At 40.6% G+C, this 57,671-nt stretch carries 31 protein-coding genes and 3 tRNA genes (1 of these 34 running past the window's edge); 17 read left to right on the top strand and 17 right to left on the bottom strand.

The features are described from left to right. The 3 genes from KDU71_RS15155 to KDU71_RS15145 all read right to left on the bottom strand — a co-directional run. A protein-coding gene (locus KDU71_RS15155) for an amidophosphoribosyltransferase (RefSeq protein WP_212191936.1) crosses the window boundary here: on the bottom strand, positions 1-1,607 show its 5' portion. It extends 295 nt beyond the left edge of the window; 1,607 of the gene's 1,902 nt are visible here — the first part of the coding sequence; the start codon lies at positions 1,605-1,607; its stop codon lies beyond the left edge, outside the window. A 115-nt stretch (positions 1,608-1,722) separates the two neighbouring features. Further along, entirely contained in the window at positions 1,723-2,166 is a 444-nt protein-coding gene (locus KDU71_RS15150; RefSeq protein WP_212191935.1) for an SPOR domain-containing protein, read from the bottom strand. 39 nt (positions 2,167-2,205) lie between these two features. Further along, on the bottom strand, positions 2,206-3,048 hold the full coding sequence (locus KDU71_RS15145) for a universal stress protein (protein ID WP_212191934.1): 843 nt from the start codon (positions 3,046-3,048) through the stop codon (positions 2,206-2,208). Between the two features lie 215 nt (positions 3,049-3,263). On the opposite strand from KDU71_RS15145, the gene miaB reads away from it, so the two are divergent. Together miaB and KDU71_RS15135 are read left to right on the top strand one after the other, a co-directional pair. Continuing rightward, positions 3,264-4,625: a tRNA (N6-isopentenyl adenosine(37)-C2)-methylthiotransferase MiaB gene (miaB, locus tag KDU71_RS15140; protein ID WP_212191933.1), complete on the top strand. Its 1,362-nt coding sequence runs from the start codon at positions 3,264-3,266 to the stop codon at positions 4,623-4,625. Positions 4,626-4,680: 55 nt separating this feature from the next. Then, positions 4,681-5,028: a carboxymuconolactone decarboxylase family protein gene (locus KDU71_RS15135; RefSeq protein ID WP_212191932.1), complete on the top strand. Its 348-nt coding sequence runs from the start codon at positions 4,681-4,683 to the stop codon at positions 5,026-5,028. Positions 5,029-5,048: 20 nt separating this feature from the next. Here the strand turns inward: KDU71_RS15135 and KDU71_RS15130 are convergent, their stop codons facing one another. Continuing rightward, positions 5,049-5,393 (bottom strand): STAS domain-containing protein, encoded by a 345-nt coding sequence (locus tag KDU71_RS15130; RefSeq protein WP_212191931.1) that lies wholly within the window; start codon positions 5,391-5,393, stop codon positions 5,049-5,051. 230 nt (positions 5,394-5,623) lie between these two features. Here KDU71_RS15130 and KDU71_RS15125 point away from each other — a divergent pair, with 230 nt between their 5' ends. The 9 genes from KDU71_RS15125 (at position 5,624) to KDU71_RS15085 (ending at position 17,306) form a co-directional block, all read left to right on the top strand. Then, positions 5,624-6,766 (top strand): 1-acyl-sn-glycerol-3-phosphate acyltransferase, encoded by a 1,143-nt coding sequence (locus KDU71_RS15125; protein WP_212191930.1) that lies wholly within the window; start codon positions 5,624-5,626, stop codon positions 6,764-6,766. Between the two features lie 150 nt (positions 6,767-6,916). Then, complete coding sequence (locus KDU71_RS15120; RefSeq protein WP_212191929.1) at positions 6,917-8,785, top strand: ABC-F family ATP-binding cassette domain-containing protein; 1,869 nt, start codon at positions 6,917-6,919, stop codon at positions 8,783-8,785. 51 nt (positions 8,786-8,836) lie between these two features. Continuing rightward, on the top strand, positions 8,837-10,900 hold the full coding sequence (locus tag KDU71_RS15115) for an ATP-binding protein (RefSeq protein ID WP_212191928.1): 2,064 nt from the start codon (positions 8,837-8,839) through the stop codon (positions 10,898-10,900). A 301-nt stretch (positions 10,901-11,201) separates the two neighbouring features. Beyond that, complete coding sequence (locus KDU71_RS15110; protein WP_212191927.1) at positions 11,202-12,101, top strand: prephenate dehydratase; 900 nt, start codon at positions 11,202-11,204, stop codon at positions 12,099-12,101. Between the two features lie 4 nt (positions 12,102-12,105). Next, the gene (locus tag KDU71_RS15105; protein WP_212191926.1) at positions 12,106-13,281 is read left to right on the top strand and encodes a pyridoxal phosphate-dependent aminotransferase; all 1,176 of its coding nucleotides are present in this window, start codon (positions 12,106-12,108) and stop codon (positions 13,279-13,281) included. A 6-nt stretch (positions 13,282-13,287) separates the two neighbouring features. Further along, a complete protein-coding gene (locus KDU71_RS15100; protein ID WP_212191925.1) occupies positions 13,288-14,385 on the top strand; it encodes a bifunctional 3-deoxy-7-phosphoheptulonate synthase/chorismate mutase type II in 1,098 nt (365 codons plus the stop codon). A gap of 73 nt (positions 14,386-14,458) precedes the next feature. Further along, positions 14,459-15,235: a prephenate dehydrogenase/arogenate dehydrogenase family protein gene (locus tag KDU71_RS15095; protein WP_212191924.1), complete on the top strand. Its 777-nt coding sequence runs from the start codon at positions 14,459-14,461 to the stop codon at positions 15,233-15,235. Positions 15,236-15,399: 164 nt separating this feature from the next. Then, positions 15,400-16,446 carry a tRNA 2-thiouridine(34) synthase MnmA gene (mnmA, locus tag KDU71_RS15090; protein WP_212191923.1) on the top strand — a complete coding sequence of 349 codons (1,047 nt, stop codon included), beginning with the start codon at positions 15,400-15,402 and terminating at the stop codon, positions 16,444-16,446. Between the two features lie 329 nt (positions 16,447-16,775). Further along, positions 16,776-17,306 carry a TlpA family protein disulfide reductase gene (locus tag KDU71_RS15085; RefSeq protein ID WP_212191922.1) on the top strand — a complete coding sequence of 177 codons (531 nt, stop codon included), beginning with the start codon at positions 16,776-16,778 and terminating at the stop codon, positions 17,304-17,306. Positions 17,307-17,381: 75 nt separating this feature from the next. Here the strand turns inward: KDU71_RS15085 and KDU71_RS15080 are convergent, their stop codons facing one another. The 3 genes from KDU71_RS15080 to KDU71_RS15070 are packed head-to-tail and all read right to left on the bottom strand — an operon-like array spanning position 17,382 to position 21,294. After that, complete coding sequence (locus KDU71_RS15080; RefSeq protein WP_212191921.1) at positions 17,382-17,705, bottom strand: hypothetical protein; 324 nt, start codon at positions 17,703-17,705, stop codon at positions 17,382-17,384. 5 nt (positions 17,706-17,710) lie between these two features. Continuing rightward, positions 17,711-18,319 (bottom strand): DsbA family protein, encoded by a 609-nt coding sequence (locus KDU71_RS15075; RefSeq protein ID WP_212191920.1) that lies wholly within the window; start codon positions 18,317-18,319, stop codon positions 17,711-17,713. Continuing rightward, positions 18,319-21,294, bottom strand: a complete 2,976-nt coding sequence (locus tag KDU71_RS15070) for an AsmA-like C-terminal region-containing protein (protein ID WP_212191919.1) — start codon at positions 21,292-21,294, stop codon at positions 18,319-18,321. Before KDU71_RS15070 ends, KDU71_RS15075 begins: the two co-directional genes overlap by 1 nt. Positions 21,295-21,764: 470 nt before the next feature. On the opposite strand from KDU71_RS15070, the gene KDU71_RS15065 reads away from it, so the two are divergent. Next, complete coding sequence (locus KDU71_RS15065; protein ID WP_244828516.1) at positions 21,765-23,381, top strand: hypothetical protein; 1,617 nt, start codon at positions 21,765-21,767, stop codon at positions 23,379-23,381. Between the two features lie 159 nt (positions 23,382-23,540). Here KDU71_RS15065 and aspS read toward each other — a convergent pair whose 3' ends face one another. Beyond that, the gene (aspS, locus tag KDU71_RS15060) at positions 23,541-25,295 is read right to left on the bottom strand and encodes an aspartate--tRNA ligase (protein ID WP_212191918.1); all 1,755 of its coding nucleotides are present in this window, start codon (positions 25,293-25,295) and stop codon (positions 23,541-23,543) included. Between the two features lie 195 nt (positions 25,296-25,490). Here aspS and KDU71_RS15055 point away from each other — a divergent pair, with 195 nt between their 5' ends. After that, complete coding sequence (locus tag KDU71_RS15055; protein ID WP_244828512.1) at positions 25,491-25,937, top strand: nucleoside deaminase; 447 nt, start codon at positions 25,491-25,493, stop codon at positions 25,935-25,937. 188 nt (positions 25,938-26,125) lie between these two features. Further along, entirely contained in the window at positions 26,126-26,482 is a 357-nt protein-coding gene (locus KDU71_RS15050; protein WP_212191917.1) for a response regulator, read from the top strand. A gap of 407 nt (positions 26,483-26,889) precedes the next feature. On the opposite strand, the gene KDU71_RS15045 is transcribed toward KDU71_RS15050, so the two are convergent. The 7 genes from KDU71_RS15045 to amrB all read right to left on the bottom strand — a co-directional run bounded on the left by KDU71_RS15045 (position 26,890) and on the right by amrB (position 53,997). Further along, positions 26,890-37,542 (bottom strand): hypothetical protein, encoded by a 10,653-nt coding sequence (locus tag KDU71_RS15045; protein ID WP_212191916.1) that lies wholly within the window; start codon positions 37,540-37,542, stop codon positions 26,890-26,892. Between the two features lie 482 nt (positions 37,543-38,024). Beyond that, entirely contained in the window at positions 38,025-46,430 is an 8,406-nt protein-coding gene (locus KDU71_RS15040; RefSeq protein ID WP_212191915.1) for a T9SS type A sorting domain-containing protein, read from the bottom strand. Positions 46,431-46,851: 421 nt separating this feature from the next. Beyond that, positions 46,852-49,065, bottom strand: a complete 2,214-nt coding sequence (locus KDU71_RS15035) for a T9SS type A sorting domain-containing protein (RefSeq protein WP_212191914.1) — start codon at positions 49,063-49,065, stop codon at positions 46,852-46,854. A 255-nt stretch (positions 49,066-49,320) separates the two neighbouring features. Then, the gene (locus tag KDU71_RS15030; RefSeq protein ID WP_212191913.1) at positions 49,321-50,415 is read right to left on the bottom strand and encodes an FAS1-like dehydratase domain-containing protein; all 1,095 of its coding nucleotides are present in this window, start codon (positions 50,413-50,415) and stop codon (positions 49,321-49,323) included. A gap of 279 nt (positions 50,416-50,694) precedes the next feature. Further along, complete coding sequence (gene amrS / locus KDU71_RS15025; RefSeq protein ID WP_212191912.1) at positions 50,695-51,699, bottom strand: AmmeMemoRadiSam system radical SAM enzyme; 1,005 nt, start codon at positions 51,697-51,699, stop codon at positions 50,695-50,697. Positions 51,700-51,701: 2 nt separating this feature from the next. Next, on the bottom strand, positions 51,702-52,616 hold the full coding sequence (locus tag KDU71_RS15020) for a metallophosphoesterase (protein WP_212191911.1): 915 nt from the start codon (positions 52,614-52,616) through the stop codon (positions 51,702-51,704). Continuing rightward, positions 52,609-53,997: an AmmeMemoRadiSam system protein B gene (gene amrB, locus KDU71_RS15015; protein WP_212191910.1), complete on the bottom strand. Its 1,389-nt coding sequence runs from the start codon at positions 53,995-53,997 to the stop codon at positions 52,609-52,611. Before amrB ends, KDU71_RS15020 begins: the two co-directional genes overlap by 8 nt. A 183-nt stretch (positions 53,998-54,180) precedes the next feature. On the opposite strand from amrB, the gene KDU71_RS15010 reads away from it, so the two are divergent. From KDU71_RS15010 to KDU71_RS15000, 3 genes are all read left to right on the top strand, one after another. Further along, a tRNA-Lys gene (locus KDU71_RS15010) sits at positions 54,181-54,256 on the top strand. A gap of 62 nt (positions 54,257-54,318) precedes the next feature. Beyond that, positions 54,319-54,394: transfer RNA gene (locus tag KDU71_RS15005), tRNA-Lys, on the top strand. A gap of 59 nt (positions 54,395-54,453) precedes the next feature. Further along, a tRNA-Lys gene (locus KDU71_RS15000) sits at positions 54,454-54,529 on the top strand. Between the two features lie 55 nt (positions 54,530-54,584). On the opposite strand, the gene fucP is transcribed toward KDU71_RS15000, so the two are convergent. After that, a complete protein-coding gene (fucP, locus tag KDU71_RS14995) occupies positions 54,585-55,904 on the bottom strand; it encodes an L-fucose:H+ symporter permease (RefSeq protein ID WP_212191909.1) in 1,320 nt (439 codons plus the stop codon). Between the two features lie 31 nt (positions 55,905-55,935). After that, positions 55,936-56,370: an L-fucose mutarotase gene (fucU, locus tag KDU71_RS14990; protein WP_212191908.1), complete on the bottom strand. Its 435-nt coding sequence runs from the start codon at positions 56,368-56,370 to the stop codon at positions 55,936-55,938. Between the last annotated feature and the right edge of the window lie 1,301 nt (positions 56,371-57,671).

Genomic DNA, 57,671 nt, shown 5'->3' with positions numbered 1-57,671 from the left:
TTCTTATAAACTTCGTCAATAATATGCGTACGACCTGACTCATTCAATAGCTCAACAGCTGCAGCAAAGGCACAAAAATCTTTCAGCTTAGCCATATCAATACCATAACAATCGGGATAGCGTATTTGCGGAGCCGATGAAACAACTATTATCTTTTTAGGATGTAAGCGGTCTAAAATGCGAAGTATACTCTTTTTTAGGGTTGTACCACGCACAATTGAATCATCGATAATCACCAGCGTATCCACCCCGTTTTTAACAATACCGTATGTTACATCGTAAACATGTGCCACCATATCATCACGACTATCGTCATCAGCAATGAAGGTACGCATCTTCACATCCTTAATAGCTATTTTTTCAACACGTGGCTCCAGGCTCAGTATTTTATCCAGCTTATCTGCATCTATATCAGAACCCATATCCAATATCTGCTGCTTCTTCACCTGATCCATCTCACGACGAACGCCTTCCATCATGCCATAAAAAGCCGTTTCGGCTGTATTAGGAATGTATGAGAACACGGTGTTCTCAATGTCATAGTTCACTTTCTCAAGAATGGTTTTAGCCAGCAAACGTCCCAGCTCTTTTCGCTCTTCATATATTTTTCGATCGCTGCCGCGCGAAAAATAAATACGCTCAAACGAACAAGAACGACGCGTTTGTGGAACACGTACCAGTTCTTCAGTCACTTTACCATTTTTCTTAATGATTAAAGCATGCCCTGGCTTAAGTTCCTTCACTTGTACCGAACGCACATTCATAGCTGTTTGTATCACCGGACGTTCCGAAGCAACCACCACAATCTCATCATCAGCATAATAACAAGCCGGGCGAATTCCCCATGGATCACGGGTTACAAAAGCATCACCATGACCTACTACACCGGCAATGGCATACCCTCCATCCCAACGGCGGCTTGAGCGCTCAAGTATTTCACGGATGTTTAATTCATCTTCAATACACTGAGAGATTTCACGGTTTGATTTACCCTCATTCTTATATTTCCTGAACAACAGCTGATTCTCTTCATCAAGAAAATGACCAACGTTCTCAAGAATTGTTACCGTATCCGTATAATCTTTCGGGTGCTGGCCTAACTCGGTCAACGACTGAAAAATTTCATCAACATTGGTAAGGTTAAAGTTACCAGCCAATGTTAAGTTACGCGAACGCCAGTTGTTCTCTCTTAGCACAGGGTGCACATAGTCAATGCTGTGGTTTCCGAAAGTTCCATATCGTAAGTGCCCCAAGTATAGTTCACCGGCAAATGGCAAGTGCTCCTTGGCATAGACGGGATCATTCAGCAGCTCAGGATTTTTCTCTTGCTGCTTAATAAATGGCTCATTAATCTTCTCAAACACATCCTTAATCGGATTGGCTTTGTTTGAGCGGTGTCGCGAGAAGTATTTCTGTCCGGCCGGCTGATCTATTTTCAGGTTAACAGCACCAGCTCCATCTTGTCCCCGGTTATGCTGTTTTTCCATCAAAAGATAGAGCTTATTCAGGCCATAACGCCACGTCCCATACTTCTCCTGATAATACTCAAGTGGTTTTAGCAAGCGGATAAGAACAATCCCACACTCGTGCTTAATTTGGTCACTCATGATTTTTCCCTCTAAAAAATAAAGCGCAAATTTATTTCTATTTTTCTAATCGCCAACACGACTTTTCAAAAAAGAAAAAGCCGGAAATTTTCCGGCTTTGCATATTATATCTCAACTAAAATTTATTCATTTTAACATTCCCATCCTTCACAATGTAGCAGTGAGGAAACAACTCCCGCAATTCGTTCAACAACGGTAAGGCCTCGTGCTTATGTCGATAATTCCCTACACGCACTCTCCAATTCGGTGATGTAAAAGATAAATCAACATCCTGGTCTGGAAATTTATTCAACAACTTACTTTTTACTTGTAAGGCATTTCGTTTACCAGTTGGTCCCTGTCCTGAAAACAACTGAATACGCCAGCCTTCGACGCCTTCCATACGCCTGTTAGCCTCCACTTGTATATTCACCAAGTCCTCAACACCCTCTTCATCATGAATAGTGATTACTCCCTCTCCTGCAACATGCTCCTGCAAGCTATTTACCAGAGTATTGTCTGTTTGCCCAAAGGCAAATACCGGACCTAACAGTAGAATAAGTACAATAAAGTTCTTCATTATTATCATTCTTGTTGCCCGGCAAAGATAATCATTAGATTAATCTTTTGTAGGAATTACCAGCACAGGTTTTAAAGATTTATTGATTAAATCATTGGTAAACGATTGAAACACTCGGACAAATGGATTATTAGCATGGTGCACATGGGTTGTTATCAAATCAATTGCATTCTCCTCTGCATAGTTCATCAGGTTTTCGGAAAAGTCCCTCCCTGTCAGCTGTGAGTGCTTAACCTCCACCCTGGCTCTTTCAACAACAAATTTCTCTACCTGCTTTACAAATGCTTTCATTTGCTCATTCATCCAATCCAAATCCGAAGTTTTTAATCCAACCACGTGAACCTTAGCATCAAACAACTTGGCCACACCGGCAATAGCGGGCACTTTCTTTCGGCTGGCAATACTATAATCTACAGGTAGCGCAATACTTTTAATGGCATGCTTAAGCTGCATACGTTTATTAACAACCAATACCGGACAAGGAGCATGTGCTACCAACCGATAGGCAGGGCTTCCAACCCACCTTGAAGTGATGCTCTTATCTTCGTGAGAACCTAACACAATAATAGTTGTATCGCCATACCTGGCCTGATTAGCTATTTCTTTCACAATATTCCCCTCTCTTATTTTGTAATCGAAAACGCCACAACTAACCTTATATTTATGTATGAACCGCCGGTGTAATTGTTCGGCCCAGGCTTCCACATCCTGATTTAGCCTATCATCAGCTTCATTCGTCGAGAAGAAAGGGATAATGACTGAATCCGTTTTAACATGAATAACACGCATGTTAGCATTTAAGTGATTGGCTAAGTCAATACCAAAATCAAGGGCAATGATAGATTCTTCAGAAAAATCAACGGGTACAAGTACTTCTTTCATGATGTGGTGATTTAAGTTAACAGTGTTGCTTAAAGGTAAGAAATAGTGTTTTAAATTGCTAGAAATGAAAGCATACGAATCGTTTCCAAAATATGGAATTAAAATTATCATCTTGCATCATTTAACACATTTACACTTGCCAATAAGCCGACAAGCATTAACTTTGCAGCTTCTAAAAAAATGACAATCAAGAAGTAAAAAATAATACCGGACAAATGATGGAGTTTAGTGCAGTAAAGCCTTTAATTAGCAGTAAGAGCGGAAAGAAACTCTTTATTGAAACATACGGCTGCCAAATGAATGTGGCTGACAGCGAAGTAGTAGCATCGGTAATGGAGATGGATGGATATGGAGTTAGTTATGACATTAATGATGCTGATGCCATTTTTATTAATACTTGCTCAATAAGAGATAATGCTGAACAGCGTGTGATGGGACGATTAAAGCAGCTAACCGCGATGCGTAAGCAAAAGCCCAATCTTATTATAGGTATTATTGGCTGTATGGCTGAACGTGTTAAAGAAACATTATTTGAACAAGGTGCCAATATAGTTGTAGGGCCTGATGCCTATATGGACTTGCCAAACCTTATTGGCATGGCAGAAAGGGGGGACAAAGCCATAAATGTTGAATTATCAACCAGTGAAACCTATGCTGAGGTGATTCCCTCACGATTGAGCAAGAATAAAATCTCTGGTTTTGTGTCAATTATGCGGGGGTGTAATAATTTCTGTTCATACTGCATTGTACCATATACTCGCGGACGTGAAAGAAGCCGTCAGCCAGAAAGTATTAAGAAAGAAATTCAGGATCTTTACGACAAGGGCTTTAAAGAAGTGACCCTGCTTGGGCAAAATGTCAATTCCTACCATTATGAGGCTGAAGGTTGTAACCCTATGAGCTTTTCCGGATTATTAAACTTTGTAGCCGGTAATTTTCCTCAAATGCGTATCCGTTTTACCACCTCTCATCCTAAAGATATGAGTGATGAAACACTTGAGGTAATGGCGAAGCATCACAATATTTGCAAGTTTATTCACCTGCCGTTACAATCAGGTAGCTCCCGCATCCTTAAGCTTATGAACCGCAAATACGATCGGGAATGGTACATGGACCGCATTGAAGCTATTCGCCGAATATTGCCAGGATGCGGTCTTTCAACTGATGTCTTTTGTGGTTTCCACAGCGAAACAGAAGAGGACCACCAGCAAACCCTTAGTTTGATGAAGTGGGCTGGCTATGATTCAGCGTTTATGTTTAAATATTCTGAGCGTCCTGGCACCTATGCAGCCCAGCACCTGGAAGATAACGTACCGGAAGAAGTAAAAGGTCGTCGTTTACAGGAAATCATTGATTTACAAAATCAGCTATCGTTTGAAAGTAACCAACGAGACATTGGCAAAACCTATGAAGTACTCGTGGAAGGCACTTCTAAAAAATCAAAAGAAGAGCTGTATGGTCGCACTTCACAAAATAAAGTAGTAGTGTTCCCTAAAAAAGATTACCAAACAGGTGATTTGGTTCAAGTGGTCATCAAAGAAGCCACACAAGCTACCCTTAAAGGTGAAACCCTGTAATTGAATTAATAACCCCTGCTATAAGCATTAGCTGAAGCATTTAACCAACAACAATATGAACGAAAAGGTTAAAGAATTTCGCGAGTACCGAGCTGCCATGAATGAAAAAATACTGGCGGCTGATAACAAAGTGATGAAGCGTATCTTTAATTTGGATACCAACACCTACATGGAAGGAGCATTATCAACCAAAGTGAAAGAAATGCTTGGTTTAGTCAGCTCCATGGTGCTGCGCTGCGACGATTGCATTAAGTACCACCTGGAGAAATGCCAGGAGCAGGGTGTAACCACTGACGAAATGATGGAAATATTTGCCGTAGCAAACCTGGTTGGTGGAACTATTGTTATTCCACACACACGCAGGGCTATCGAATATTGGGAAATTATAAACCAGGAGGCCTAAGCCTCCTGGAATCCTTAACTTCAAACCATTAATAGGTCATCAGAAAAGGGCTTTGGACGGTCACAAAAAAAGAAGTAATTGTCGAGGTCATACTTTTTCATTGACTTAAGCACTCCCTCCTTCACGTTAAACAAGCTCAGCTGACTTTGATTCATTTCCGACAAACGCTGACCTGCCATTAAAGTATTCAACCCCTCTGCATCAACATGCTCTACCTTTTCTAAATCCACAAACAGATTAGTAAAAGGCCTCTTTAATATATCCATCATTTGATTTTTGAAGTCTTTAGAAGTATTTAAATCTAAATTCTCCTTTCTTTCAAAGGATATTAACGTGGTGTTCTTAAAAACTTTTACTCGTATCATAATCTTGGGCGTTTACATCTCACATTTCAAGTCATGTGCCAAAAATTCTTTTACCCTGATTATGTGCACTTTAACTTTTTTAATATTGTAAAATTGTCCGCAATGAAGAATTTATTCCATTTTTTGGATTTTATCCATTATTTGAATAGTTTGTAATTGAGTTAACGCAGATTTAATTTCGTAAACAGGAATGTTTGCCGTAATTTTGCTGCAAACATTATTAAACAGAAATGGTAAACGAATTAAACTTTGACTCTATTCGTCCTTACAATGATGATGAGATTCATGAAGTGTTTGAGCGACTAGTTAATGAAGTCAATTTTTTAGGATTAATCAATTTCCTGTACCCTAATTTCTCTACTAAAGATTTTCTGAATAAGCTACTGAGTATTCAATCTATTAAAGAATTCCAGACTGAAGTTATTTATCCCTATGTGAAGGAAGTTCTAAGGACCACCACTAAAGGTATTACTCACTCAGGCTTTGAAAATCTGGATCCGAAAGGTCATTATCTTTTTATATCAAACCATCGTGACATTGTGTTAGACTCAGCCATCTTAAACATCCTGATGGTTGAAAACGGTTTTAACACTACTGAGATAGCCATTGGCGACAATCTGTTAATTTACCCGTGGATTACTGATTTGGTGAAGCTAAATAAGTCATTTATAGTACAGCGTAATTTACCAGTGCGACAGATGATGGAAAGCACTAAACGCCTGTCATCTTACATCAGGCAAACGCTAACAGAGCGTAACCAAAGCATTTGGATAGCTCAACGTGAGGGACGCTCGAAAGATGGTGATGACCGAACTCAAGTTAGCCTTTTAAAAATGCTTAACATGAGTGGCAATGGTAGCTTCTCAAATAATTTCGAGGAAATAAACATTGTACCTCTATCTATATCGTACGAATACGATCCTTGTGATTACCTTAAGGCACATGAATTCCTGATGAAGCGGGATAATCCCGATTTCAAGAAAACCCAGGATGACGACCTGAAGCATATGGGGGCCGGCTTGCGGGGCCGAAAAGGAAGAGTACATTTTGGATTTGGGTCACCAATTAAAAAAGAATTGAGTGAACTCGAAGCATTGGCTAAAAACGATCAGTTGCAGGCCTTAGCCGAGCTTATTGATAATCAAATCCACAGCAACTATAAATTCTATCCTGGTAATTTCATTGCTGATGATTTATTTACCAACCATCAGCGTCATATCAACAAATATACCGATGAGGATAAAAGCACCTTTTTGGCCTACCTGGATGAGCACCTGTCGCGAATAGATGGTGATAAAGACTTTTTATTTAACACACTGCTTGAAATGTATGCCAATCCGGTAAAAAATTTCTACACCTGCGAAGATAAATAGCATATTAATATCTTATAAATCAGAGCCTGCCTTAATAAAAGCGCAGGCTTTTTTATGCCAAACAAAAAGCAACTTGTATAGCCACTTTGCTTTTCTTCACTGGTAAATTAGCCACATTATCTTACCTTTGTACCCACGTAAAAACGGGTTATGATTAATTATCTTTCTGTCGAGAATCTGACACAACATTGGGGCGACGTTCGCCTGTTTAATAATATTTCATTTGGATTAAATGAAGGCCAGAAAGTGGCATTAATCGCCCGTAACGGTGCTGGTAAAACCACCTTGTTAAACATTCTGGCAGATATAATGCCGGCAAATGAAGGCCGAATAACACTTCGAAATGGCTTAACCATGGGCTACCTTCCGCAAGATCCATACCTGAACAAGAGTCACACGGTAATTGAAGAAGTGTTTAACGCTGAAAGTGAAACGGTGCAAACCATCAAAGCCTACGAACAAGCCATCGAAAGCAATGAACAGGATGAACTAGGTGCACTTATCGAGAAGATGGATGCTTTGCAGGCCTGGGATTACGAACAACGCATCAAGCAAATTCTTTCACAGCTAAAAATTACTCGATTCGACCAACCAGTTGCTGAACTTTCTGGTGGTCAGCAAAAACGCGTTGCGCTGGCTAGCATACTAATCAGCGAACCAGACTTATTGATACTTGACGAACCTACCAACCACCTCGATTTAGAAATGGTTGACTGGCTGGAGCAATACCTTTCCAAGTCAAAAGCCACGTTACTAATGGTAACTCACGACCGATATTTCCTTGATCGCGTTTGTAATGAAATCATTGAGCTGGACGATGAAACCATTTACAGATACCAGGGCAACTACTCCTATTTTCTGCGTAAAAGACAAGAGCGACTGGCCAATAAAAAAGCAGAAATAGAAAAAGCGCGTAACCTGCTTAAAACTGAACAGGAATGGATGAACCGCATGCCCCAGGCCAGAGCCACCAAGGCTAAATATCGAATCGATGCCTTCTATGATTTAAAGGATAAGGCACACCAAAATATTAATGAGCAAAACCTTGAAATTGGCATTGCACAAGCGCGCCTTGGCAAAAAAGTGATTAATCTGCACGGCATCTCCAAGTCATTTGACCAGTTGCAGCTAATTAAAGATTTCTCGTATAAATTTGCTCCTTTCGAAAAGGTAGGTATCGTTGGTAAAAACGGAACTGGTAAATCTACCTTTCTGAACATACTAACCGGAGCCCTTCAACCCGATGCCGGTGAAGTTGAAACCGGTGAAACAGTAGTATTTGGCTATTACCGCCAGGAAGGCATTAAAATTGACGACAACAAAAAGGTGATAGAGGTTATCTCGGATATTGCTGATGACATTTCACTTGGCGAAGGCAAGCAGATGTCTGCCGCTCAGTTCCTGCGCTACTTCCTCTTTCCCAACGAAATGCACTATGTACAGGTCAATAAATTAAGTGGTGGAGAAAAAAAGCGCTTACTGTTGATGACGGTATTGATTAAGAATCCAAACTTCTTAATTCTGGATGAACCAACCAACGACCTGGATATATTTACTTTAAATGTTTTAGAAGATTACCTGACCAATTTTAAAGGTTGTGTGATAGTGGTGTCTCACGACCGTTACTTCCTTGATAAAGTGACCGATCATCTCTTTGTATTTGAAGGCAACTGTTCCATCAAAGATTTTGTTGGTAGCTACAGCGACTATAACCAGCAGAAAAAAACACTTGAGCGCAATCAGAGCAAAACTGAGAAAAAAGCCAAACCTCAGGAAAAAACGAAAACTGAAACGAAAGCAAAAAAGCTTAGCTATAAAGAAAAACGTGAACTGGAGCAACTGGAAGCAGACATAGAGAATCTTGAAAATCAAAAAGAAGCACTGCAAAACGAGCTTAATTCGGGCACACTAAATTCTGATGTTCTGGTTGAAAAATCTAAAGAACTCTCGGAAGTAATGGAGCATTTAGATGAGAAAGAATTACGCTGGCTCGAACTAAAGGAGATAGAAGAACAATAGGGCTTGATATAAATAGCTGTAAATTACTATATTTGTGCAGCTTTTGTGAAAATGACCCAAAAAACACTCATCATACTCAGCTTTTTAATAGGTAGTTATATCCCTGCTATAGCCGCCGTCAATAAAAAAAGCATAAAAGTTGGTGTGCACCACAATCCTCCTTTATGTAGCATTGACTCCAGCCATCAGGCCAAAGGCATCTTCATTGACATCATCAATAATGTTGCGGCCATTAACAATTGGCAGATTGAATACATACCTACATCAATAGCTAAGGGCTTTGACGACATACAGTATGGCAAAATTGATCTACTGACTTCTGTTGCCAAAACCAAAGAGCGAGAGCAATTAGCCTTATTCAATAACGAAACAATATATACCAACTGGGGTGTCATTTATTCCAATAAGCACACAAATATTGAAAACATTATTGACCTTAATGGAAAAGTAATCGCACTTGAAAAAGGAGATATCCATGCTCAGGCATTGCTTAAATTACTCGATGACTTTAATCTGAATGCTCAGGTTGTATGGTGCAATAGTCTGGATGAAGTATTTGACAAAATTATCAGCAACGAAGCTCATGCCGGGACCGTAAATAAACTATATGGCTATCAGCAAAATATGGACCAGCAACTGAAAGCTACATCCATTTTTTTTAACCCGGTTAACCTTCAAATTGCAGGCGGGCCGTTAGCTGGCATTCTACTCAATGATTTTGATGAGGCATTGCTTCGGATAAAAGAGAACCAACCCGATTTTTTTGAGCAAACCATCAACAGATGGCTACTGGAAGAAGAAACAACCAACAAGCCACTTTACAAAGTTCTCCTGATCGTATTTTTCTCGCTCATTCTCATCTTGCTAATCATTCTATTTTTTCAGAGAAGAACTGTAAAACTGAAGACTCGCAGGCTTAATGAAGCGCAAAAAGTAGGGGCACAAAGAGCAAAAACCATTAAACAGCTCGAAAAGGAAAAAACGCTTATTCTTAATAGCCTGGACGAACAGGTCATATTTATGGACAATGACTACAACCTGGTTTGGGCCAATGATGCTTTCAAGAAATCATCAGCTATTCCGTTTGAACAGGCGGTGGGCCGAAAATGTTACCAAGTCTATTTTAATCAGAATAAACCATGCGACTTTTGCCTATACAATACATGCCTTAAAACCAACCGAACAGAAGTACGAGAGCATGTAAATTCGCGAACCGGAAAAATATATACTCACAAAACCCACCCTGTATTTGATGAAGAGCAGCGTCCCATAGGATTTGTCGAAATCCTGTCAGATATCTCAGACAAGAAGAAGCATGAAGAGGAATTGATTGCTGCCAAAGAGAAGGCCGAACAATCGGACTATTTAAAATCAGCCTTTCTGGCCAATATGTCGCATGAAATTAGGACACCGATGAATGCCATCATAGGCTTTTCTGAACTATTGGAAGATGACACCTTATCGCATGATGAGAAAAAAACCTACCTGAACATCATTCAGTCAAACGGCAATCAACTCCTCAAACTCATCTCTGATATTCTTATTTTTTCGCAGATAGAATCAGGTCATGTCAAGTTACAATATGGCTCTATTAATATCATGGACTTTCTAAATGATACCTTTAAACAATTTGAAAGTGAAGTCAGTAAATCCAATAAACCATTATCCATCGAATTAAATGCTCAAGTTGATAATGACTTAAAGCTTGAAACTGATGTTGTAAGATTCAAACAAATTGTTTTTAATCTGCTAACCAACGCCATTAAATTTACCAATGAAGGCACCATTACCATTAGTGCCTATTACAGCGAACCTGATAAACTAACCGTATACGTTAAAGATACCGGCATTGGCATACCCAAAGAGAAGCACAAAGACGTTTTTAAACGCTTCTCGCAGGTGCAGGATAACAATATGCGAAAAGCATCAGGTACAGGCCTGGGCTTAACGATTGCCAATGATTTAATCAAACAATTAGGAGGCTCATTATGGCTCGAATCAGAACCTCAGAATGGCAGCACATTTTTTATCACCCACCCCTTAAATCGTTATAAACTAGCAAAAGGAGGAGCTGTTATTGAGTCGCAGTTATTGAATAGCAAGCAAGAGTCTTAGGACGGTTGAATATTCCACATTCTTCAATCAACTTACAACCTCTAAGAATTCAACTGCCAATAGCGTCAAATTATTTTTTTTACATTTTATCTGGTCACAATTTTGCGTTTGCGAATATATTTATACATTTGCATCGTATAATGAACAAAGCAATGATAGCACACTCTTTCTTTTATAACTTTTATTATTTCTTTTTTAGCAACAGTTAAAGAGGTGGGCTTTCTATGATTTAAACGAAACAAAATAAAATATTTAAAACCCGCCTCTTACAGGCGGGTTTTTTTATATCCATTATTCAGTCATGAGCAAAACAGCAAAACGAATAGCCATACAGGGGTGGCCGGGAGCCAACCACGAAATAGCTGCAAAAGCCTATTTCGAAGATGAAAACATTGAAGTCGTTCCTTGTCTTACCTTCCCCGATTTGTTTGATACCCTTAAACAAGACAGGGATTGTTATGGCATCATTGCCATCGAAAATACTTTGGTAGGCAGTCTACTTCCCAACTACACTATGTTGAAAGATAGCGATCTGGTGATTATTGGTGAATATAAACTACGTATAAAACACCAGTTTCTGGCCTTACCTGGGCAATCTATTGAAGAAATTAAAGAGGTGTACTCTCATCCGATGGCCATAGCTCAATGCGAAGCGTTCTTTAAGAATTACCCACATATTAAGCTTATTGAATCAGAAGATACAGCACTAAGCGCCAAGCGCATTGCCGACGAGCAACTCAAAGGTGTTGGAGCTATTGCATCTGAACTAGCTGGTGAAATGTATGAACTGGAGACCCTGGCCAAAAACATTGAAACCAACAAAAAGAATTTCACCCGCTTCCTGATTATCTCTGACAGAGGTAAAACGGAGAACGATGAATTGCTGGAACAAAACAAAATCAATAAGTCGTCCATCGTATTCTCATTGCCACACGAAGAGGGCAGCCTGTCAAAGATTCTCACCATACTGGCCTTTTACAACATCAACCTAACCAAAATACAGTCGCTGCCTATTGTCGGGCAAGAATGGGAATACCTGTTTTATGTGGATTTGACCTTTACCGACTATAAACGCTACCTGCAATCGCTGGACGCCATCAGACCATTGACCAAGAAATTAAAATCGTTGGGCGAATATGCAAGTGGCAAACAATCGTACCCGGTTCATAATGGAGATATTGAAACAGCACATTCAAATTAAGCATATGCAAAACGAATTAAACATACAGCCAGCCAACCGAATAGGCACCGTTGAAGAATACTACTTCTCCGTCAAAATAAAGGAGTTGGATAAGCTACGTAAAGAGGGTAAACCCATTATTAACATGGGCATTGGAAATCCCGATTTACCTCCGGCACCACAGGTATTAGCTGAGCTGAACAAACAAAGTTCGGCCGAAAACAACCACGGCTACCAAAGTTATGTGGGCATCCCCGAACTAAGAGAAGCCATGAGTCGCTGGTATCAAAAGCACTACAATGTGGCTATTAACCCAGCGAATGAGGTGCTTCCGCTGATGGGCTCTAAAGAGGGCATCATGCACATCACGCTGGCCTTTGTTAATCCAGGCGACGGTGTATTGGTACCCAATCCGGGCTATCCAACCTATGCATCGGCCAGTAAAATTGCTGAAGCCAGGCTGATTCACTACGACTTGGATGAAAACAACAACTGGCAACCCAATCTGGAGGCTTTAGAGCAACAGGATTTGAGTCAGGTCAAGCTGATGTGGATCAACTATCCCAATATGCCAACCGGGGCCAATGCCGATGTCAAATTCTTTGAACGCATTATTGCCTTTGGTAAAAAGCACAACATTGTCATTGTAAATGATAATCCATATAGTTTTATCTTAAACGATGCACCGCAAAGCATTATGGAGATTAAAGGTGCCAAAGACATCGCTATTGAACTGAATTCGTTGAGTAAATCACACAATATGGCAGGTTGGCGTGTTGGTATGGCCGTTTCCAATGCCGAATTTATCCAGTACATCCTGCGGGTTAAAAGCAATATGGATTCAGGCATGTTTAAGCCGCTTCAGCTGGCAGCTGCCAAAGCCCTTGAACTGGGCACTGAGTGGTACGAAACTGTTAATGCCGAATACAAAAAACGCCGTGTATTAGTGCACGAAATAATGGACTTATTAGAGTGCAAATACGATATTGAGCAAACTGGCATGTTCATTTGGGCGCGCATCCCCGAACGCTATCAGGACAGCGGTCAGCTATCTGACGAGATACTTTATGGCTGTGATGTGTTTATCACACCCGGCTTTATTTTTGGTGATAAGGGAAAACGCTACATCCGTATCAGCCTGTGCACTAACCAAACAACATTAGAGGAAGCAAAACAACGCATAAAAACATTAAAAAATTAAATAACCATGGAACATAAATTAGACTTACAACCATTAGCACTACCAGGCTTAGAACTAAAGCGTCCGATCATTATTGCCGGACCATGTAGTGCCGAAACAGAAGAACAAACACTTGAAACAGCCCGTCAGCTTGCGGCTCAAGGTGTGAAGATATTCAGAGCTGGTATCTGGAAACCACGGACTCGTCCCGGAGCGTTCGAAGGGGTTGGTACCGTAGGCCTACCCTGGCTAAAAAAGGTAAAGGAAGAAACCGGCATGTTTGTGAGCGTGGAAGTAGCCAATGCCCATCATGTTTACGAAGCACTTAAGTTTGGTGTGGACATGCTTTGGATTGGTGCCCGTACGACCGCTAACCCATTTGCTGTGCAAGAGGTCGCTGATGCGTTAACTGGCGTAGACAAACCCGTTTTGATCAAAAACCCGGTCAACCCTGATTTGGAACTGTGGATTGGTGCCATTGAGCGTGTGAATCGTGCCGGTGTGAAGATGATTGGAGCCATCCACCGTGGATTCAGCACCTACGATAAAACCAAATACCGCAACAATCCGGAGTGGCAGATTCCAATTGAGTTGCGTCGTCGTATTCCTGAGCTACCAATTATCACCGACCCTAGTCACATCAGCGGTAAGAGTGAGATGATTGCTGAGATTTCCCAGGAGGCAATGGACCTTAACTTCAATGGATTAATTATTGAATCACACATGTGTCCTGAGAAAGCCTGGAGCGATGCCAGCCAGCAGGTGACGCCACAACATCTGGGCGAAATCAAACAAAACCTGGTAGTGCGCCGTTCGGCCATTGGTGATACCCCACGCGTGACACTGGATGAATTGCGTCAGAAGATTGATTCCATCGATAAGCAACTGCTTGAAACGCTTAAATCGCGCATGAAAATATCGGAAGCCATTGGTAAATACAAATACGAAAATAACATTACCATCCTGCAAACACGTCGCTACGATGAAGTCATGAACAACCGTCGCAAGCAGGCCGAAGAAGTTGGTTTAAGTCCTGAATTTGTCGTGAAGGTGTACGAGCACATCCACGAGGAATCCATCAACCGTCAGAACAAGGTGATGAATAAAGAATTAGCCAAGAAATAAAAAAGCGATAAGAGATGAGAGGAAAGTGATTCATCACTATCTTCTCAACTCTCACTACTCGATTCTATCTATTATGAAAATTTGTATTCTGGGAGCCGGAAAAATGGGCACATGGTTAACCGATGCTTTGTGCCTGCAACATGAGGTGGCCATATTTGACAAGGATATCTCCCGACTTCGATACGTTTTTAACACGCAGCGACTAACCAAACTTGACGAAATAACAGAGTTTGGCCCCGAACTGCTTATCAATGCTGTGAGCCTAAAGTACACCCTGGCTTCCTTTGAAGAGGTATTACCCTATTTACCCAAAGACTGTATCATATCTGATATAGCATCGGTAAAAACAGGCCTGCAGGATTTTTATGAACAAAGTGGTATGCGCTATGTTTCTACGCACCCCATGTTTGGCCCTACATTCGCTAACCTGAAAGATTTGAGCATGCACCATGCCATCATCATCAGCCAAAGCGACCATCTGGGCAAGGCTTTCTTTAAAGATTTCTATGCTTCGCTGGGCCTTAATATTCATGAGTATACATTTGATGCCCATGACGAAACCATCGCCTATTCATTGTCAATACCATTTTCATCATCGTTGGTCTTTGCCGCATGCATGAAGCACCAAAAAGCGCCTGGTACGACATTTAAAAAGCACATGAACATTGCCAAAGGGCTTTTATCGGAAGAAGACCATTTGCTTACGGAAATTTTATTTAACCCGTTTACATATGAACAGGTTGAAAACATCCGCTTTCAGCTGAAGCACCTGCTTGAATTGATCGACAAAAAAGATTCAAAGGGCATGCAGACCTTTTTAAATAATGTAAGAAAGAACATTGAAGAATAGTACCTAGATAATAGTGATAACGAATGCCCATTGGCCCTTATGGCTGATGGGCATTTTTATGATTCTAAAACTTTTGGCTGAGAATGAAGACTTGCCTTTGCTCAACAATAAGTCCAATGCCGGTTGAAGGATTATTACTACTTTCGCACCAAGAATAAAACAACATGGCACAAGAGCGGGTATTATTGGGAATGAGTGGCGGCATGGACAGTTCTATGTCAGCCGTACTACTGCAACAGCACGGATATGAAGTAATTGGCGCAACTCTTTTAACACACACCGACGAGCAGGATGCCAGTATTATTGCCGCCCAAAACCTGGCGAAGGAACGGCAGATAGAACACCATCTGATAGACTGCCGCGAGCAATTTAAATCCACCGTTATACAATATTTTGCAGATGAATATACGGCTGGCCGAACACCGAACCCTTGTATCAAATGCAACGAAACTATCAAATGGAAATTACTGCTTGAACTAGCCGACCAACTCAATTGTAAATACATAGCCACGGGCCATTATGTGCAGAAAGCACTAGTCAATGATCGGTATTATATTCAAAAGGGGCTTGATCCTGCCAAAGACCAATCCTATTTCCTGTGGAACCTTAATCAGGCAACTATCGAAAGAGCTCTATTTCCGCTGGGACAGCTGCACAAGCAAGAAGTGCGGGAACTGGCACGCCAGCTTGGATACACCGAAATAGCGGATAAAAAAGAGAGCATGGGCGTTTGCTTTTTAGCAGGTACCGATTATCGTCATTACCTCACCCAACTATTAGGTGAAGGACACCCAGCTTTGAGCGATGGCCATGTAGTGGATGAAAATGGAACCCTGCTGGGTCACCACGAGGGCTACTCTTTTTATACCATTGGACAACGACGGGGCATCGAAGGCATAGCCAATGGGAAGTGCGTTATTGCTATTGATGCCGAAAACAAGCAGCTGATAGCTGGTAATCGCGATAAACTATTTACTAATCGGATAACACTGAAGGATTTTTCACTCTCAAATGACCAAACACTTTGGAAGAACCAGAATATATTTATCCGCATCAGGGGTTTGGATAGTGTACCAGGTTATTTGGGAAGCCTGGAATTAATAGACGATTCACTAATAGTACAATTTGAAAATAATGTATGGGCCGTCACACCAGGTCAGTCTATTGTATTTTATCAAAATAATAAAATTATTGGTGGTGGCATCTATTAACACCTACATCTATCCCATCATATACTCAATCTAATTATTATTTTCACTGTGACATTTATACTTTAGATGTAAGAATTTATAATTTAGATAGCCTCATTACCTAATTAGCTTGTTAATATTACTAATTAGAATTGTACATATATGTTCAGCTTAATACTTATAACAATTAGCTAATAACATATAGTTAATAGCATTCAATAATTACTAAATCCTCTTACACCTCTGCCTCTTTTAGGTTATACGAAAATTGACATAAACTGTGGTTGAGCCATGTTACCAACCGGATTATGACTTAATTACTTATCTTAGCAACGAAAACAATCTGAAGAATGAAAAATACAATAGTTGCTATACTCATCTTATTAGCCATTAATACATCTTTATATGGGCAAGGACTAAAAGTGGGCGACCAGGCTCCTGAAATCATTCAACAGTCCACCAATGGCGAATCCTTATCCTTATCGTCATTGAAAGGCTATGTGGTACTGGTTGATTTCTGGGCATCGTGGTGCGGCCCATGCCGCAAAGAGAATCCGGTGCTGGTGGAAGCTTACAAACAATACAAAGACGCATCCTTTTCAGGAGCTAAGGGCTTTGTGATTCTGAGCGTATCGCTCGATATGAAAGAAGCGGCCTGGAAAAAGGCCATTGCCGACGATGGCCTTATTTGGCCCCACCACACCAGCGACCTGAAAGGCTGGCGCAACGAAGCGGCTAAAACCTATGGCGTTCGCAGCATCCCCGCCAACTATTTAATTGATGCCGATGGTGAAATTGTGGCCACTAATCTCCGTGGTGATGAATTGGGCAAAAAGCTCAGGAAACTCCAACGCAAAGGCTGGTACCGCTTTTGGGAGTGAATAAAATTATTATAATACACAAAGGCCTGACAAGTTGCGTATACAAGTCAGGCCTTTTAGGTAATCAATTGTCTTTTATTGACAGATGGCAGCAGCGCGGGCTTCGTTTAGAAGTCTCATTGCCACTGCATCAAACTGCATATGAATCATCTTTGCTTCTTCAAAAGCAGCACCTGGAGCACATGCATTAACCAAGTCACTCACCTCATAATATTCTGTACCATTAAAAATAAAATAAGTATCATCACCGGTACAAACCGTAATATCGGCATCAACACATTGAGCAGGTTTGTCATTCTGAGTTAATTCATCACATGTTTCTTTGTCATCATCATCACTGCAACTACTCAACAATGCAACCCCCAACAAAAATGGCAATACCTTTAATAGCTTTTTCATAACATTTAATTATTAAGTTTCTTAATCAATTCTTCATAACTTATAAAACCTTCAATCACCATACCGTTAATTACAAATGTAGGTGTTCCTTTACTTTTTAACTCCTGAAATTGATAAATATTGTGGATAATACCAGAGTAATTCTCATCCAAAATACACTCTCCTAACGACTCGTTTGCTACTATATACTCTTCAATCAATTGATTGAATTCGCTGGTATAAATTACTCTACTTTCATATAACAAAAGTTGGTGCAATTTCTCAAATTCACCATAATTATTAATACAAATAACGGTTTGGTTAGCACGAAGCGCCATTTTATCTGTCAGCCCACATACCAATTTTAAAACAAGATTAGCTTTCCCTGTTTTGATGTATTTTTCCTTAAACTTTGGAAAAACGTCTTGAAAGAACTTCCTACAAAAAGCACAATTATAATCGAAATAGAGAATAACACTTTGGTCTGCATCAATATTACCTAATACAATATCACTAAACTGAGGCTTGGATATTTCTGTCATTAGCTTATCCTTTGCTTTATTCCCCAAATAGATATAAACAACAAATACTGCTAAAAGAGCAACACCTGCAATTATTAACTTCTGTCTCATCATTATTTGCTATAAACGCCGGTATTATAATTCATCAGTCTCGGATCAAAATAGAACTCATATATTGCTCTTTTATTCTTAATACTCTGCTCCATTGTTACCCTTTCACTTGAATTTTTGCCTTCCAAGGTGCTCTTGACTGTTTTACCGTTTTTAACTTTATAAATGGCAAACATAGATGACAAACCTTTCACCCCACCCCCTCTTTTAGTTTCGTCTGCCGCTTGTTTCTTTTCAATCCGGTCTGTTTTTCCTCGTAATATCTCTTTCAGATAAAATCGTAAGTGATATTGGCAGTCCAGATTAAATTCCTGTTTCCCTAACAGCGCCACATCGTAAGCACTTGTTTTTATTTCTGTTTGAGGAATATATATGGCTCCTTGATACGAAAACAACTCTGTATCTATAGTTTTAAATTCAATATCCTTTAATTCTGGACGCTTATAGTCTCTTGCCATCTCTTCAGTTATCGGATAATCTTTTAAACGACCATTCTCTAATCGAAGACGAGTTGTTAACTTAATTGTATTCAGGTCTAATGAATCACCATAAAAAGTTACCTGTCCATTCAAGTTATCAGTACTAAATATTCCACTTAACTGTTCTTGACTAATATACACCTCATCGGTATAATCCATAAAGTCATCAAAATCATACAATAGCTGATTGACATCTAACCCACTGGTGCTGTTTTTAAAATTGATCTTCATCTCATCATTAGGCAGCATCTGCACTTTCACCGAGCTGTTAGTGCTCCCCTTAAAGGCATCAAACTTCACCTGATCAGCGATATAAAGGCTATCCGACACGTTGTACAAGGCACTCAGGTTTTCAAACAAGGCATTGCCATACCAAAAGCTTTTGGCTGTCACCTTCCCTTTGGCGGCAAAATGGTAATTGGCTGGTTCGGCTATTTCTCCAGGTTCATTTGTATCTTCAGATTCTTCTGTCATTAAGGGTTCAAACAGCACAAAGTCAATATCACCAAAATTAAAATAGCCATCGACTTTAACTGTATCAGGTTGATTGAGCCAATAAGCTTTGTAGAAGTTCCTGATTAGGGTTGAATCGGAATCAAAGGTGATGCCGGCCAGCTCGCCCGACACTTTATCAACACCAATGGAATCATTAACCAGTGTAATGGTTCCATTGAGGGCCTGCAACTGCATCAAATCATAGTTGGCGGCTACACGCACATTATCAAAGCGAGTTGTTACACGGCTGGATGTAAAAAGCAACTTCACCAGGTCATCGGCAATGGAATCAAGGTGTATGCGACCAGATGAATGCAGTCCCGCATAAATAACTCCACTCATATCAGTTATCAGCGAGTCGGGAGCAAAAGGCTTCATCTCGGCTAAATCAATTGCCGCATCGGCATCTATAGCGTAAGCAGGTCTTTCGGGATTATTAAAGCTCATCTGCCCCTTCACATGGCTCTTAGTTGTTTGCACATCCAAGTTTTCTATGCTCAGTCCCAGCGAAGCAATATTAGTAAGTTCACCACTGTATTCGGCCAGAAAGTTGGCATTTGTAAGCTTTAGCTTATAATCCGGCAATTGCAGTTTCAGGCTATCCACCTTCAGCGATTTTGGTTGATAGCTTAGATGACCGCTCAGATTAGAAAGGTTCAGAAGAGAATCCATCCCTATAGCGACATCCTGCAGCTGCATTTGACAATTTGTGCGCGCCAGCAGGTAATCAACATAGGCAACATCAAAGCTGTCGGGCATAATGCCATTGGTTGCCATCTGCATCCTTACTTGCCCTTCCAGGCGATTCACCATTGAATCGGGAACAAAAGTCACCACATCATTCAGGTTCAACAGCACATCCGACTGAACACTAAACTTGATTCTATCGAGGTTATCGATTTGCCCTTTTACATTAGCCCAACTACCTCCCGACGCCAGATAAAACTTATCAATCACCAGTTGTGTTGTGGCATTATTGTGTTCTTCCCCATTGGTATAGCTCCCTGCCAGCTGCACTGATTGCATTATAGGCAGCTCCCCCATTACCAGTTGCCCGTTACTTAAATTAAACCGCGCATCAATCCAAGGCATGATACTGTCATTGTATTCCCCTTTTACATTTGCTGAAAAGGAAGCAACTCCCTTCAATTGCCTTACATCATATGCTTGAAGCAAACTGTCAGGGATGTATTTTTGCAGTTCCGACAAATCCAGAATAGACGACGAAAGGTGGATATCACTATAAACTGATGATTGATTCTTAATCTCACCATCGAGACTAAGCTGCAGGCCTTCCGATTTAATATTGAGTGCATTTACGGATAGCAGATCATTGAAATAGGCCACATCGGCCTCCACAATGATCTCGTCCATCAGGTGCAGATTGGTTGACGGGTAGCGACAGTTATTGGCCCGCAACTGCCCTTTAAAGGATGCCTTGGTGTTATCCTCATCGATATAAATAACAGACAGGCCATTATCAATGTAGAGACAAGCATTAATATTATTGGGCACATCGGTATACGAGCAGAAAAGATTAGTCAATTCCAGATGCTTCAACGATAAGAGCAAGGTTGATTCTGTGCTATCCTCTTCCTCTGGTTGTTCAGAAGGCACCAGGAACACATCGAAGTTGGTTTTACCTAAACTATCGATTTTATAGTAGGCCATTCCCCCTTCCACCGCAACTTCGGTAATATTAAATTCGCTGTTAAACAAAGGTCGCATCTCCACCGATATAAAAGCACGTTCTATCTGCGCCATGGTGTCGGTACTTGTGAAAATACTCACATCATTAAACTCAACCATTGCATCAGGAAACCCTTTAATCAGCGAAAAATCGACTTCACCAACACTAATGGTAGCATCGATATTAGCGTTAATTTGCTTTAGAGCCAATTTGGTCACATGCGTTTCAGCCAGCTCTGCAATCAGAATCAGTGACAGAATCAGTCCAAACAGAACCAATAGCAGGTAGGCCAATATGTGTTTTAATCGCTTCATAACAGGTCTTGAGGTAAGTTGTTTTTAGATGACAATACGACGTATCATCAACAAATTTATGATTTATACGCCACCTCTCTATCATTTCAGATAAAAACTTGATTATTTTAGTCGTTTGATGAAAAAATGTAACAATTCGATTGACACCCTCAAGTGCTTCCCTTAAATTAGTAAATGTCTCAGGGATGAGATTTCGAATTCAGTTATGGAGCCGAAAGCTGTAGCACCTCGCTATAATAAGGGTACGAGGATCCTGGTAAAAGTTTTGCCATTAAAGGATAACGAGAGTTGAAACGGCTTTTAGCTCTTTTTTTATTAAGGGTCGCATCTTTATTAAACATCTGATAATAAAGGTGCGATCCTTATTTTTTCATCGCTTTTGCAATATGTTACATTCAAGAATTTTAGTATTCATAAGGTGCATAGATGCCTTTCATGTTGTATATTCGTTGCAAAAAGCTTCAATATCCATGATTAAAAGATACCTCACCCTGGTGACCGCACTTATTCTTGTGCAATACCTGACAGCACAATCGGTCAGTCATTACGAAGATCCATACTACTCTCCTTTTGAACGTTACATATATCAGCCTGGCACTAATTTTCATACGTCTATTCGTCAATACCGAATGGACCAACTAAATGAAGTTATCAATACCGACTCTGTATTGTATGATAATCTAAGAATCCCTGAGGGCCGGCTAAATATCTGGCAGCGTTTTTTGCACGATGATCTGATTTCACTGGATAAAGAGGACATCAACATTGTGGTGAATCCCCTATTTGCCTTCGAGGGTGGCCGTGAAAATAGTGAAGGTATAACAACGTGGACCAATACACGTGGATTGTTTATTAAAGGTAATATAGGGAAACTATATTTCTATACTGATTTTGTAGAAAACCAGGCTGTTGTTCCTAATTACATCAACGTGTTTGCCAACAAAACTAACATGATGCCCGGACAAGGACAACGTAAGAACTTTGGCACCAATGGACATGATTATGCCCAGGCCACCGGCTATATTGGTTTTAATTTTGCCAAATATTTCAACTTCCAACTGGGTAATGGCAAGCATTTTATTGGCGATGGCCATCGCTCTCTGCTATTATCCGACGGTGCTTTTAGCTACCCTTATGTGAAACTTACAGCTGATTTCTGGAATATCAAATACATGGTGATGTGGAATAAGATGCTGAATTACGATTCGGTGGCTGACCAGCATGATTTTCGCTATCCGGGAAAATATGGCGTGCATCAGTACCTCGATTGGAATATTAACAAGCGTTTGAGCCTTGGATTTTATGCTAATGTGGTGTATGCAGAAAAAGATACTACCGGACATAGAGGTTTTGATATCCACTACCTGAATCCTGTTAACTTCTTCAGGCCAGTTGAATACAACCTTGGTTCTCCGGATAATGTAACCATGGGATTTAATGCGAGATATATTGCCTCCAAATGGCTAACATTCTATGGCCAATTTGTAATGGGTGAGTTTAAGTTTGATGAAGTTTTTAGTGGTAATAAATGGTGGGCTAACAAGCATGGTTTTCAGCTGGGTGCCAAAACCTTCGATCTGTTTGGCATTAACAAACTGGATGTACAGCTCGAATATAACCAGGCACGCCCCTACACTTACTCGCATTATACAAGCATCTATTCCTACTCGCATTTAAATCAGCCCATGGCACATATACTGGGTGCCAACTTCAGAGAAGGGCTTGCCATTTTGAAATACCGCAAAAACCGCTGGCAATTTAAAGCAGAATTAATGGCCACCATGTATGGCGATGACTATGGCGATGGAATTAGTTGGGGAAAAGACGTATTGATGCCCAATACACAAAGACCACTTGATACAGATGGTCGTCCAAGAGAGCATGGCTACTCTATTGGCGACGGACTTAAAACCAATGTTTATAATGCCGATGTGAATGTGTCCTTTCTTGTGAATCCGCGCAATATGTTTAATATTGTTGCAGGTGCGAGAATCAGAAAAATGAGTAATGATTTAGAAACTATTGATACTCAGCATGTGTATTTTGGCATCCGCACCTCGCTCAAAAGCCTTTACTATAACTTCTAAGCACAATGATATCATCAGAAAGCCCATTCACTGAGTCAATTAGAACACTGTTAATCAACGGTTAAAATCACTATTACAACACATACATATACGATATACCAAACAAAAAAATGGGGCACCTTAATCAAGATGCCCCATTAATATATTGTTCTATTCGTATTATTCCTTAACAGTTAAGGCAATCTTCAGCTCATCGAGCTGCTCTTTTGCTACTGGCGATGGAGAGTCAATCATCACATCACGGCCTGAATTATTTTTAGGGAAGGCAATTACATCGCGGATAGAGTCCAGTCCGGCAAATAATGATACCAAACGGTCGAAGCCAAAGGCCACACCACCATGAGGAGGTGCTCCGTATTTAAATGCATTCATCAGGAAGCCAAACTGATTCTCAGCTTCTTCCTCAGTAAAGCCAAGCAATTTAAACATTTTCTGTTGCAACTCATCATTGAAGATACGTACAGAACCACCACCAATCTCAACACCATTAATAACTAAATCGTAGGCATTAGCACGTACATCACCAGGATTGCTATCCAGCATATCCATATCTTCAGCTTTTGGTGATGTAAATGGGTGGTGCATCGCATAGAAGCGCTCACTATCTTCATCCCATTCTAATAATGGGAAGTCAACTACCCATAATGGTGAAAACTTATTCTTATCACGTAAGCCCATTTGATTACCCATCTCCAGACGTAATTCGCAAAGCGCGTTCAGCGTCTTATTAAGAGCGCCAGCCAGAATCAATACTAAATCACCATCTTTAGCATTGAATTTAGCACCTATCTCTTTCAGTTGCTCAACTGAGAAGAATTTGTCGACAGATGACTTAACAGAGCCGTCAGCATTGAATTTAATATAAATCAATCCACCAGCACCAATCTGTGGTTTCTTAACAAAGTCTGTCAATTTATCCAGCTGCTTGCGTGTATATGAAGCACAAGCATCGGCACATATACCACCTACATACTCAGCTTCGTTGAAGAGTTTGAATTCTGAGTCTTTGACGTCCTCTGTCAAATCCACAAACTTCATCTCGAAACGGGTATCTGGCTTATCAGAGCCATAATATTTCATAGCATCGGCGTACGATAAACGTGGGAAAGTATAATCAATATCCACATTTTTAATCGTCTTAAACAGATGCTTGGTCATTCCTTCAAACGTATTCAGGATATCTTCCTGCTCAACAAACGACATCTCACAGTCGATTTGTGTAAACTCAGGCTGACGATCGGCACGTAAATCCTCATCACGGAAGCATTTCACAATCTGAAAATAACGGTCGAAACCACTTACCATCAACAACTGTTTAAACACCTGTGGTGATTGTGGTAAGGCATAAAATTGCCCTTCGTTCATACGAGAAGGCACAATAAAATCGCGCGCACCTTCGGGTGTTGACTTGATCAAAACAGGTGTTTCTGTCTCAATAAAATTTTCACCATTCAGGTAGTTACGAACCTCAAACCCGATTTTATGACGCAACACCAAATTCTCACGCACAGGATTACGACGCAAATCCAGGTAGCGATATTTCATGCGCAGTTCATCACCTCCATCAGTATCATCTTCGATGGTAAATGGTGGCAATTCTGATGAATTAAGAATAGTTAATTCTTCCACTAATATCTCGATGTCTCCGGTGGCAATTTTGCTGTTTTTATTGCTTCGCTCAGCCACCTGGCCTTTCACCTGAATCACGAACTCACGTCCGAGCTCTTCTGTTTGTTCACAAAGGGCCTTGTGGGTTTCTTCATTAAAAACCAACTGAGTAATACCATAACGATCCCGTAAATCGATAAAAGTCATACCACCCAGGTTTCTTATCTTTTGCACCCAACCACTTAGTGTAACTGACTGATTGATGTGCTCAATTCTTAATTCTCCGCACGTATGTGTCCTGTACATTGTAATTACTTATTTATCGTTGCCAGTTGGCAAATGTATGCAACGATCTTGACGTTTAAAATTATCTTTGCGAAAATAGTAAGAAAATAGATACAAAAAAGCCGTTGAGGCTTTTAGACAGTAGTTTTTTAGGCTGGTGCATCCAATCCATGATTTTTATCATACCATCAGCCTGAAATCATTAATTTTTCAAATATGACTGAAATCAACTTCTCTGATCAATACTTTATGAAACAGGCTTTTATTGAAGCCCAAAAAGCCAAAGAAAAAGATGAAGTACCAGTGGGTGCCATAGTGGTTTGCAACAACCAGATAATTGCCAGAACCCACAACCTGACCGAAACATTAAACGATGTAACAGCACATGCCGAGATGCTGGCCATTACCTCTGCAGCCGAATTCTTGGGCGGCAAATACCTGCACGATTGCACCCTCTATGTCACTTTGGAACCTTGTGTGATGTGTGCCGGAGCACTTAATTGGGCGCAGCTGAAACGCATTGTATATGGCGCAGCTGATGAGAAACGTGGCTTTTCGCGCTGCCAACCATCATTAATACATCCTAAGACAACCATTACTTCAGGCATTATGAATGACGAAAGCCAGCAGATAATTCAGGACTTTTTCAAAAGCAAAAGATGATTATCACCCGTCAAGTAGTATTATACTTTTTCGAGACCGTCTTTTATACGCTTTACTCTGAACAACTAGCAATTCAGATTCGTCATTATAGATACAGAAACCAATCCATTCAATAAATCAACCTGTTACACAACATTTATTGGCTTATGCGTGTTGTTTAATGGAGAATCAACACAAACAGGGATGGTATGAAAAAAGTTTTGATTGTAGATGATGCGCCTGATACCAGGACCGTCATACGAAGTATGCTTAAAGGTTATGATGTGGAAATATCTGAAGCCAACGATGGCGTAGAAGGTTGGAAAAAAATCATTTCGGAACAACCGGATTTGGTTCTATTGGATTTGCATATGCCACACAAAGATGGCTTTTCAATTCTTGAAGATCTGGATGAAGAATGGTTAAGCATTCCTGTCGTGATTGTATCGGGCGATACGCAGGAAGAAACCATTAATGCCTGTGAATACTATGGGGCTAAAGCTTTTCTGAAAAAGCCCATCGTACTGGAAGAGTTTAGAAAGGCCATTAAAATTCTCCCATTATAACCAACAATACCTTTTGTACATACATGCTGAACGTTTCTGTACCTGGTCAATCTCATTTGTTAACAGACCGTAAGATGAAAGCTGACTAACAATATACATCAAAGGAAGCGTTGTTTACTGATGAACTTATAACATTCACGATCTATATTATTTTTTCTACTCTTACAGGTACCATGTTCGTACCTCCTTCGTGGCATGTTCGTACCATCTTCGGTTAAGGGGTGCTTTATCCGAAGAAGTATCGAAGCAGATACGAAGCCATATCGAAGCGGGTACGAATAACCATCGAAGCCATACCGAGGAACTACCATACAGCCCCAGTAGTGAAGCGATGCTACTTTGAATGGCGGCAAAGAAAAAGCCGGAACAGTAACGTATCCGGCTTCTTCATATTTGTAAACTAAAACTTAGTCGATGTATAACTTTTGCTCATAAGCATCATCTCGCCCAATGACCTTAACAATGTAAACACCTGGCCTCAGGCTCAAATCCTTAGTGAAAATATCACCTTTAAACTCTTCTGAAGCTACCAGTCTGCCTTCAATGGTATAAAGCATCACCTGTTTTTCTCCATTCCACTGACAATCAACAGTTAATACCGAACCTTTTTGCACGTATGCTCTGACAACATCACTTTCATCGGTATCGACATCATTAATATCGGTTGGCACTTCTGTTTTTGGCTCTTTAAAGTGTAACACAAAACGTTCTTCTTTATCCGCCGGATCTGCTTCAAAGGTATATTCCGAGTTCGCAGTCATCTCCACCATCACTTGCACTTTTCTATCTTCGAGGAAGAGCTGGTAGTCCTCAACCATAGAATTCAACCCTTCAATATGAATAGTATGATTGGTCTTAATCTTTGGCTTAATACTAATGTCAACACTTCTGTCAAACATATTCTGTGGCAATACATTTATTACCACCGGAGTATTGTCAATCACTGAATAGATGTAGGACAAGTTATTATCACTAACAAAACGCTGCTCCGAATCGATTCTTGAAAAACCTAAGTCACCGTTCTCACGCAAGGCAATCACCGCTTCATCTGTTAATTCTCCATTATTTAGTTTAACCCTCAGCACATCCTCCTCTTTAACGGCTGTCTTCAGGGAGATTTTATTTACATCATGTATCCGGTTACCTTCGCGCATATAAACCATTTGACCGGCATGTCCGGGTTCAGTTTTTACATAAAATGCCTGACCTGGAGCAATGATACCATTGGTAAACGTTTCTGGCGATGATAATCCTGAAATAGTATTAAATGTATCAAATGTCTTATCGCTATTTCTTGTTGATACTGTCACATACACGGTTCCTGTAGTATGTTCAAAATCAGCACCAGCCCTTGTTTGCTTTGGTAACTTATAGTACGAGGCATAAGGATTGGCCATTATCTGCCAATCATCCTGTAATACCCGCTGATAGGTGGCATTAGTATTTAATGAACCAACCTGACTCACTAAGGCTCCTGAATTTTTCACCTTAAACAAATAACCTTTCAGCTCGTTTTGAGCAGCCAAATCGTATCCAGAAGGATCAGCAGATATTTTCAATAACGAACCATTATTCACCATATCATACATGGCATAATCATTAGCCTGAGGATTACGGATTTTCTCATACTCATCCATTATGGGATTAGAGATAGAGTGACCAATAAACCACCAGCGCTGGTTGTCGTATGTCCAGTTAACGGTTATATTACCCGTTACACTGCCATGTGTTATTAAGGATGTTGGTTTAGTATTTGTATTGTTAATGACTAAATTATCATTGGTTACCAGATTACCATTAACAGTTAACTGTGCGCCTGGTTGCATGGTTAAGCCGAGGCTATGGTCAATAGTTAAATCATTGACTTGGGCCACTTGTGCCTCATCTGGAATAAATGGTGCATTACCGGCATCGTTAAGGGTTATATTGGTTCCGGCTGATGGCAAAATACCTCCTTGCCAGTTGGCCGTATTAAACCAGTTCCCATCAGGTCCTGTTCCCAGCCATGTGTAGGCCGGTATTAGAATTGAACCAAATGTAAAGTAATTGCCTTCTGAAGCAAACTCATTAAATGCTACCCTATTGGCTGTAGCCACCGTCTTATTAGTTGTATTAGCTGTAGCAATAGCTACTTCATTCCAATCCAACGTATTCTGCCATTCAACCACTCTAAAGTTTGCATCTGGCGTTACACCACTTAAGTTATCCCAACGAAGCGTAACTTTTGCCTGACCTGATGCTGGCCCTTGAACACGCCAATATTCATTCTGACTAACAAACTGAATATCTCCAGCTACATTAGCAGGATCTTTCCCTTCGTTGGCTGGATTATTATTAAAATACTCAGCTGTCCAATAATCGGCACCTGACGTAATGGTGTTACTAATAATAACATCACCTAATCGGTCGGCATCTCCAATAGGGAAGTTGAAACTATCTCCATTATTAATTAATTTGGTAAGCGGACCTTGCACATAAGAGGCAGCTCCTCCGCCAATTATGGCTCCAGCCAGATTACTCTTTACAACCAGATTGTTGCCCGAATTATTAAAAATGATACCATTTGACAGATTCAAATAGTTATCAACATCAACATCGGTATTAATGGCGATACCTGCACTGTTATTAACCTGTAAATAATCAACTCCATTAACACCTGTCAACGCAGAAAGACCATCTATTGTTTGTAAAGACGTTCCGTTAAATATTATTCTTGCTCCATTATCGCCTGAGTCAAAACTTCCGCCATCAAACGTAAAGTCATTCTTTAGAATCAGATTCTTATCATTATTATTGACTAACGCGGCACCATTGATATACAATTCACCTGCTACTGTGAGGTGATGGTTGGGTAAACGTCGCTCATTCGTTCCTGTAAACGACAGGTTATTAACACTCGTCAAATCACCTAATATACTGTAAGAATTTGTTCCTCCATATTCCAGAGTTCCACCTGTTGATGCCACAAAACTATCATAAACACCTGCCGGCATCACACCTGTTTCGGCTGACAACGTACCTATTCCATCCACCTCACCCAAACGGTGCGCAAATGTATTTCCTAGTGAAAGTGTTCCGTTAATCGTTGTTTGATACGATGAAATACCGTCACCTGGCACATCAACAGTGGTACCAGCATCAATTATCACAATGGAACCTCTTGGTCCGCCAACTGGTATCGAACCACCTGACGTTGGATAAGTATCCCATGTGGTTGGCTGATTCCACGGACCATCTGTAATGGATATGTAAGAAGGCACCTTGTCCGGAATTGCCGGATCAACACCTGCCGTATAATCACCACTTAGCTCGGAACTTGTAATGGCAGTACTTGTCAAATCAAACACCAGCTCTCTGTTTAGCTGATCGATGGTACCAAGATCTTTATTCCAATCACCTGAGCCATCGGCTAACAATCGGGCTGTGATGTAATCATCAATTGTATTTCCACCACTCACATTTACATCGTTAATATCATACTTCATCCTTATCTCCCCGGCGAAACCACTTATATCTTCTGATTTCATAATCCAGTGATAATCTAGTACATTGCCCGGATCAATCACACTTGGGTGATACTCATCTGCGGCCTTAACCGTAATATAGCCCGTTGATGACACATTCGAATCAATCCGAATAGTAACAGGCGTATACTTGCCTCCCGCACCCATTGGATAAATAAATGTTTTAGGGGTTGTATTGAAGTACTTCCGCACACCATTATCAGTAAAAGAAATATTGGTTTGAATCATGTTTGTGGCAGAGAATGGATTGACAGCTTCAATCGTACTTCCACTATTCAAAATCAATAAATTCTTATCAATATTAAGTACCCCTCTTTGTAAACGCAGATTAGTATTAACGGTTAACTCATTGCCTAAAGGCACATCCACACCGGCACTATTATTGATTGTTAAAACATCAAACGTACCAGCTCCTTCGAACGTTTGCGCAATGTTACCATTAAGTATTAATCCGTTACCCCCGGTCACCACCTGAGTACCATCAAAATTCACATTACGCAATACGGTCACCTCATTATTGTTGGCTGTTAGGGTACCTCCGGCAAATACAAAATTATTGGCAATATTCAGGTTGGCTCCGGCAGCATCCAATATCAACTCTTGCGTGCCGCTCTTATCAAGATTAAAGAAATTAATATCTCCTGAAATAATTTGCGTAGCGGTACCATTCAGATAAGTAGAGTTATTGTTGTGCGTAAATGTTCCATTACTGATAAAATCACCACCTACGGTCAAATCAAGTCCAGAGGCATCAAATGTAGCACCAGCATCAATCTCAATATCATTGGTTAGTGTTAAGCCTTGCACCATCAACAGCGCCATCGGATTGTTTCCACTCGAATTATCCAGTTTCAGGTTAGTTATGTCAATAGATGAATTAATTCCCATCACTTGGGATGCATTGGTTGATGCGCCACCTATAGATATGGTAGAGGCTGAATTAATACTACTATTCTCCGGCTCTAGCAACAATGCCGCTATGGTTGGTGTTGTCTGAGCATTTTCAATGCTAAGGCTTCCTCCTGTGTGGGTAAATTGACTACCCGCACCCAGAACTTCGAATACACCTCTTGTATTAACTGTAGCTGCTCCTGTTCCTACCCTGACTACACCAGCTGTTTGTGTATAAGAAAGGATGCCTATATCAGATATGGTACCTCGACGAACCTGACCACCAACTATGAGGTTACCTCCACTTACATTGATGGTGGCATTACCCGAACCTGAATAGATGATAGGGTTATCAGCTCCAGCCATGTTGAGTGTACCTCCTTCAACCTGAAGTAATCCGTCCAATTCTATTCCGGAGCTACCACTTGCATTAACTGTTCCTTCGCGTAATATTAGTGCAGCAGTTGAAGGTATTTCAAAGTTTTCACTACCAGTAGTCAGATTAATATTAAGTGCCGGATTATCCAATATCAGCGTTCCGCTATTCAACTCCAGGGCTTTTGTAGCCCCATTAGTCAGCCCATTAAGGTTAAACTCACTAACAAAATTGGCTGTCACACTTTGGTCAACACCTTTTGTTATCACCAGCCTGTATAAATCAGGAACTGATGTGGCCGCTTCAACATCGAAAATCATACTCTCAGTGCCTTGGAGGTATAAAGTTACTCTATCAAAGGTATTGTCAGTCCACAAGTCCAGCCCACTACCAGCTGCTGTCTGTGTAATATTTCCGTTAACATACAGTTCATGATCAATGGCACTACCGTCTGCATTTCTCACCCTAATTTGGTTATTGGTGTTTTCAAGACGAATATCGCCAGCTACACGCACAACGCGAGCACTTCCGGTATTTTGAAATGCCAGTTCGGCACCTCCGCCACTATCCTGGTTATTTGAAGTGTTTTTGGTTTCAAGGAAAATGAGGTCTCTTCCAATTATTAAATCACCATCTACACCTGTTGACAGTACACAATTGGCATTACCAAGTATCTCAAAATCTCCGTTGGTGACAACATCTTTGCTAAAAGTAATATCATGATTGTTTCTTCCCCAGTTATTATTGGCGATCATCAGGTTAGGATAAGCACCTGGTGTGTTATTAATCGTTCGTGGACTGTAGAAGTTTTCATAAACAACATAAGCAGAATCTTCTTTGGCAAATTCACCAATATCCATGAGTGTAAAATCCGGATCGGCTCCATCGCGACACCAGAACATTCCTTCGCCACGTACTAAACCTGTAACCACCTGACCATTGGGCTGATTAATACAAACCATTGGTCTGAACTGGAAATTATTACGATAAACACGAGCCGTTGGATTACCTGAAACATCCTCCATTTGGGTAAATACTAATTCGGCACAAGTCTCTGTTCTGTTTGAGATCCATATACCATGTGGTTCACCTTCGTTACCATCACTACCTGCATCACCCCATGGCACCCATCCAACAACAGCAATATCGCCATCTTGCGGATAGCTGCCAGCCGCCGGTTGATTATGATCATGCGGAGAAATCCCGGAATCAAAACTTGGATGATCATTTCTGGTCCAGGCACTAAGATTACGCCAATCAGGATAATCAGTTAAGTCTCTGGAATAATAAATACGAGGAGAACCAGTAAATCGATTGGCCACACCGGCTGTATAGTTGGCATTTTCAAGCGTAAAACCAGCACGAGTGTCACTTACCTCGGCACCTCCACTAGTGGTTCTTGTATCATTAAAGGTGATGATATTATTACCTTCATCAACATTGTTCAGTTCATTTTCATACGATCGGGTATATGGATTTTCATCCAGCACCTTACCGGGGTAGAAATTCGCATCATCGCTAGCCAGATCATCCGATGCATCGTAATAGAAGTTATACTGAACGGTTGGTAAAGTTGTAAAATCAGTATGGCCTACCCGCCAATAATAATCTAAAAGGTTACCACCTGAAAGGTTTGTCGTTTTTAATTCCCCGTCAACAGGCCGTACAGTTACATAACCATCATCAGAATAATTAGATACAATTAGCTCCGCCGGTGTATATTTCCCTAATACACCTATGGGGAATGCGTAGGTGCCATTGCCATTTATCAAAACAGATAGTCCTCCACTTGAGGCTGAACCATCTGTCAAAAGCATTTCATCGGCTGCATCACCCATAGATACCGTATACGGATTTAAGGTTCCACCCTGATGGATATAATCCACTTTTAGATTATACGCACCCAGGTTCATACGCCCATGGTAGTAACTAATTCGTTTAATCACCACATCACTGGTCAAATCGAAGATGCGATCCTGTGGTTGAGGATTCATTTTAATATTACCTAACTCCGCTCCTTTTTCAGTGGTTATTGTTCCCACATCCTTAATCATTACCAGAGCATATTTGTGTGTGGTACCATGTTCATAAATACCACATATACCATTGGCCCCAACAAATAAAGCACCATACATTCGTATCGCATGCTCGCCTTGGTCCAATATACCACTCTCAATTCTAAATTCATTTTCCACTTGAATAATTCGGGCATACCAAGGGTTAGATGGTGCATTAGCCTCTACATAAGGTGCTGCTTTCTCGGGGCTTGAATCGATCAACAACCGCTTGCCGGCCGGCTTATTAAGTGTGAAATTGAAGATTGGTAACTCATAAGCATCTAATACCGGATGCCCAATGTAGAACGTAGCATCTTCTGTACCACTAAAGGTCAACGTGTTGTTGGCAGTTGAATACCCATGGTTATAGGCATTATCATCAATTGTGAAATTGCGTCCTACAGTAACATTATTGCCTCTGTGATTCAGATAACCTGAGCCATTGATTATTAAATCATTAAGTACAACAAGAGGCGTACGCAAATTAACCTCATGTATCCGGTCGCTTCTTTCATGATCGATTGTCAGGTTATAAACAGAAGGCACCACATACATGTCGTAGTATTTGTCAGCATTTCCATCGTAATAGAACCTGATAGTACCACCTGTGACATTGGCATTATCGACGGTCGATGGAATATATAAATCATAGGTACTTCCTGAATCATCTTGAATCAGAATCTCACCACCTGACATGGTAAACACATCATCTTCGGAAGATAAGCCGAAAATTGCTGCGGCAGAAGAGACCTCCCCTGCTTCGGTTCGGTTTCCCCGGACAACTACCTGGCCGCCGGTTTGTATATACGACGCTCTACCTGAGGCACTGCCTGTTGAGCGAAACTGTGAGATATTAACCAATCCTCCATTTACTTCTAATATGGAATTACTTGATGGCCAATAAACAATACCTGCACTATTGCGAGTACCAAACAATCCATCTTCTACTTTCAGCTCTCCAATCAAAGCTAATGCCTGATTACTTGAGGCGGTGCGAACACCAGAAGCATCGCCTTCAAATCCTGGAATCTGACTCTGTGCAGAAGCTGTTGAATATACTGTAACATTAGCACCTGACAACCATAACCTGGCGCTTTGCCCAATAGCAAAATCTCCTCTTCCGGCACTGGCTTCTGATAAGGTTGGAATATGAATACTACCAGTTAATTTAAGTGTACCATTTTTTATCCATAAAGATTTTCTGACTTCAGGATTTTCAACAGTAAACGGTACTGTCTCAACCCTTGAAGCCACATTTGCTCCAAACAGGCGGAAGTAAGAGTCATAATCGGCATAAACATTCAATACATAGGTTTTATCAACTCCTTTATCAACAACAAGGTTATACAGATCCGTTGTTCCGTAGCAACTTAACGAATTATTTGAAGCCCCTTCAAACCTTAATGTTACTCCTCCAACTGTACTTAAAGCATTGTACAAAGGAGCTGTTTCATTGGTGAACCTTACAAAACCACGATTAACAAAATCACCCTTAACAATCATTTGATGATAGATAGAATGATATTGGCCACTTGGTGGTAATGATCCAATCGAATATGAACCAATGGTGTTTCCTTGCCCTACTGTTAGGGCGCCATTAGTTAATACTTCAATATTACCATTTACTTCAACCGAAAGCACAGTAGTTGCTGTATTGTCATTAATCCGCAGTTGTCCTTGCTTAAGGGTGAGGTTGTTATTAATGGTTAGATTATTCAATAAAGTTAATATCTCGTTAGAAGCACTTAAATCAATCTCTACATCGTAAAATGTATGAGCATTGCTAATGGAGTAACCACCACCATTAAAAATAACAGTTCCCTGCCCCTGATTCTTAGTAACAAAGTGCGTAGCATCTCCTGTCGGGAAGTTATCGGCTTGCATATACACACGTCCATTACCTAATATTTTATTGAACGTATGGCCTGATGAATTTCCCAAATACAAAACCCCTTCTATGGTCAGGAAGTTACATGCTACATTATTGATGTTCATGGTGATTTCACGACCACTTTTTATAACAACCTGATCGGTTACTCCTTGAGGATAATACGAAGTGGGGTTATTATAAATAGCGCCGGAAGGATCGAGTGTCCATACTGTTGGATCATTCCAGTTGCCCGACTTAAGTGTGTACCAGGCTACTGTTGAACCACGTGCTGTCCACACTCCACTTAGAGCATCACCTCCAGTTGTTGTTAATGTATTGGTTGCAATATCGGCTGATGGATTAGCAGGATCTTCCCATGCACTGGCCACTGTGTTGTAGCGCTTCAATTCATAATCAGCTTCTTCACCTGCCACATCGGCATCCATATAGTTAAACTCAATATCTGCACTGGTAAGAGTAAGATTCGACTCTGTCAATTCCCAATACCTCAACAAATCAATAGCAGATGCCTCAGGGGCTGTATTATTAACCATTCTAATTCCTACCTCGGCTGTACCCAATACAGAGCCACTTACATTAGATATAACCAGTGGTGTATAGTCTGTATTGGTTCCAATAGGGAAAAGCATATTTAGATCAGCAATATTGGTCACCTGCTTCTTCACAAAACCGGCACCTCCGCCAACTACCATATGGGTGTTATCAAAAACACCGCTGAAAGTTGCACCATCCAGAATGGTTAAATCGTAGTCACCTATAAGTAAATTACCATCCTGCAGGTTTAATAAAACTGAAACAGAAACGGATTTACTCAAGGAAACGTTTGAAATATTATTGATTCGAACTTCGTTAACGGCAGCCGGCAGTCCATCACCAGTCTGCTGCGCCGCTGCACCATTGTAGATATATGTTGCTCCGGCATCGTAATTTCTGGTTGTGGTTTGAATATTACCGGCTGCCGTACCTGCTAATGTAATTCCATCAGCGTGACCAATACCTAAAGTAGCAGAGCTGGCTACATTAACTGTACCTGTACCATCCACAACAAAGGCGTCTGTGTATAAATTTGAATTGATAGCACAAAGCCCATTTACACTAATACTGTTTGTTAATAACTTTTGAGCAGCACCTTTAAAACTAATATTCTCAAACAAGTATGAATCCATCGTTTGTGTACCTGTTGTGCCATTAAAATTAACAGTACAACCTGATACATTGCTTAAACTTCCTCCTTTAAAATCTCCTCCTACATTAATAGTCCCGGCACCAGTAAAATTAACGGCATTTTGCGCAGCCGAACCTGCCATAGAAATATTAGCACTAACGTTTAGGGTACCTGTACTGATCCGCAACTCATGGTCTGAATTATCCTGACCGGTTGATACCATGTTTATAGAGCCACAATTTAATGTACCGGCATCAAGGTAAATAAGCTGGTCACGTCCTCCGGATGGATCTGAGAAATTAACTGCCCCATCAATGGTCAATGCTTGTCCAGCAGTAAAATCCAAACGAATGGTGCCGCCATTATTCCCTTCAAAGTTAAGCTCCTGAATACTGTATGATGGTGTAACATTCACGTTAACAATATCCCCACTCATCAAAGTAACTACTCCAGCTGGCTCAAGTTCTCCCGGATAATTAGAAACATTCTGCCATGCACTACCATTATACCTTTGCCACATGTTTGTTTGGTTCCAATTCCCATCTCTGCGCGAACGATAATCACCATCAGAAGGCAGCACAGTGCCTTTAATGTTTACATCATCTATATTCCAACCAGAATAAAACCATCCTACATCGGTGGAGCCCAGTGCAAAACGAATTTGAACTGTTGCATTATCATCGGCATAGGCAGATATATCCACAACCTGATTAGACCAACTATTTTCTTCTATGGTTGTGCCATTCTCCCAAACAACATTCCAATCTATACCATTGGTAGACACCTCAATATAAGCATGATCATATGCGGGCTGTTCCACATTTAACCATCGTTGAAAATCAAGCTGAATATTCATATAGCCCGAACAATCAATTACTGGCGAAATTGCGGTGTATTCCCGATCATTTAAGTTATTTGGATAGGCGCCATCCAGGTCTGTTCCAAGTACAGAACTTCCACTAAAGGCCGACGTTGGATTAGCTTGCCCATGGTCACCAACTCCACCGGCAGGTGCTCCTCGTTCAAACTCTCCAGATAATACCCAACCTTTATCCGTTTCAAAATCATCAAACCAAATTGACGAAACCTGGGCCTGACTTCTCCCAGCGAAAACAATAAGCAATACTGTCAATAATAAATGACTGATATTCTTCATCTCATTAGGTTATTTAATTAAGTCGAACAACCGTTCTCCTTTGGTAATCTTATGCGATTTTTCTTATAAAAAAGTGACTCTAATGCTTAAAAATCACGTGTTAAAAACCACAAAATTATAAGATTTCCGTATTGTTATACTGATATAACACCAGCGGGTTATTAACCTCGTAAAATACACATAAACATGATCGCCTCTATATCAGAACCTTAAGTAAATCAACATGCCATTTATGAGTTTGAAAACTTTGATAAACAGCCAAATTCGCCGGATGAATAATAAATGACAGTGCTCAAATATGGTCTAACAATTCAATAGTCAGCTATTTTACTGACACTTCTGGGGGCCATCGAAGCCATGCCAGAGAGCTACCTTACTATACCCAAAGAGAAACGATGCTACTGTGAAGCCAAACAAAAAAAATGCCGAGGTTTATACCCCGGCATTTCCTATTTATGTATTATAACGTTATGGTGCGACACTTAGTCTACAAAGAGCTTTTGCTCGTAGGCCTTATCCTGACCAATAACCTTTAGCAGGTATACACCAGGCTTGATAGACATCTGCTTATTGAAACGCTCGTTTCTAAACTCTTCAGAAACAACTAATCGCCCGCTAATCGTATATAGCATAACTTGCTTAAGTTCTTCTTTCCATTCACATTCAACAACTAATGTTGTTCCATTCTGAATGTAAGCTTTAACACCTTCCTTGGCTTCTCCTGTCCCCTCGCCAATATCCGTTGGCAATTCTGTTTTTGGCTCTTTAAAGCGCAACACAAAGCGTTCTTCTTTATCAGCCGGATCAGCTTCAAAGGTGTATTCCGAATTAGCAGTCATCTCCACAGTCACCTGTTCCTTTTTATCTTCCAGGAAGAGTTGATAGTCCTCAACCAAAGAATTCAAACCATCAATGTGAATTGTATGATTGGCTTTATACTTAGGTTTAATACCCAATGTTACCTGTTTATCAACCATACTTTGAGGCAACACATTTATTACTACTGGTATTTGGTCAATCACTGAATAGATATAGGACAAGCTATTATCACTAACAAAGCGTTGCTTCGAATCGAGTCGGGATAAACCAATATCACCATTATCGCGCAAAGCAATTACTGCTTCATCCGTTAACTCACCATTACTTAATTTAACTCTTAATACATCAAGCTCCTTAACTGTTGATTTTAAAGATACTTTGTTAACATCATGAATGCGATTACTGGCACGCATAGTCACCTGCCCTGTTTGTAAGGGTTCTGTTTGTACATAAAAGGCCTGACTCGGAGCAATAACTCCCGTAAATGTTTCCGGAGAACTTAATCCTGTCAAGGTATTATATGTCTCAAATGTTTTATCACTATTGCGTGTTGAAACCGTTACATAAACTGTACCTGTTGTGTTAGCAAAATCAGCTGTTACTCCCGTTTCCTTAGGCAATTGATAGTAAGAAGGATATGGATTACCTATGATCTGCCAATCTGTTAATAATGATGTTGAGTAACTTGAGGCAGCATTAATGGTTCCTGTGTGCATCACTTCAGCTCCAGCCTCCTTAACCTTAAACATATACCCTTTAATTTCGTCTTGGGCAGTGAAATTGTAAGCTGTTTTAGAGATACGGTTTATTCCACCATCCAGATACTCATACATTACATAGTCATTTGGCGCAATAATAGCATCATAACTGGCCATTACCGGATTGGCTATTGGATGCGCGATAAACCACCAACGCAGATTATCGTAGGTCCATTTAAATGATACATCGCCTGTAACATTTCCATGCGTAATTAAAGAAGCTGGCTGGGTATTTGTATTTTCAACAAATAACTGATCATTGGTTATCAATGTTCCATTAACAGTCATCTGAGCACCAGGCTGTATGGTTAAACCACCAGTATGATTAATCGTTAAATCATTCACCTGAGCCACTTCACTGGTATTCTTTACAAATGGTGCTGTACCTGTATTGGTAATGGTTACATTAGAACTAGCCACAGGCACCTGGCTATCACTCCAGTTTAATGGATCAAACCAATCCCCTGATAATCCGCCTTCCCAATCGAATGCAGGTATTATAATTGAACCAAATGTAAGATAATGTTCCGATGAACTGAACAACAGATCAGTACTGAGGTTAACCGTTCCACTTGCAGTGGTTCCTGATTTAGTACCAATGTTAACTTCCTCCCAGGCTGTTGCATTCCACTTAACAACTCTAAAATCATTATCAGGTGTTACACCACTTCCACTATCCCATCTTAATAACAAGTTTGCTTGAGCAGAGGTATTAGGAGCTGTAATATGCCAAAATTCGTTATGGCTCACATACTCCACAGGTGCAACAAAGCTCTCCGGTGACCGTGAAACACTCGAAGGATTTGTATTATAATACCTAACACTCCACTCTCCACCTGAAGTACCATCAACTGTTACTTCAATATTTCCATACCTTGAGGCATTTCCAACCGGGAAATCAAAATTACCCCCTGATAGTATCTCCTTCTTTAACAAGCCATCAACGTATGAAGAAGCACTTGCCCCCACTACGGCATTTTCATCTGAATCAGTCAGTTTCAAAGCTGAAGAGGCATCAACCACAATAATTCCATCTGTTAATAACAGCAACTTGTCAACTTCCAGATCATTGGATACCTGGATTCCAACCGGATTATTAACTTCCAGGCTGTATAGAGCTCCCCCTCCAGCAGAAGTAAAACTTAATGCCCCATTTACATATTGATTAACTATTCCATTAAATCCGAGTGTTGAAGTGCCGATTCCTGCATCAAACGTTCCTGCGGCAAAGCTCAAATCACCTTTTAAATATAAATTACTATTATGGGTATTAATTACATCAGGGCCGTCAATTGTCCAGTCGCCATAAAGCTGCACGTTAACGTTAGGCAACCGTCTTTCTCCCGAACCACTTAACACCAGATTATTTAATAATGGCAACTCACTTAAGATATCATAATCACCTGTTCCGCTATATTCTAAAGTACCTCCAGTTTCAGAGAAGAACTCATCGTATGCACCAGCAGGCAAATCCCCTCTTTCAACCCTCACTTTACCAACGCCATATACATCCCCAAGACGGTGACCAAATGAACTTCCAATATTTGCTGTACCAGTAGCATTGATAAATGTCCTGTAGGCTGCCTCAAAGTTATCAGGGAATGACAAGTAGTGATTAATATAAATAAGACTACCGCGAGGGCCTCCCGCTGGTATACCTACACCTGCAGCTCCTGTTGCACCCGTATCTGGATCGTATGTTGCCCATGTTGAAACATCTGAATAGTTGCCATCTACTACGGTAGTATAAGACGGTACTTGATCTGGAATAGACGATGAAACACCGGCGGTATAATCACCATCAATACCAGCATCATCAGTATTAGAAAAGTAGAACAGAGAGATATCATCAGCATTTGCTTTTCCCTGAAACTCATCTGTTGTAAATTTATTCCAATCAGTACTACCTAGTAAGATACGAGCCGTAATGTATTGTGATGTATCACCCAAAGCATCTCCATCATTTGAATACATCCTCGCCAATCCACTAAATCCCTGAATACCTTCTGCATCTAATGTCCAGTTATACTGAAGCACATTAGCCTGATCGGCCAAAGGAATTGAAATATGCGGTTCATCAGCAGCTTTAACACGAATTGCTCCGGTGCTTCCTCCATTCGTTGTGATATCAAATATTACTGGCGTATATTTACCCAGAGAACCAATAGGATATGTAAATGATTCAGCAGCTGAAATAACAGGGAAATATTTTTTGATTCCATTATCGGTAAATGATAAGTTTGTTTGGATCATGTTTGAGCTGGAAAACGGATTAACAGGCTCAATTGATGCACCATTATTGAAAATAAGCAAGTTCCTACCAATATCAAAAACACCATCTACAAGTCGTAATTGATTCGTAAATGTTAAAGCGCCGGACTGGGTAGGTAATGCTACACCATTAGCATTATTGATGGTTAATCGATAATATTGTCCTGTCCCACCTAATTCTTGTATATCAGAACCAGCCATAATTATACCTTGTCCTCCCGTACCTGTTGTGGTCACCTCATTAAACAAATCTCCATACAAGGTCAGGTCATTGTCTCCGGTATTAAGGGTACCACTTAGTAATTCCATATTACCTGTTACCAAAACAGGTGATGAAGCATCTAATGTAAGTGCTCCGGTTCCTGTCTGCCTGATAAGATTTGCAAAGGTTAAGTCACCAGTTATTGTTTGGTCCACACCTTCGAAATAGGTTGTATTATTATTGGGATTATAGGTCGCAGCAGCATCTTTAAACAAATTACCTTTTAAAATTACATCTAAGCCATTAGCATCAAATTCACCAGAATTAATTGCCAGATTACCATTGATAGTAGCTGGCACCACATTTAGAACTGCGCTAGGGGCATTGGTTCCTTCAATGGTTAAGTCTCCCAGTTCGCTACCTGCATAAATAGCCATAATTTGCCCTGCCGGTGTTGTATTATCACCAATTATAAAGCCTGCTCCAGAACCAATGTTTACCGACTCCGGGTCAAATAAGAGTGCCTTATTAGTGGCACCATGGCCCCTAATGATTGTGAGTTTAGAATTAGCAGCCTGTGTAAATGAACTTCCAGCTCCTGTAATTTCGAATAATCCACGCGAAGTTGCTCCGGCTGCATTCACACCCACCTTAACAGCACTCGCCGCACCTGCCTGATTAAATGTAAGCACACCTACATCTGTATTTAATGAACGGCGTAGTTGCGAACCTACACTTAACTGTGCCGTTCCATTAAGGGTAATACTGGCATCACCTGAAGATGAATATTCAATATAGTTGTCGGTAAAACCATTAGAACCTTGCGCACAATTTACAATTCCAGAATTATTTATTATCAAAGAACCATCTAACCAGATTCCTGTATTGGATGCGGAACCGCCAACATTAACAGTAGCTCTGTCAACATTTAAAATAGTACCGGATGGAATCCGGAAATCATTACCTCCAGTAGATAAGTTGATATTGATTGCACTACTATTTAAATGACATTCACCTGATGTTAACACCAGATTCTTAATTGGTCCACTAGCATCCGTTGGCAGTGTAAATCCTGCTTGAAAATCCACTTTCTGACCTACAGGCTTATTTATTTCCAGCTTGTAGAATTCACTAGTACCACTTGTTTTGGAGAATGTTGCGGTTTGTGTTCCTTCAAAACTAATGATGGCTCCACCTGACTCCGCCAATTCAATAGTTCCGCTTCCCTGGGAAATATTCCCATTAAGGTTGATTTGATGCTCAACGGTTGTTCCTGTTGCCACATTTAATGTACCTGCACCATTAACCGTTATGTCCCCATCAATGTCCATTGTTCGGGACTGACTAGCTGGTAAACTCAATGTACCAGTATTAATAATTACATCTCCAAACACAGTTACATCTCCATTACCACTGCTACTTATATTGAATGTGGCATCATCTACAAAAAGGTTACCGTTGATAACCAAATCTATATTACCTGCAGTTTTATCTCCACTATTAGTTATATGTAAATTTGGATAACTACTAATCTCTGAAATTGGAATTGGAATAAAGCCTAACCAATATGAATAAGTTGAGGTTGGTAACGTATAGTTACCAGTACCAGAATATTCAAAAATAGCCTCATCATTAGACATAAACTCTGTAAAATCAACCGTTGGCATTTTTGTTTCATCATGAATTAAGAAACGTCCTTTTCCTCTAATAAAAGATAAATCATTGCCTCCATCAGGATTACCAAAAAAATCAAGAGTTAAAGGGCCTTCTGCACTATTCGTAATTTCTAAAGTAGGAGGTTCAATATTATCATCTCCAATACCAATATTCGTTTCCGTCTTTCCTTTAATATAAACCTGAGAAGCATCTGAACCGTCATTAATATAGACTTTATGATTTTCTGCACCCAAGCCACCAATTACGTACATATAATAGGATCGAGGAGTAGCATCAGCTCCACTATGCGTTGGACTTAATGTCCAAGTTGATGAACTATTAAACGGTCCAGAAACTTTACTATATAATGTTTCTACATTGTTAAACCCATTTTGTCTCCCCCAAGAGTATTCTTTCTCTAATGGAGTTCCGAAATTGAACTGTATATCACGATTACCATTCGATAGGGTTGCATTGCCACCAAGCCAGGTATTATCTGTCTGAAATACCATCCCTCTTCTACTTCCGGTAGTTGAAAGCGTTTTGTTTTGAGAAAAAACATAACGCAAATCAGCAGCACTAACACTTTCTAATCCTGCTTTTTCGACTCTCCAATAAAATGCTTCCACAAGAGATGGATCATCAACTGTCGGATGATTTCCTTTATTATATCTTATCGTCAAACTTCCATTATCAACAGGATTGTTTGCCGCATCAATATATACCTCTGTTAAATATGGGGCGTCACTATCCGAAGGATCTAAAAAACCAATTGGAAAAAACTGCACTTCAGTTCCACTACCATACCCCCCTGATAGAAGAATTGGTAAAGTCAATCCGCCGTTTGATGCTCTTCCATCTGTTGCAAACATTCGTGATGTTCCCCAACTTCCTCCAGAACTGTAATAGCTGGATGAAATATTAAGATTATATGCACCCAGGTCAAACACATTATTTACCAGAAACTCAACAGTAGTTGCATCCACATCACTCAACAACTTAATTTGAGGTGTTGTACCATAGGTGTTATTCAGTTTTAGGTTACCAAAACTAATAGTTTGACCCACTTTTCCTTTAAGTGTTTGTTGCGACGCTGTACTATTTAGGATCAAAGCATTAGAACCAACAATTGAACCATATGAGATATCAATACTACCACCTAAATTACGATCACTAGTTCCTACATCCAGTGTTCCTTTGTTGATGGTTAAATCTTTTGTTATAGATATGGTTCCTGTTCCCAAAGTAACTGCAGTAGCCTCACTATTTTTATTCAATTCTAGATGGTCAAAGGTTACTGTTCCACCATTAACAGTTGACGGATTCTGGCCTATAAACCTTGTAACATGATTACTACCCGTACTATATGATCCATTATTCGTTAAGTCTCCTCCTATCTCAAGCAGATTATTAGCCGTACTTAAAGTAGAATTGGCGCTTCCAATGGTTAGATTATTCTTAACGGTTATAGACGTGTTAAGATTTATACTTTGCGTGTTTGCACTATTTATCTCCAAATTGTACAATGGAGCTGTACTTGATACATTAAAAGTCGACCCTGCCGATGCAGAACGATTAATAATGATAGTTCCACCTGTCACCCCATAGTTGCCTTCTCCCGACTCAATGCCTATTGCTAGCTGCGATGGGGTAGCTGCATCAAACAATTCAATGGTACCACCACTCATCATAAACACATTTTCGCTTCCTTTAATGTGAAAAGTAGGCGAACCACTACCAGATAAATCACTATTAATATCACCGTAGAGCTGCACTAATCCACCAGACTGGTTATAACTCCATTTACCGGTTTGGCCTCCAGCACTTCTAAATCCTGGAGTAATAACTGTTCCTCCCTGGATTATTACACTAGCATTACCAGAGTCCCATGCCACAAAACCATGAGTTTTTGTCTCAAAAAGACCCGCAGAAATCATAAACTTACCCAAAACCGAAAAAGACTTTGAACCCGATGCAGCACCATCAACTCCGGTTCCTGTAACGCCTCCAACTGCTGTCTCTGCATCGGAGCGGGCTGTACTATAAACTTTAACACCAGCACCATTTATGTGCAAGCCAGAAGTGGCTCCTATAAAAAAGTCTGAACCACCTTCTGTTAGTGTTGGAATGAAAACTGAACCAGTAAGTACAAGCGTACCATTTTTAAGATATAATGCTTTGGTATCCACGCCATTTTGATTATTACAACCGTATAACCTAAAATTACCTTCTGAAGATGCTGAAAGATTTAATTTGTATGACTGGTCAAATCCCTTATCCAGAATTAAGCGATATAAATTAGTAACTCCATTACAAGTAAAGTTGGCATCCGAAGAACCTGCCATTGTTAAGACTGCTGCAGCAACTCCATTACCTGTTAATCGCGTATTATAATCCGGTTGATTCTGGGTAGTCAAATTAATTATACCAGCGTTAACAATATTACCATAACAGATAATTTGGTGATAGTCTGATTCTGTGTCACCAAATGAATCACCAGTCCTGACAGTTAATTCACCATCAGCCTGTATGGTCACATCACCTTTTATTGTCACAGTGTACCGAACACTTGATGCTTCTCCTAAACGTACCTGACCACTCTTAATTAGCAGGTCACCGTTTAAAAGATAATTATCACTCAGAGTAACTTCATTACCACTATTTAGATTTATCTCCAGATTATAGAACGTGGAAGCAGTTTGAATATTGAAGTTTGAATCACCATAATATACGGCCGTACCCTCATCTCCACCTTCTGCAACGAAATAGGAATCATCGGTCACAGTCGGATAATTATCTGCAGCCATTAACAAACGACCGTTACCTTTGAGTTGCGCAAAAGAATGGCCACCCGATTCTCGTAAATCCAGCTGACCAGAAACTTTCACACTTCCGAGTGTCATTGTTACATTTCTAGCTACACCACCATTGCTAGCAGCATCATAAGGTATAATACCATCTGGTACAACAACAGTTTTACCTGTTAAGATAACTACATTATCTCCCGCTGCAGGCACGGCACTGCCAACCGGCACAGCACCTGCAGGGTCCAGGGTCCAGATATCAGGGTTATCCCAGTCACCACTTGCTAACGTATACCATGTTTGTTGTGCATTTACAGAATGCATCAATCCAACCAAAAGGATTAACAAGAAAATCCGAATGCTCGATTTACTAATCATATTTATGGGTTTATCTTATTTTATTTGCCTCAACAATATAGCCTCCACAATTCTCCAATGTCAACTATTTAACTGCAAAAGTACAATTATTCCGTATTCTATTACTGAGTTAACGCAAATAGAATAATAGTCCAACACTCACCTTCTGCATCAATCACCCACTAACTTCTATTATACAGACACTTATGGTAATACTCATTTTTTTCATCGTCTATATAATTTTGATGAATTATTTGCCCTACTGAATTACTATTCAAGCATTTCAGGACTGTAATTACAATACTCTACATAAATTAGCTCTTAAACTAACTTAAGAGACATCCAATGCTCACTCAAACCTACTATCAACTTATAAAGTAAAGGCATTAAAAAAGCCTCCGAATTGTTTCGGAGGCTCAATGCATCATAATTATTAACTAATTTACTTAATCATTACTTTTTGCTCAAATGTACGATCTCGACCTATCAGCTTTACAACATACATACCCGTACTCAAAATTAATGGCTTAACAGTTTTACGGGCCACAGAATACTCTTGAAATACTAACTCACCGCTTATGCCATAAATCATTACTATAACTTGAGGCTCATCCCAATCATGTTCTATCACCAGTTCGTTATTATTTTGAAGATACACCTTAGCATCATAAGCTTTTCCATCAGCTATATCAATATCAGTTGCAACCGCTGGCATATTTAAATGCAACACAAAGCGTTCATCAAAACTTCCTTCATCTGTTGAAAACTCATATACCGTCTGCCCATCCAAATTGGTGAATACTTTCTTATCCTTATCTTCTAATATCACTTCTACTTCTTCAGTCAGAGTTTCTAATCCTTCAAGATAAATTTTATGCACCCCTTGTTTTGAATTAATACCAATTGCTTGCTGCCAATCTTCTTCTATACTTGGTAAAACATTTATAACAGCTTTATTGCCTTCAACAACCGAATAAACATATGACAAGCTATTGGTAGTAAAACGCTGTTCTGAATCTAAACGACTAAATCCATGATTGCCATTTGAACGAAAAGCCAACACTGCTTCATCTACACCACCACTTTCATTTTCGATTTTAATCCGCAACACATCAGTCTCTTTAGGTATAGTGGCAGATTTCAGTTGCGTACCAACAGCATGAACACGATTAGCTGAACGCATTTTAATATTCCCAGCAGTACTGGTTTTCACATAAAATGCCTGGCCTGGCGCAATAATACCATTTGTCAAAGAATTGACTGGAGATGTGATGCCTGTCAAGGTATTGTAGGTACTATAAGTCTTATCGCTATTAGAGGTTGATTCTGTAACATACACAGTCCCTGTTGTATGGTAAAAATCTGCATTAGCATCAGCCGCATCCTCTAATGGCAATTGATAATAGCTTGGATATGGATTAGCTATAATCTGCCATTCAGTTTGTAAAGCTTTGGTATATTCTGCATCATTATTTACCTGACCTGTCATTTCCAGGAGTGTGTTATCATCTTTCACCTTAAACAGGTACCCTTTTATCGAACTCTCTCCTGAAAAATCCTTATTGGTTTTTGATATTTTGGCTAGCACATCAGGATCCTGATAATCATATAGCACATAGTCGTTTGTACCACCATTGGTCAACAAGATATTATCGTAACTGGTGGACATTAATGCATTGGAAATAGGGTGACCAATAAACCACCAATTCCCACTGTTGTATGTCCATCTAAAAGTGATATCTGCCAGTGTTATACCATCTCCCTGAAACACATCCCCATAAACGATGAATGAAGTTGGAGCGCTATTCGAATTTTCAACAATTAAATTAGCTCCTGCACCAATAGTAATATCGCCTAAAACAGTAACTTTACTACCTTCAGGAATGATTAATTCAGTTCCCGCTTCTAACTCCAAATTCCACATGAAATACTGGGAACCAGCACAAAATTGCGGATAAAAAGTATTCCCCGATTCTATAAGCACATTATCTCCCGTGGTTGGTGTATCTGTATTGGTCCAGTTACCATCTAAATCCCACTGTGTACTACCACCATTCCATGTTGCAGTTGTAAATAATGTTTCATCTACATTATCAATAAAAGTGTCTTCTATATCCGGAGGTAATACTCCCGCTTCGATTAAATCACCAAGATCACCAGAACCATTACCAGAACCTGTGAAATCATCAGGATCACTTAAAAAAAGCTGACCTGCATTATCTTCGGTAGCACCACCATTCTTGCCTGTATAGTCATATGAGCCTCCAACCGCTAAAACACCTGTTGTTTCAATATTAAGTTCCAGGGAGTTTTTACCCCTGACATCTAAACTACCACTAACAACAAGAGTGCCATACACTTGAAAATCAACATTATTCTGATTAACATCACCAATAACCAAATCTCCTTTGACAACCATTATAGTATTAACCTCAACGGTTAACTCCATACATGTAAAATCACCTCCAACGATATATATAACAGTATCATTAGGATTGCCATTATCAACAACTGTAACCAGCTCATTATAAACTAAAGGCCCCGAAACAGTCTGACTCGTTGTAATATCCAAGGCCGTTACCTCACAAAGAACAGTTTGCATCAGCCAAATTACTCCAAGGAATACCATTTTTTTAACGAAGTAGTTATTTCTCATATCTCATTTTTTTCTTTTCTCGACTTTAAATCACTCGTTTTACGTCAATTACGCAAAAGGTTTCAATCTTCGTAATGTTTATACGCAATATTTCTTCGCGGTTAACGAAACTATTGTGAATAACGCCTATTTGTTGATGATTGTTTAGTTACCGGTGACGAGTAACCTTTATGCACTATGAGTGTTTAACTTATTTGCATAAAAAATGCCCCAATAATCATTGAGGCATTTATTGTATAATAGTCGAGAACCAGCTTACTCTACTTTGCGCAGTGCTTTCCAATCGGCTACGCAACATATTTTCCCCTTCAGGGCCGGACATTTTTCTTCTAACACCTTTTCCACATCCGCCGGACGCTCCAAGCCATTGAACAGTTCCAATGGAAAATCAGCCTCTGACAATTCCAGTTCTGTATCTACATTGCGCAATCCAAAAGTCCGCACATCAATCTCCTCAAAACCAGGCATAATCTGCTCACAACCTTTAACATAGCTAAAAGCGCCAACACGATCTTCTGCTACTACCGGCACCACATGAAAAGCCCGTTCAACCTGAGGCAATAGTAATTGACGAAACTCGCGCCCCGATATGCCCAATACCATTGATAGTACAATACCACCGGAAATAATTATTTCCCCTGGTTTATAGCGCTGATAATTAAAATGGATAGGGTGTGTATTTTTAAAGTAAGTCGCCCAAAACAGGTTCTCACTTTTTCCTACCGGTCTAACAAAGGGGTGTAGCAGCAAATCGCCCTCATGAAAATCATCAATCTTATTCTCAATGGCTATACCTCTTACCCGGGCCAATATCTTTTCCTTGAAATGGTGGTTCTTATGTGGCTCAACCAAGTCAGAGTTTTCACTTGACAACACATTAATCTTGGGGAATAATGTCACACGCTCAAGAGAAAACACAGGCTCTCCCTTTTGATTGGATAATATATGTTCCGAAACAACTGTAGAGTGGTTTCCGTTGGAAGTTTCTTTGATTTCTTTAACGACAATAACACAGGAAAATGTATCACCTGCAAATGCCGGATTTAAATACAATGCATCCCTGACTTCGAGGTGCAACAAGCTTGAATGTGCAAAACTCTCTACTCCCAAACTCAAGGTTAGGTTGAGCAAAAAACCATAAGGTAAAAACATCTCATGAAATCCAAGAATACCAGCAAACTCACGACTATTCTCGGGATACGATGACGTTGGCATTAGTCCACTCCATAAGCTGTGAACTGATTCATCAACGGTAATGTTAAAATGACTGACAATTTCCTGACCTATTGATACACGATTTAAATCAAGACCGTAGCTAACTTTTCTATTTGGTTTAATAAATCCTTGCATGGTTAATGTTTGAGAAGGACAAAAATAAAGCTTTTAAGCATACAAATCTCACTCATATCAAGCCCTATGGGCATAAAATGCACTTCAACTTTCAATCACAATTAGATTTAATTTAAATTGCTTTCATATTTAAAGGAGCTTGGCCATTCATTGTAAAAACATTAAGCAATAAAATGAAAAAATATAGGATACCACACGCTAATCACATGACATTCATTTACATTTTATAACAATGGATGCAAAAAAGTTAAATAATTAACGCCGCATGGTAATAGATGGTTAATGCCAAATACCCGGGATAACAGCATGGCAGTTGGGACAGTTACCTTCATCACTCAGTAACATTTTGGTATCGTAATAGCTACGCCTCATCACTTCCTCTTTACAATTGGGACAATATGTATTCTGATATCTATTCTGGCCAATATTACCAACATACACATATTGCATTCCTTTTTCCTGAGCCAATTCAGCTATTTTGAACAACAGCTCCTTTGGCGTTGCATTCAAATGTTCTAATTTATAAGCAGATACAAACCTATTAAAGTGTATGGGCACAGTCTGAAAGTCATTGTCAACCAGCCAATCAATCATCTGGCTAATCATCTGCCAATCATCTGTCATTTGCGGAATAACCAGATTGGTAATTTCTAACCATATACCCGCCTTTTTCATGGCTTGCAATGTGTTCAAAACCGGCTTAAGACGAATGCCAGACAGTCGCTGATAAAGCTCATCATCAAAACACTTCAGGTCGATATTGGCTCCGTCTATGTATTTCAGTAACTCATCGAGAGGCCTGGGATTGATATAACCGGCCGACACCATAATATTCAATAATCCTTCTCTCTTGGCAATCTTTGAGGTTTCCAGCATATATTCGTAATATACGGTAGGATCGGTATAGGTATAGGAAATGGACTTACACCCATATGATTGAGCAGATTCAACCACCTGCTCAGGTAACAGCTGCTTAGCTGGTACATCATCTGGTGATACCTGGGAGATACTGCTGTTCTGGCAGTTTAAGCACGCCAGGTTACATCCGGCTGTAGCAATGGAGAATGTTTTTGTACCCGGTAAAAAATGGTACAATGGTTTCTTCTCCACCGGATCGACATGAATGGCACAGGGGTTGGCATAAGCCAAGGTATACAATCGCTGTTGCTGACAAACGCGGACTCTGCACTTTCCAACTTCACCTTCTTTTAACTGACACATATGCGGACACAATTCACAAATGACTGTGCCAGCACTCTGCCGGTAATACATGGCTTCATACATTGCTACATTGTTGTCAGAGGTTCGTTAACTCCTGCCGATTCCAAAACCCTGGATGCGGCGCGACGATACCCTTGAATAATTATTTGTTGGTCGGGCGTCAGCCTTACAATGGAATAGCTATTATTAGTTATTCCCGAAAAATCCACTAAGGCCTTTTGAGTGATGTAATGAATACCATTAAGCAGGTTATAACCACCCTCATGACGATGCCCCTGAAAAACAGCCAGCACCTTATTACTGGCTTCCAGCACCTGTCGCACCTGCTGTGCATTATTCACATACAACTTCCCTTCTCCATCGAGCGGTTGATGAACAAAGACACAAACTGGCTGTGAGCTATTACTTAATTCCTGTTCCAGCCAATTGATTTGTTGCTGAGGAATGGCTGTATCATACCAATCAAAATTATTAGTATCATAAGGCACTCCGTCTCCTCTGAAGCAGGCATCCAAAACGATAAAACGCCAATCATTATGCACAAATGTATAGTAGGTTTTATCTGGCGAAATACCTGCATTCGTCACAGCGCTCTGAAACTCCTGCTTAGAAATTGAATCGACATCATGATTGCCAAGCACATGATAGCGCGGCCCTTTATAATAGGCGAACACCTCTTCAATGGCACGAAGATACGCCATCGTTCTCTGCTTATCGGGTGTGGGATCTTCATCTTTAAAGTCTCCTGTTTCAATGGCAAAATCCAGCTTCTTTTCGTTATACAATAAAATAGCCTCAAAGAGTTTCTCCCGGCTTTCTGTAAAGTACCGGTCCCACTTCATGACGGCTTGGGCATAATGCACATCTGTTACCCAACCAAAAGCGACATGCCCGGGCTGGCAGCCATACAGGAGTGGCGATAAAGCCATTCCACCAATCACCCATGAGCTTGTTTGTATAAATTGTCGTCTGCTAATCATCTTTATCGGATATAATTATTGCTTCATAAGTATAAACCTCTGCCTCACACCACCCATCCCAGCCAATATGGGCTTTATCGCGGGCACACCTACTCAGGTACTCTTCAACGGTCCAGTTATTACGCGCTCCTACTTGTGGTAAGAAAGTACCATGAGCCCCACCTTTCTTTATATAAATCCCATGCCGTCCCATTTCAATCTCCTGAATATCGCCAATCAGCCTCATCGGTGTTAAAACTGATATTTCAATTGTAAGATCTGTTAGCTCATCGAGTGTTAATGCTTCAAAACGCGAATCGAAAAAAGCCGCATTTACTGCCTGTTCCCTGATTAATTCTTCCAATGGCGCATGACTGAATCGACCGATACATCCCCGCAATTCGTCATTGACATACACCGAAACAAAGACACCGGCTGACTGGGTATCTACAGGTTGAACTTTATCAGTAACATCTCCCGGCAAACCAAAATGATTGAGAATTGCATCCCGGGCAACACCCAGTAAATATGTCGATTCATGGCGGCTTATTTTTTCTTTCTCCTTTTCATCACACACGGCAATGGCATGATAGCCCACCACCCTGCTTGAATCTTTATAAAGTTTCATACCTGAATGTTCGTAGGCGAGCTGATGGTATTTGACTGACAAGCCTTCTGTTATGGCTAATAAAGTAAGTACCGCACTCCATCCACAAAGCCCGGTTAATAAATTATCTGCCCCGGTTTTTCTTTGCTGCTCCAGATAATTAAGCAGATGGTGGTAGCTATTAGTACATATGGCATCTGCCGTATTTTTATCTTCTTTTTCAGCAATAACCGAAGGTGGGTAATGCGCAAAATCTGTACTGATAATGAATAGGTTTGAAGGTACCCAATAGGGTTTTAGCAGTCGGGCCAGTTTCTGCAACTCCCTTTCATCGTTACCGATAATGAGGGGCACAATTCCTTTAAAACCATCAAAAGCCTGTTGAATAAACGGCAATTGCACTTCCAGGGTATGTTCCCCCTGATGCACCTCATCATCGCAAAAAATAATTGAGCTAGCATTAGTTAAATCATTGATAATATTTTGATTGACTATCACATCAACCATGGGCGTTTCAAAAGCAGAGCAACTGGTTGTGGCTGCTCCTTTAAAGCTGGCTTTGTGGCTGGCCCCTATCAGAAAAATGGTATCGTAGCTTTTACCACAAAGCTGTTTGTATCCAAAAGCTGCCACACTTCCGGAATATACGTATCCCGCATGCGGAACAATCAAAGCCCGTATATGTCCTAATTCTTCAAGCTTGGGAGCTTCATTCAGAAAAAGTTCCACCTGCTTTTTAAGCTGTTCCGGATTCTCTGGATAAAAACTCCCTGCAACTGCTGCTTTTCTTTTCATTCTTACAAAAAAACTCATATAAAGTTAAGCATCTTTTACACCATCTGAAAATCAATAAAAAGAGCCTGAGTTGCGTTCCATTTAGCCCTTTATCTGGAATATTTTTTAAACTTTTTTACACCCAAAATTTGCAATAAAAAGAAAAGCACCTATCTTTGCACCGCAATTGAGAAAAACAAGGATGACTCAGTAGCTCAGCTGGTAGAGCAACGCCCTTTTAAGGCGTGGGTCCAGGGTTCGAATCCCTGCTGAGTCACCACCTTTAGACCTCTAAAAACAAGAGGTCTTTTTTATGAAAGCCGATACATTCGGTATAAGGATGACTCAGTAGCTCAGCTGGTAGAGCAACGCCCTTTTAAGGCGTGGGTCCAGGGTTCGAATCCCTGCTGAGTCACCACTTTTAGACCTTTAAACGAAAGGTCTCTTTTTTTGAAACCGATACATCCGGTATAGGATGACTCAGTAGCTCAGCTGGTAGAGCAACGCCCTTTTAAGGCGTGGGTCCAGGGTTCGAATCCCTGCTGAGTCACCACTTCATAAGCTCCATAATACGGAGCTTTTTTTATATCCTGTCTTTTGTAAACTGCTTACTTATAAACATACGCTGCCCGATAGCTATAAATAGCAACAATACAAAGGCATATTAGCGGCAGTATATATGAGAAATTAACCTCAGGCACTCCTATTAGTAATACATCATTAAAGCCCGGCCCACCGATATCCAGAATTAGCCCTTGCAGAGGCGGCAATAAAGCGCCACCCACAATGGCCATTACCAGACCTGCCGAAGCCAGCTTAGCCTCATCGCCCATACCTTTCAGTGCCAGTCCATAGATGGTAGGAAACATGATGGACATGGTGATGGATATGCCCACCAATGAAATAAGACCTGCCAGGCCCTGAATAAAAATAGCACCAAGGGTAAAGCCAATGCCTGCTATGGCAAAGACAAGCATCAATAAAGCTGGTTTGATATACTTCAGTAAAAAGGTGCCGGCTGAACGCCCAACAAAGAAAGCCACCATGGCAGCCATATTGTACCAGGTGGCTGTCAGCTGATTCTCGGGAATCCGGCTTTCGTTCAGGTTATCCACATACTGATAGATAAATGTCCAGCACATAATTTGCGCCCCTACGTAAAACATTTGCGCTATCACGCCCTCATAGTAACGCCGGTTGCTGAACAGCAGCTTGTATGTCTGCCCAATTGTTTGCTTATCCCTATCTGTTTTATCAGGCATTTTAACAATGGCAATTAACACCAGAATAGTTAATACAATAAAACCCAGTATAACATATGGTGTGCTTATAATTGCCAGGTCGTTACTTCTTATTGTCGCCTGTTCTGCCACTGGCAAAGCACTGTAGGCATCTGTACTAAAATCATCGGAGCGCAAAGCCTTAAGCACTAATATTTGTGCACCAAAAATACCCAACAATGACCCTAAAGGATTAAATGTTTGTGCCAGGTTAAGCCGACGTGTAGCTGTGGCAGCTGCTCCCATTGACAACACATAGGGGTTGGAAGTGGTTTCTAGAAAAGCCAGGCCAAACGTGAGGATATATAGCGAGGCCAGAAAGAAGCCAAATACTTCGAATTTGGCAGCCGGTATAAACAAAAAAGCCCCCGTAGCATACAAGGCCAAACCCACCAGAATACCAGATTTGTAGGAATACTTACGAATAAACAGTGAAGCGGGAATGGCCATGGTGGCATAGCCTCCATAGAAAGCCAGTTGCACAAGCGCCGCTTCCATGTTTGACAGCTCAGGCATCACCTTTTTAAAGGCTGATACCATCGGGTTAGTCAGGTCATTGGCAATGCCCCACAGGAAAAACAAGCTCGTTAATAGAATAAATGGGAAAATGTATTTCTTTTCAACAACTTTTGCTGTTAATGAACTCATAAGGGAAGTTTTGGAATGCTAACAATCTAAATTAATAAACGGGGGTGACGCCTTTTTTAAGGAGGATATTTCCATACTTGGCAGTTTCACCTGTCATCACAACAGCAAAAGCATTGCGTGCCCGTTCATAGAAATCAAATCGTTCAATGCGTTCAATAGCTGGTGCGTGTGGGTTGGTTTGATGAATGGCCTCCAGGTAAGCTGTCTCTACTGATGGATCCAAGTCATCCCCTTCAACAGGCGCCATCATGACTATGGGAGCCGACACATAGGCATCCAATTCAAACAATGGCAATATAGCAGCTAACAAATCTGCAATATGCAAGCCATCCGCTCTTATTACATTTGCATTGAGGCTTTCGCCCGGGAAATGTGCATCGGCAAAAACTATTTCATCGCCATGCCCCATTCGGGCCAATACAGCCAGTAATTCGGGACTTATGAGCGGAGATATTCCTTTTAACATGAGATTTTGATTTAGCTATTGGGGAACTAAAGATAAGTTTTTATTTCAAGCAACAAAGTGGCTGATACGATTGTAGTGTTTCACCGCTGAGTAAAAGGAGAACGCGGAGAGGAAAGAACTAAAGTTTAGCACCTCTCCTCAGTCCTCTCCTCAAGGAGAGGAAGCCGTGAACCTTAACTTTTTTGTATCAGTTCCCCCTCATCCGCCTAAGGCGGAAGCTCCCCAAGGGGAGCATGGATGTGCATTATACTGAAAATCAATGCTGCTAAAATCTTCCCCTTGGGGAAGTGGCTGCAAGCCGATGGGGGATTGGTGCGGCACTTACCTGTTTAAACGCTTCAGAGTTGAAATGGTCGAGCTACTGTATCCATACTGTTCTCTGTAGTTGTTTATTTACCACCACATACAATAGCGTGTGCAGTACAACACGAGCATTTTATTTTATCGGCTCATGCCCCAACAAACACTGACCAGACAACAATTGATGCCTTATACGCTCCATTAAGAACCGTCCAAGCATTTGGGGAAGACGTGCAAGCTCTAGTACGAGTCGCCCATGCATTTAGGGAAGATGTGCAAGTTCTAGTAGGAGCCGCCCATGCATTTGGGGAAGACGTGCAAGCTCTGGTACGAGTCACCCAAGCATTGGGGAAGACGTGCAAGCTCTGGTACGAGTCGCCCAAGCATTTGGGGAAGACGTGTAAGCCCTAGTACGAGCTGCCCATGCATTTAGGGAAGACGTGTAAGCCCTAGTACGAGCCGAAGACGGAAACTCCACATGTGGCGCATGGATGTGCGTAATGCTGAAAATCAATGCTGCTAAAATCTTCCCCTTGGGGAAGTGGCTGCAAGCTGATGGGGGATTATTGTGAAATTTTACAGCTAATTTCGATATAGTAATACACACACCCTTAGCTCATACATACTCGGGAGATTTGACCTGCTCTCGGTTCATTTTTTCATATCCTCGTGAATTATTCCTGACTTCCCGGGTAGTTTTTTGATCCCCCCACTCCCTTCGGGTATCTCCCCAGGGGGAGAATTTTCCACAGGGAGAAATGCCCAAGGCGATGGGAACTTGTTGCTACGTAAACATGCTAAATCTTATCCTGTCACATATAAAATCGTTACCCTCACTATCTTTCTCATCACAGATCAAAAAAAAGGTTGACGCCTGCGGTACGTCAACCTTTTCACTTTGTTATAAACCTGAGTTCGATTAAAATTACAAAGCTCAAAATTTCTTAAATAACTGATTTACAATGCGAATTTCAGAAGCGTAGCGAGCTACGGTGATGAAA

The organism is Carboxylicivirga sediminis (assembly GCF_018156225.1).
Lineage (GTDB): Bacteria > Bacteroidota > Bacteroidia > Bacteroidales > Marinilabiliaceae > Carboxylicivirga > Carboxylicivirga sediminis.
The sequence above is the reverse complement of the archived record's forward strand: the minus strand, read 5'-3'. Positions and strand labels throughout refer to the sequence as shown.

What these genes read in the sequence shown, in the direction of transcription:
- KDU71_RS15130 (WP_212191931.1), bottom strand. Translation starts at nt 5,393, where the DNA reads ATGATACGAGTAAAAGTTTTTAAGAACACCACGTTAATATCCTTTGAA.
- KDU71_RS15075 (WP_212191920.1), bottom strand. Translation starts at nt 18,319, where the DNA reads ATGATGAGACAGAAGTTAATAATTGCAGGTGTTGCTCTTTTAGCAGTA.
- mnmA (WP_212191923.1), top strand. Translation starts at nt 15,400, where the DNA reads ATGGCACAAGAGCGGGTATTATTGGGAATGAGTGGCGGCATGGACAGT.
- KDU71_RS15095 (WP_212191924.1), top strand. Translation starts at nt 14,459, where the DNA reads ATGAAAATTTGTATTCTGGGAGCCGGAAAAATGGGCACATGGTTAACC.
- KDU71_RS15105 (WP_212191926.1), top strand. Translation starts at nt 12,106, where the DNA reads ATGCAAAACGAATTAAACATACAGCCAGCCAACCGAATAGGCACCGTT.
- KDU71_RS15040 (WP_212191915.1), bottom strand. Translation starts at nt 46,430, where the DNA reads ATGATTAGTAAATCGAGCATTCGGATTTTCTTGTTAATCCTTTTGGTT.
- KDU71_RS15110 (WP_212191927.1), top strand. Translation starts at nt 11,202, where the DNA reads ATGAGCAAAACAGCAAAACGAATAGCCATACAGGGGTGGCCGGGAGCC.
- KDU71_RS15030 (WP_212191913.1), bottom strand. Translation starts at nt 50,415, where the DNA reads ATGCAAGGATTTATTAAACCAAATAGAAAAGTTAGCTACGGTCTTGAT.
- KDU71_RS15100 (WP_212191925.1), top strand. Translation starts at nt 13,288, where the DNA reads ATGGAACATAAATTAGACTTACAACCATTAGCACTACCAGGCTTAGAA.
- KDU71_RS15080 (WP_212191921.1), bottom strand. Translation starts at nt 17,705, where the DNA reads ATGAAAAAGCTATTAAAGGTATTGCCATTTTTGTTGGGGGTTGCATTG.
- miaB (WP_212191933.1), top strand. Translation starts at nt 3,264, where the DNA reads ATGATGGAGTTTAGTGCAGTAAAGCCTTTAATTAGCAGTAAGAGCGGA.
- amrB (WP_212191910.1), bottom strand. Translation starts at nt 53,997, where the DNA reads ATGAAAAGAAAAGCAGCAGTTGCAGGGAGTTTTTATCCAGAGAATCCG.
- KDU71_RS15050 (WP_212191917.1), top strand. Translation starts at nt 26,126, where the DNA reads ATGAAAAAAGTTTTGATTGTAGATGATGCGCCTGATACCAGGACCGTC.
- KDU71_RS15055 (WP_244828512.1), top strand. Translation starts at nt 25,491, where the DNA reads ATGACTGAAATCAACTTCTCTGATCAATACTTTATGAAACAGGCTTTT.
- KDU71_RS15135 (WP_212191932.1), top strand. Translation starts at nt 4,681, where the DNA reads ATGAACGAAAAGGTTAAAGAATTTCGCGAGTACCGAGCTGCCATGAAT.
- fucP (WP_212191909.1), bottom strand. Translation starts at nt 55,904, where the DNA reads ATGAGTTCATTAACAGCAAAAGTTGTTGAAAAGAAATACATTTTCCCA.
- KDU71_RS15085 (WP_212191922.1), top strand. Translation starts at nt 16,776, where the DNA reads ATGAAAAATACAATAGTTGCTATACTCATCTTATTAGCCATTAATACA.
- KDU71_RS15150 (WP_212191935.1), bottom strand. Translation starts at nt 2,166, where the DNA reads ATGAAGAACTTTATTGTACTTATTCTACTGTTAGGTCCGGTATTTGCC.
- KDU71_RS15070 (WP_212191919.1), bottom strand. Translation starts at nt 21,294, where the DNA reads ATGAAGCGATTAAAACACATATTGGCCTACCTGCTATTGGTTCTGTTT.
- KDU71_RS15115 (WP_212191928.1), top strand. Translation starts at nt 8,837, where the DNA reads ATGACCCAAAAAACACTCATCATACTCAGCTTTTTAATAGGTAGTTAT.
- KDU71_RS15020 (WP_212191911.1), bottom strand. Translation starts at nt 52,616, where the DNA reads ATGATTAGCAGACGACAATTTATACAAACAAGCTCATGGGTGATTGGT.
- amrS (WP_212191912.1), bottom strand. Translation starts at nt 51,699, where the DNA reads ATGTATGAAGCCATGTATTACCGGCAGAGTGCTGGCACAGTCATTTGT.
- KDU71_RS15120 (WP_212191929.1), top strand. Translation starts at nt 6,917, where the DNA reads ATGATTAATTATCTTTCTGTCGAGAATCTGACACAACATTGGGGCGAC.
- aspS (WP_212191918.1), bottom strand. Translation starts at nt 25,295, where the DNA reads ATGTACAGGACACATACGTGCGGAGAATTAAGAATTGAGCACATCAAT.
- KDU71_RS15035 (WP_212191914.1), bottom strand. Translation starts at nt 49,065, where the DNA reads ATGAGAAATAACTACTTCGTTAAAAAAATGGTATTCCTTGGAGTAATT.
- KDU71_RS15125 (WP_212191930.1), top strand. Translation starts at nt 5,624, where the DNA reads ATGGTAAACGAATTAAACTTTGACTCTATTCGTCCTTACAATGATGAT.
- fucU (WP_212191908.1), bottom strand. Translation starts at nt 56,370, where the DNA reads ATGTTAAAAGGAATATCTCCGCTCATAAGTCCCGAATTACTGGCTGTA.
- KDU71_RS15045 (WP_212191916.1), bottom strand. Translation starts at nt 37,542, where the DNA reads ATGAAGAATATCAGTCATTTATTATTGACAGTATTGCTTATTGTTTTC.
- KDU71_RS15145 (WP_212191934.1), bottom strand. Translation starts at nt 3,048, where the DNA reads ATGAAAGAAGTACTTGTACCCGTTGATTTTTCTGAAGAATCTATCATT.
- KDU71_RS15065 (WP_244828516.1), top strand. Translation starts at nt 21,765, where the DNA reads ATGATTAAAAGATACCTCACCCTGGTGACCGCACTTATTCTTGTGCAA.